A 54,549-nucleotide genomic window follows, 5' to 3' on the forward strand; every position below is an offset into this window, starting at 1 on the left:
ACACGTGGTCGGGCCGCCTGACGGCTAACGGGCCGGGCCCTGAGCCGCGCCGTGCCCGAGGGCACCCGTGATGTCCTGCCGCCCGAGTGGGCGTGGCGGGAGCATCTGCGCTCGCGGCTCTCGGGCGTCTTTTCGGGCTGGGGCTACCGGGGGGTGGAATTGCCCGCGCTGGAGTTCGCCTCGGAGGCGCACCCGCAGACGGGGCGGGCCTTCAAGCTCATCGACTCGGGCGGCGAGGTGCTGGCGCTGCGGAGCGAGTTCACCACGGCGATTGGGCGGCTGGTGCGCGCCCGCTTCCCGGACGGTCCCTTCCCGCTGCGACTCCAGTACGGCGGGCGGCTGTGGCTGCGGACGCTGACGAGTGAGCTGGGGCGGCTGCGCGAGTTCTCGCAGGTCGGGGTGGAACTCGTCGGCGTGGAGACCCCGGCGGCGGACGCGGAGTTGCTGCGGCTGGGAGCGCAGGCGCTGGAGGCGGTCGGTGTGCGCGCGGTGATGGAGGTCGGCTACCCCGGCTTCGTGGACGCCGTGCTGGAGGACGCAGGGCTGCACGGCGAGGCGCGCGACGCCCTCCACGACGCGGTGGACCGCAAGAGCGGCGCGGACGTGGACCTCCTCGCCCGGCGGCACGGGCTGGGGGCGGAGGTGACGCGGACCCTGCACCTGCTGACCGACCTGTATGGCAGCGCCGAGGTGCTGGGGCAGGCGGCAGTTCTGGCACGCGGGGAGCGGGCGCGCTCGGCGGTCGCGCACCTGGAGGCGGTCGCGGCCCTGTGCGGGCCGGGGCTGCTGTTCGACCTGGGGGCCAGCCGCCGTTACGGGTACTACAGCGGCCTCACCTTCCGCGCCTACGCCGAGGGCCTGAACCAGCCCGTGCTGGGCGGCGGGCGCTACAGCCTGTCGGGCGTGCCGGGGGCGGGCTTCGCGGTCGGGCTGGAGCGGCTGACCGAGGTGGCGACGGCGACGCTCCCCCAGGGGCCGGAGGTCGTCCTCGCCCTCGACCCCGCCGGGGCGGAGACGGCCCGCGCCGCCGGATTGGTGGCCGAACTCGCGTGGACGGACGACCGGGCCGACCTCCTCGCCTACTGTGCCCGCCGAGGGATTCGCCGCTGGGCGTCGGGGACGGCCCTGAGCGAGGTGCCCGCGTGACCCCGCTCGCGCACCGTGGCCCCGACCACCTGACCCTCGCGCTGCCCAAGGGCCGCATCTTGGAGGAGGCTGTCTCCCTGCTCTCCCGCGCCGGGCTGCCGCTGACTCTCCCCGAGCGGTCCCGCGCCCTGCGCCACGAGTTCGCCGGCGTGACGGTGCTGGAGCTGCGGAATCAGGACGTGCCCGTGTACGTGGACCTCGGCGTGGCGGACGCGGGCATCGTGGGCAAGGACGTGCTGGTGGAGTCGGGGCGGGCGGTGTACGAACCCGTGGACCTGCGCTTTGCCGCGTGCCGCCTGTCCCTCATCCGGGAGGTCGGCGCGAGCGGCCCCGTTGGGCGGGTCGCCACGAAGTACCCCCGCTCGGCCCGCGCATACCTCGCCTCACGCGGTCTCCCCGCCGAGGTCGTCAAGCTCAGCGGCAACATCGAGCTGGCGGCGCTGACGGGCCTCGCCGACGCCGTGGTGGACCTCGTGCAGACGGGAAGTACCCTGCGCGCGAACAATCTGGAGGAGGTCGAGGTGCTGTTCCACTCCAGCGCCCGCCTCGTCGTGAACCGCGCGGCCCTCAAGCTGCGGCGCGAGCGGCTGCGGCCCCTGATCGAGCGGCTGCGGGAGCTGACGGGTCACGATCAGCCGGAGCGCGTTCCAGCCGAGGGTTGAGGAGGGGCCGAACGAGCTACGCCCCTTCTGCCTCCCCTCCTTGCGCGCGTTCGTCCTCCGTCAAGTGATTCCAGATGAAGTCGAGAGCTTCGAGGAGCAGATCATCCAACTCCTCCTGACTGACCTGCCCGCCTTGAACTTCCTGCCGCTTCTCCATGACGTAACGGTAGAAAAGAACATCCCGGCTTGGTAACTCTTCGGATGGCCGCAAGACTTCTCCAACTTCGCCTTTTTGAATACCTTCTTGCCTTGATGGCCTAGCCGGGAATGTCCGTGTCCGCCAGGTTGCCCGCCGCGTCGAAGGTGGCCTGGATGGCGTGCCCCGCGAAGATTTCCTCGTCGTCGTCGTAATACACGGTCAGGCCGTCGCTCTCTGCCACCACGGCGTCCAATCGCATCAGGCCCAGAAACCGCTCCAGCGTGAGGAGCGTCTCACTCTCCTCGTCGTCGCGGGCGGCCCACCAGTCCTCCGCAAGATCGAGCATCGCGGTCGCCACCTCGCGCCGGGTGTCCGGTTCGCGCTCCAGGAAGGCAAGGAGGCGTTGCCCGGCTTGGGCGATGTCCTCGGCGGTCAGGCGGGTTTCGTCGTCGTCCAGCGTGAGGGTCACGTCCTCGCCGCGCCAATTCACCCGCGCCTCCCAGGTCACGCTCACGAGTTCGCGGTGGGGGCCGCCCACGGGACCGCCGAACGTCCGACGCTCCTCGCGGTGGAAGGTGCCCAGGCCGGGAACGTGTACGTCGTCCATGTTGCCGATCTTAGGTCAGGACCGCTTCCCTCCCCAGCGCCTCCGCCATGCGCTCCAACGCCTCGACCAGCAGCGGGCGGCTCGTGGCGAAGTTGACGCGGACGAAGCCCTGATACCTCTCCTTGTGGCCCTCCGGCGCGAAGAGGGGGCCGTCGTTGATCGCCACCTTCGCCTCCTCCAACAACAACTTCTGCATCTCCCCTGCCCGTGGGTGAGCGCGCAGGTCCAGCCACGCGAGGTAGGTCGCCTCCACCGGAAAGGACCGCGCCCAGGGCAGCCGCGTCTCCACGAACGCCTGCAACACGTCGCGGTTGCCGCGCAGGTAGGCCACCGTCTCCCTCAGCCACGGGCCGCCGCCTTGCAGGGCCGCCTGCCACATCGTCACGCTCAGGGCGGAGGGGTGGCCCATCAGCCCCCCGGCGGCGGCACGCACCCGCTTCACGAGGTCGGGGTCATGGCCCACCATCGCGCCGATGCCGAGGCCCGCCGTGTTGTACGCCTTGCACGGCCCGGTCAGCGTGACGGTCCTCTCCCGCACGCGCGGGTCGGCGGCGAAGGACTCGAAGGGCGCGTCCGTCAGCCGCAGGTCGGCGTGCAGCTCGTCGGACATCACCCACAGGTCGCGGGCCAGCACGAAGTCACGCAATCGGGCGAGTTCTCCTGCGTCCCACACCCGTCCGGTCGGGTTGTGCGGGTGGCAGAGCAGGAGGAGCCTGCACCCCTCGGCGGCGGCCTCCAGCGCGTCCCAGTCGATCTCCCAGCGCGCCCCTCCCTCAGCGAGCGGCGCGGCGGCCACCCGTCGCCCCTGCTCGGTGATGGCGAGGTGGAAGGGGTGGTACACGGGCGTCATGGTGAGGACCGGCTCGCCCGGCGCGGTGAGGGCGCTGACGGTGGCATAGATGCCCGGCACCACGCCCGGCAGGAAGAGGACGCCCTCCTCGGGCACGTCCGTCAACCCCCCCGTGGCGAGGTGGGCGCGCAATTGCCCGTTGAGCGTGCGGTCGCCGAGAAGCTGGTGGTAGCCCAGCCCGCGCGTCAGCCGCTCGCGCAGGGCACCCAGGATGGGGGGCGCGACCGGGTAATCCATGTCGGCGACCCACAGCGGGATGACGCCCTCCTCGAAGAAGGTCCACTTCAGGCTGTCGGGGTGGCGCAGGGTGGCGGGGTCGAGGGAGCCGTAGGGGCCAGCGACGGAGGGATCGGGCAGGAGTTCGGTCGGCGTCGCGTCGCTCATGGGGGGAGGATACGCCCGGACTCCCGGCTGTGGGCCGTACACTGACCCCGATGCTGGCGATCATTGGCGCGATGGATGAGGAAATAGAGTTGCTACTCGCGGAGTTGCGGGAGCGCGAGGACCTGACACGGCCCGGCGTGACCCTGCACCGGGGCGTTTTGGACGGCGTGCCCGTCCTGCTCACGCGCGGCGGCATCGGCAAGGTGAATGCGGCGATGACGACGACGCACCTCATTTCGGCGGGGGCCACGCAGGTCATCTTCACGGGCGTTGCTGGCGGCGTGGCACCGGGGCTGCGGGTAGGCGACATCGTGGTGAGTACCGATCTCGTGCAGCACGACGTGGACGTGACGGCGCTGGGCTACGACCCCGGCACCATGCCGGGCGAACCCGCCGCGTGGCCCGCCGACGAGCGGTTGCGCGCGGTGGCTCTGGCGGCGGCGGGCGAGGTGGACGGCGTGCGCGCGGTGGAGGGCCGGGTGGCGAGCGGCGATCAGTTCATCGCCTCGCGCGAGGGGGCCGGGCGGCTGTGGGGCACGTTCGGGGCCGCCTGCGCCGAGATGGAGGGGGCCGCCGTCGCTCAGGTGTGCGCCAAAGCGGGCGTGCCCTTCGTCGTCATCCGCAGCGTGAGCGACACTGCCGACAAGGACGCCAACACGGACTACCGGACCTTCATGCCCCTCGTCGCCCGGCACGCCAAACAGGTCGTGCGTGGAATGCTCGCCCGGCTGTCGGCGCAGGCATAGGCGGTGGGTAGGACTTCAGCTCTGGGTGTTCTCGTTAGGAGGACACTCCTTGACGGTGGAAGTCCTCTAATTCTGTCGGGGAGCGTCCACGAGAACGCGCCGCCGGTCTGCCCATGACCTCACCCCCCGCCTCCGCCACCCGCGCCCTCCCCGCCCCGGTGCGCCTCGTGCTCGGTCTCGGTATCCTCGTCGGCTTCGCGGCCCTCGGCACAGGTCTCATCACGGTCCTGCGGCTGCCGCTGCCCGGCTCGGTCGTCGGGATGGTGCTGCTGTGGGCGGCCCTGTCGCTGGGGCTGGTACGGCTCCACTGGATCGAGGCGGCGGCGGACGGGCTGCTGGGCGTCCTCGGGCTGCTGTTCGTGCCCGCGACCGTGGGCGTCATCGAGTACCTGTCGGCGGGGGCGGCGTGGGCGCTGTGGCTGCTCGTCATGCTCGCCGGGCTGCTGCTGGGGGCGGGGACGGCGGGCGTGCTGGCGTCGCGGCTGGTGCGGGGGTGAGGGTGAGCAGTCAGCCGTCAGCTTTCAGCCATCAGCTCTCAGCCGTCAGCCTTTGGCCTTTTGCCTTCGATCTTCTGCCCACCCCCGCATGATCTGGGTCGCCCTCACTCTCCTCGCCTTCGCGCTCGGCGTCGTGGCGCAGCTTCGGGTACGGCATCCGCTCGCCAACCCGACGCTGATCGCCACGGTGGTCGTCGCGGGGATGCTCCTCGCGTCGGGCACGCCGTACCGGGTTTACGGCGAGGAGGTGCGGCCCGTCTCCTTCCTGCTCGGTCCGGCGGTGGTGGCGCTCGCGGTGCCGCTGTACCGCCTGCGGGCGCTGCTGGCGCGCGAGTGGCGGGCGCTGGCGCTGGGGAGCGTGGTGGGCACGCTCGTCGGGGTGGGGACGGACGCGGGGCTGGCCCACCTCCTCGGCCTGAGCGTGGAGGCGCAACGTTCACTGACGACTGCCCCGGCCACAAGTCCGGTCGCGCTGCAACTCGCCCCCCTCACGGGCGCACCCCCGGTCCTCGCGGCGACGCTCGCCGTGCTGTCGGGGCTGGTGGGAGCACTGGTGCTGCCGACTGCGCTGACACGGCTGGGCGTGCGGCATCCCCTCGCGCGGGGCGTCGCCATCGGCTGCGTCGCCCACGGGGTCGGCACCGCCCGCGCCCGCGAGGAGGGAGAGACGACCGGGGCCGCGAGCAGCATCGGCATGGGGCTGGCCGCGCTGGTGGTCACGCTGGTGGTGGCGCTGATGGGGTGAGTCGGGAAGGAACCCACCGCATTCCCTGAAGTGAGCGAGAGTCATGCCCGACCGCCGAACAGCAGATACTTGGCGACCTCTCCCGTCAATTCGCCCGACATAGCCCATTCGTAGGGAGTCATGTTCTCGCGCTCATCACGGACAGCGCGCAGGGCAGCCCTCAGCGTCTCGTCATCCGCCCCCGCCGCGAAAACAGCACGGAGCCGGGCGACGACCGCAGGCTCGCGGTAGTCCACGCCGGGTTGTGTGGTTGTCTCGCTCTCCACCCCAGAGTCAGGAGACAGGGAAATCTCTCCGTCCATCAGACAGACGCCCCCTCCACCCGCCCCACCACCGTCTCCGCCCCCGTCACCCGGTCGCTCACGCTGACCTGCGGCGTGGCATTTGCCGGAAGCGTCAGGAGAACAAGACCGCCCTCCTCCAGGAAGGCGAGCTTGTGCCCGGCGCGGGCCTCGTCGCCCTGCCGGAGATAGGAGGTCGCCTTCAGCCCGTGCGCCCCCGCCACGAGCGTGACGCTCACGCCACCGTCGAGGGTCGTCGTGTGACGCTCGTTCTCCGCCACGCCGGACGTGCCGAGGAGGTCGGCGGGATAGCCCAGAAGGGAGGCGACGGTCGCGGCTCCTCCCAGCGGGACGTTCCGGCGGCTCTCCATGTGGGTGACACCGGCACGCCCACCCACCGGGGCATAGACGTAATGCGCGTCCAGCGGCCCGACGAGGAGGCCGATGAGCCAACCTTCAGAGACAGCAGTGCCCGTGAGGTCGCGGATATTCAGCGGCGCGTCGAGCGTTTCCACCCGTACCTCTCCCCCCTCAATGCGGCGCACGAAGCTCACGAGGCCGTCGGCGGGGCTGAGGACCGCTCCGGCGTCGGCGGGCGGGATGCGAATGGGGTCGCGGTAACGGTAAACGCCACGCACGTACACGGCGGCTCCGAGCGCGGCGAGGGGCAGGACGAGGCGGGTTAGGCGCGACATGGGCGGAGTGTAGAGGAGGCGTGGGAGGGGGAAGGGTGGCCTGGGCGGTGGGCTTGATTCCTCACGCCGAACGAGGAGTCGGACCGCCGATGAACCCCTTTCCAACTCAGCGTTCAGAAAGCAGCACCCACCCTGGTCTCTGCTGGCCGCTGGAAGCTGGCGGCTGGCCGCCCCTCAAGGCGAAACGAGAATCTGCACGCTCCGCAGCACGTCCGGCTCGGCAGTAGTGATGGCGGTGTCATCATTACGGGCGGTGCGGGTAAGCTTTTGCAACACATCGTTACCAGCTACCACTCGGCCAAAAACAGTGTACTGACCGTTTAGGAAATCGGAGGCGTTAAGCGTTATGAAGAATTGGCTACCCTGAGAAAACAAACTCTGCGAGCGCGCCATGCCCAGCACACCCGCCGCGTTGAACTTCAGCCCCTCGTCGAGTTCCACGAAAAAGCCGTAGCCGGGGCCACCCGTGCCCCACCGCGTCCGCTGCGCCGCGTCCGCGCTGAGAGGGTCGCCCGTCTGGGCCATGAAGCCGTCGATGACCCGGTGAAAGCGCGTGCCGTCGTAGAAGCGGTTCAGGGCGAGAAAGACGAAGTTGTTCACCGCCTTCGGGGCCTGCCGCGCGGCGAGTTCCACCGTCACGTCCCCCTTGCTCGTGGTCAGGACGGCGCGGTACGTCCTCGCCGGGTCGATCACCCACCCCGGCTCCTTGAAGGTGCGGACGGGCTGCGCGCTCAGATAAGGCACGGATCGAAAGGTCGGCGCGGGGGCCGGGGCCGGGGTCTGGGCCAGCGCACCGGAGGCGACGAGCAGGGCGGACAGGGCGAGGAAGCGCATGGGCCTCAGCCTACCGCGCTCACCCGACCCACTGACCACTGACTACTTCCCACTCCCTCACTCCAGCGCCAGGCTCGTCGTGTACTTCTCCTGCTTGACCACGATGGTACTCGCCGTGTTCCGCACGCCGGGCGTGGCGGCCAGCACGTCCACGAGGAAGGTCTGGTAGGCGTCGAGGTCGGCCACGCACACCTTGAGGAGATAGTCGGTGTCGCCGAGACACAGGTAACACTCCAGCACCTCGGGGCGGGCGCGCATGTGGTCGGCGAAGGTCTCGAAGCCCTGCTTGGTCTGCTTGTCGAGCGTCACCCGCACGAGCACCATCAGGTCCCGCCCGACGAGCTTGGGGTCCAGCAGCGCCACATAGCGGTTGATGATGCCCTCCTCCTCCAGCCGCCGCACCCGGCGCAACGTGGGCGCGGGCGTCAGGCCGATCTCGTCGGCGAGTTCCGTGTTGGCGATGCGCGCGTCCCGCTGGAGGATGGCGAGGATGCGGCGGTCGGTGGCATCGAGTTCGGGCGTGGACATAAATGGGAGGAGTTTAGCCTATCCGCGCAACGGTATTGCCAGTCTCGTGCATAGAGAGGGGCTTAAAGCAATCCAAAACGGCGAGGCTCCTGCTACCATTGCGCCACCAGAACACGAGCGAGTGGGCGGGGCAGTGACCCGTCCGGCACGCGGAGGCACAGCATGAAGATCGGACTTCCGAAGGAAATCAAGGTCAAGGAAAACCGGGTGGCCCTCACGCCGGGCGGGGTGGGCACGCTATCTCGGCGCGGGCACACGGTCGTCGTGGAGCGCGGCGCGGGCGTGGGCAGCGGCATCGCGGACGGCGAGTACGAGGCGGCGGGCGCGGTGATAGGCACGGCGACGGACGCCTGGGCCGCCGAGATGGTGGTGAAGGTCAAGGAGCCTGTCGAGCGCGAGTACGGCTACCTGCGCGACGACCTGCTGCTCTTCACGTACCTGCACCTCGCCGCCGACCGTCCGCTCACCGAGGCGCTGCTGGGGGCGGGCACCACCGCCGTCGCCTACGAGACGGTGCAGCTCGACGACGGCAGCCTGCCGCTGCTGATGCCCATGAGCGAGGTCGCCGGGCGGCTGAGCGTGCAGGCGGGCGCGTACCACCTGCAAAAGCCCATCGGCGGGCGCGGCGTGCTGCTGGGCGGCGTGCCCGGCGTGCAGGCGGGCCATGTGGTCATCATCGGCGGCGGCGTGGTGGGCACGAACGCGGCGAAGATGGCGATGGGCCTCGGCGCGAAGGTGACGGTGCTGGACGTGTCGCACCGCCGCCTGACGTACCTCGACGACGTGTTCTTCGGCAAGCTCACCACCATGATGAGCAGCGAGGCGAACATCCGCGCCCTGCTGCCCGAGGCCGACCTCCTGATCGGCGGCGTCTTGATCCCCGGCGCGAAGGCCCCTCACCTCGTCACGCGCGACATGCTCCCGCTGATGCAGGAGGGCAGCGTGATCGTGGACGTGGCCGTGGACCAGGGCGGCTGCGTGGAGACGATCCGCCCGACCACCCACGACGACCCGACCTACCTCATGGACGGCGTGATCCACTACGGCGTGGCGAACATGCCGGGGGCCGTCCCGCGCACGAGCACCTTCGCGCTCACCAACCAGACCCTCCCCTACGCGCTGCTCCTCGCCGAGCATGGGGTGGAGGCGCTGAACCGCAACCCGGCCCTGCGGCGCGGTCTGAACACGTACCGGGGTCAGGTGACGTACGGCGGCGTGGCGGACGCCTTCGAGCTGCCCGTGGCACAGGCGGAGGCGGTGCTGGCGTAAGACGGAGGATGGATACGGGGGCGGCGGGCCGGGAAGAGGGGTCCGCCGCCCCTACCCTTTGGCCGGGAGGACGTGGGAGTGCTTCATCTCCAAAATGCCGCCAAAGTAGGGCCGGACCTCCGCGAAGAAGTCCCGGAAACCCGGCGACCGCCGGAATCCCTGCTCGTGCCCCTCGATGGAGTCCCACTCGATGCGGACGACCCAGTTCTCCGGCTCCTCCACCCCCTGCGACATCTCGAACTTCAGGCAATGTAGGTCGGCCTCCAGCAGGACGGCGGCGCGGCGGTAGGCGTCGGCGAAGGCCTCGGCCTGCTCGGGCGGAATGCGGTAGCGGATGTATTCGACGACCATACGGCCTCTTGAGAGCGGCTGGAATGGCCCAACTTGATGTCCGGCTTGCACGGGGCAAGTCCTTCTTGGCTACCCGACTCAACAGTACAGGTTCATCCGGTCCAGTCTCCTCGTTTGAACACGGCAAAAGGACGCCTCCCGGACCATTCTCCCCCGCCTTCCGGCGTACCCTACCCTCATGCTCTCCCGTCCCTCCCGCATGATGCCCTCGGCCCGCGACCCGGACGCGCCGCGCGTGAAACGTGATCCCAGGCAGCTCGCGCGGCTGCTCGCCTACGCCCGGCCCTACCGGGGGCTGTTCGTGGTGGGCGTGCTGGCGACGCTGATCTCCAGCGGGCTGAACCTGATCTTCCCGCTGCTGTTCGGACGGCTGATCGACGCCTCCTTCCTGCGGGTGGGCAGCACGGACACCGGGCCGCTCGACCGCACCGTCCTCGCGCTGCTGGGGATTTTCGCGCTGTCGTCCCTCTTTGCGGCGGCGCAGTCGTACCTGCTCTCACGGGTGGGGGCGGGCGTGGTGGCGGACCTGCGACGGGCGCTGTTCGGGCACCTGCTGACCCTCTCGCCGCGCTTCTTCGCCGACCACAAGACGGGCGACCTGACGAGCCGACTCACCGCCGACGTGGGCACGGTGCAGACGGTGACGAGTACGGCGCTCGCGCAACTCGCCGCGCAGACGGTGAGCCTCGTGGGGGCCGTCATCCTGCTCCTGACGACCAGCCCGCGCCTGAGCCTGCTCACGCTGGCGGTGATCCCAGTCGTGATCGGGACCGCCATCCTGATCGGTCGCCGCATCCGCCGGGTCAGCCGCGAGGTGCAGGACGCCGTGGCCGGGGCGAACGCCAGCGCCGAGGAGGCGATTTCCGGGGTGCGGGTCGTGCAGAGCTTCACGGCGGAGGGGATGGAGGGTGAGCGGTACGGGCGCGGCGTCCTCGCCAGCTTCCTCGCGTCGCTGAGGCGGGCCAAACTTCAGGCCCTGATGGGCGGCACGATGAGCTTCCTGACCTTCGGGTCGCTCGCGGTCGTGCTGTGGTACGGCGGGCGGCAGGTGATGGACGGGGCCATGACGCCGGGCAATCTCGTCACCTTCCTGATCTACGCGCTTCAGGTCGGCGGCACGGTCGCCGCGCTGACGGGCATCTTCAACCAGTTCCAGGAGGCGCTCGGCGCGTCGGGCCGCATCTTCGAACTGCTGGACGAACGCAGCGACCTCCCCGCCCCGGCGTCGCCCGCGCCCCTGACTCGCGCGCAGGGCCGCGTGACCTTCGACCGGGTGGAGTTCCGCTATGGGGAGGCACCTGTGCTGAACGACGTGAGCTTCGACGTGCCCGCCGGACAGGTCGTCGCCCTCGTCGGGCCGAGCGGGGCGGGCAAGACGACGCTGGTGAACCTCATCCCGCGCTTCTGGGACGTGACGGGCGGTGAGCTGCGGGTGGACGGGCGCGACGTTCGGGACTACGCGCCGCGCGACCTGCGGGCGCAGGTGGGGCTGGTGCCCCAGGAGACGCTGCTCTTTTCCGGCTCCATCGAGGAGAACATCCGCTATGGCCGCCCGGACGCGACGGGCACAGAGGTCGAGGCCGCCGCCCGCGCCGCGAACGCGCACGACTTCATTACCGCCTTTCCGGGGGGGTACGGCACGCTGGTCGGCGAGCGGGGGGTCAAGCTCTCCGGGGGGCAGCGCCAGCGCGTCGCCATCGCCCGCGCGCTCCTCAAGGACCCGCGCATCCTCATCCTCGACGAGGCGACGAGTGCGCTCGACAACGAGTCCGAGGCGCTGGTGCAGGACGCCCTGGAGCGCCTGATGCGGGGCCGCACGACCTTCGTGATCGCCCACCGCCTCAGCACCATCCGCAACGCCGACCGCATCCTCGTGATGGAGGGCGGGCAGGTGGTGGCCGACGGCACCCACCATGAATTGCTCGCGGCGGGCGGCCTCTACCGCGACCTGTACGAACTCCAGTTCCGGCGCGAGCGGGAGGCGCGGGCGGAGCTGGCGTAGGGGGCGGCCAGCCGCCAGCTTCCAGCGGCCAGCGAATAAGAGGGGGGGTCGCAGGGCTAGCGGTCCAGCACGCCCGCGTAGATGTCGTCCAGGGTGAGCGTCATGTTCAGGCAGGGGATAGGAACGAGACCCTCGCCCACCAGTTCCGTCTCCTGCCAGCCCTCTGCCGTGCGTCCGACGACACGCACGAAGCGTTTCGAGGCGTCCACGATGAGGTAGGTCTGGAGGCTGGGGAGGCTCGTATAGGCCCAGAGTTTGTCGGTCCGGTCGGTGTGTCCCGTGCTGGGACTCAGGACTTCGACCAGGAGGCAGGGCTGGTGGCAGACGGTCGCCTCGTCCGGCATGGTCTCGCAGGTGACGACCACATCGGGGTAGTAGTACACACGCCTGCCGGTGGGGTTGACGGCATTCACTCGCATGTCCGCCGTGTAGACGCTGCATCCTGTCCCCTCCGAGCGGAACAGGAGCGTCGCGCCGATCCTCAACGTCAATTTGCCGTGACCGCTGCTCGCCCCCGCCTGCCCAACGACAGGCCCGTGCAACGGATACACGTAGCCGCCGAAGAACTCCCGCTTGATCGGGCTGTCCGGCTCGGTTCGCAGGTATTCCTCCTCGCTCATCTCCCAGAAGGTCGGCGCGGGGTCGCTCATGCGGGTATGGTACGCCCCATGCGACAGCGGGAGTTTGGGAACACGGGATTGAAAGTCGGTGTGCTGGGACTGGGGGCCGGGCAGGTGGGAGCGGAGGCGCTGCCGGAGGCGGAGGCAGGGCGGCTCCTGAACCGCGCCCTCGACCTCGGCGTCACCCTGATCGACACGGCGCGCGGCTACGGCCTGAGCGAGGAACGCATCGGTCGCCACCTCGCCCACCGCCGCGACGAGTTCGTTCTCAGCACGAAGGGCGGCTACGGCATAGAGGGGGTGGAGGACTGGACCCCACAGAGCATTCGCCCCGGCATCGAGCGTGCCCTGCGGGTGATGCGGACCGACCGACTCGACATCTTCCACCTGCACTCCTGCCCGCTGGACACCCTGCGCCGCGACGACCTCCTCGCCGAACTGGACCGGGCGCGGGAGGCGGGTCTGATCCGCGTCGCCGCCTACAGCGGAGAGAACGAGGCGCTGGCGTGGGCCGTGGAGTCGGGCCGCTTCGGCAGCGTGGAGACGAGCGTGAACGTCGCCGATGGGTGGAGCCTGCGCCACGTCTTGCCAGATGCGGCGGAACGTGGCCTCGGCGTCATCGCCAAGCGCCCCATCGCCAACGCCGCGTGGCAGTTCGGCGAGCGCCCGGTCGGCCAGTACGCGGAGGTCTACTGGGAGCGGCTGCAACGGCTGCGCCTCGCCCCCGGCGAGTTGGACTGGACCGCCTTCGCCCTGCGTTTCTCCGCCTTCGCCCCCGGCGTGAGCAGCGCGATTGTCGGCACGGCGCGGGTGGAGAATCTGGAACGCAACGCGGCCATCGTGGAGCAGGGACCGCTGCCCGCCGAACTGCTGACACAGATTGACGCGGCGTGGGCCGAACATGGGCAGGATTGGGGCGGGGAGGTGTAAGGCTCACTCGGCGTGGGTGGACACAACAACGTATGAGGTTGTTTCTTTTGCCCCTCCCCCTTGAGGGGGGAGGCTGGGAGGGGGTGAGCGGGCATGGCGTCCCTAGAAGGTGAACTTACCAATCCCTGTCATCGTCCAGTAGACAGGCCCTATGGGGAGAATGCGGCAGTCTGGGCGTCGACCTCTGTTCTCCCCAACAAAGAACGCGCCCACCCCTCTTCCCGGAGGCGGGCGCGTCCCTCTCCCCTGCTCAGTCCATCGCGTTCGCCAGCATGGGCTGGGGCTGCCAGGCGTTCGCGCCGATGGAGCGCAGGCGTTCGGCCAGGCGCTCGTAGCCCCGGTTAAGGTACTGCACGCCGTCGATGACGGTCTCGCCCTCGGTGGTGAGCGCGGCGATAAAGAGGGCGGCCCCGGCGCGCAGGTCGGCGGCCTTGACGGGGGCGGCGCGTAGTTGCCCCCCTTGAATCACTTGCGTATAGCCGCCCACGGTGATATTCGCGCCCATGCGCTGCAACTCGGCGACGTGGGTCAGGCGGTCGGGATACACCGGGTCCTGCACCACGCTCGTGCCGGGCACGGTGGCGAGGAGGGCGCTCATCTGCGGCTGCACATCGGTGGGGAAGCCGGGGAAGCTCTGCGTCGTGACGTTCACGGGGCGCAGCTCGCGGCCTCGGGCGTCCACGATCAGGCGGCCCTCGCCCTCCAGAATGTCCACGCCCATCTCGCCGAGCTTGGCGCTCACGGCGCGGACGTGATCGGGGCGCACGTTCGTCAGGGTCAGGCGGCTGCGGGTGGCGGCGGCGGCGATCATGAAGGTGCCCGCCTCGATGCGGTCGGGGATAACCCGGTACTCACCCCCGCGCAGGGCCGGAACGCCGTGGATGGTGAGCGTGTTCGTGCCCGCCCCCTCGATCCGCGCCCCGAGGCTGTTCAGGAAGTGAATCAGGTCCACCACGTCGGTGTCGATGCTGGCGTTCTCCAGCGTCACCACGCCGTCGCCCAGCACCGAGGCCAGGACCGCATTGTGGGTGCCGCCCACCGTCAGCATCTCGAAGACGAAGGTGCCGCCCAGGCTGCCCCGGCGCACGGCGTCGAAGTTGCCGTTGTCCTCGCTGATCTCGGCCCCCAGCGCCCGCAGCGCCTTGACGTGCTGATCGACGGGGCGCGGCCCCCACGCGCAGCCGCCGGGCATGGACACGGTGGCCTGCCCCGTCCGCGCGAGAATGGCCCCCAGGATGATGAAGCTCGCGCGCATCTTGGACACGAGGCGGTAGGGCGCGTCGGTATTCAGAATCTCGGGCGTGTGCAGGATCAGGCTGTTGGGGCCGACCCAGACGTGCCGCGTGCCGATATGGTGCGCGAGGTCGAGGATGGTGTACACGTCGCTCAGGCGGGGCACGCCGTGCAGGGTGACGGGTTCGCTGCTCAGGAGGCTCGCCACGATGATCGGCAGCGCCGCGTTCTTGCTGGGCTGAATGGCGACGTCGCCGGAGAGGGTCCGGCCTCCCTGAATGTGCAGCGGGGTCAGTTGCATGACGTTCCTTTTTCCTTTCGGGCGCGCGCGTGGCGCGGGAGGGGTGGAGATAGACGGCACCGCAGGCGCACCGGGCCGACGAGTGCATGTTACACATGATGCTCACTGAACGTCTAGGCTGAAGCGTACGCTCACAGGAGACGCCGACGATGTACCCCGGATGAGTGCCCGTGGCGACGACACTCACGCGAGTGCGATGCGGCAGATGTTGAGGGCACTCACCTTGCGTGCTACGCTGCCCGGCAGAAGGCACGTCAGCGGGGGGAGAAGGGGATGCCCAAGAAGGAACGCAAACGCTTGCAGGTGGTGATCAGCGAGGAGCAGGACGCGCTGCTCACCCGCACGGCGTATGAACTCTCCAGCCCCGAGCGCCTGATCAGCAAGAGCGAGGTCGTCCGCCTCGCCATCGAGAAGATCGCCCGCGAACTCGGCGACGGCGAGCAGATGAGTGAGTACCGCGCGCTGCTGGAGGAGACGGAGCCGGAGGAGGAGTAGGGGGCGGCCAGCGGTCAGCTTCCAGCCGCCAGCACGACGTGGGGACGCTTCCAACTCTTCCAAGCATTTGACGAGGGAAGAGTTGTCACCCTGAACGCCGCGAAGGGCCTTCTGTTCGGGGAGGAGATGCTTTGCTGTGCTCAGCATGACACTGTTCTTCTGTCAAAGGCTCTGGAGAGGAACGACAGGAACGCGCCGTCCAAATTCACCGGGCGACGCGTCTTCTTTCCCAACCCTGTAGTCGAGAGACGGTCCCCTACCGCCCCGCCCCGTAGGTCGTCAGCGGCAGCACCCGCCGGGCACCGACGAAGCGGGGTGCCCAGTAGCGGTCGGTGAGCAGGCGGTCCACGACGACCTGCCCCCGGTACGAGTTGGCGTTCACGAACTCGTCGTCGCCGAGGTAGATGCCGACGTGACTCACCGTGCCGCGCCCCTCGATGTCGAAGAAGACGAGATCACCGGGCTGGAGGGCCTCCGTAGGCACCACCTCCCCCACCTGGGCCTGATCGGCGCTGCGGCGCGGCAGGGCGACCCCGAGCGGTGTGAAGACCTGAAGCACGAGGCCGCTGCAATCGAGGCCGCCGAGCGTATTGCCGCCGTACACGTAGGGCACCCCCAGCAGCGCGAGCGCGGCCCCACGCCAGTCACCGGGCAGGGGGGCGACGGCTGGGGGAGTTGTCACGGTGGGTTCAGCGGGGATGGGTTCTGGGGGGAACGCGTCCGCCACCGGGAGCGACGGGAGGACGGCGGGCGGCAGAGTGAGAATGGGCGCGGGCACCACTGGACTCGCCACCACCGGGCTTGCCACGACCGGGGCGGGGGCCGGGAGGGCGAACGCCGGACCCGGCAGGGGCACCCGTAACACCTGCCCTGCCTGCAAGACCGCTCCTTCGGGCAGGGTGTTGGCCGCGAGCAGGGCGTCCACGCTCACCCCGAAGCGGCGGGCGAGGGAATACAGCGTCTCCCCCGGCCCCACGGTGTACGGCGGCACCTCGCGCACGCGGAGCACCTGCCCGGCGCGCAGTTCGGGACCGCTCAGGCCGTTGAGGGCGAGCAGCGCCTCCACGCTCAGCCCGTGGGCGCGGGCGAGGCTGAAGGCCGTATCGCCCGGCTGCACAGTCACGGTGAAGGCTGTTTCAGCGGCGGCGGGCGGCGTGACCGTGGGCGGCGTGGTGGTGGGTGTCCCAGTGACGGCGGCCCCCGCCCAGGGCGTAAGGGCGAGCAGGGCCAGCGAGGGAAGAAGACGTGAGGACAGGGACATGCACGGGACTCACAGGGCGCGGAAACCGAAATTACAGGGCCGTCAATGTCCGGCGGGACACTGGGGAAGAGGTGCGGCCCCCGAATGAGAACCCACCCAACGGAATTGAAACATCGGCACCGTAACATGCCCGCGCCGGGGCTGCCAACCCCCTCCGAGGGCGTCGGTGTGGAGTTTTTCTCGTTTGGGGACAGGTTGTTTGGATTCGGGGTCGTCAGTGACCTGTCGCCAGCTGGGGTGAGGAAGAGCTTATTCGCTTCGCCTCAGCGGACTCCCGGTTCGTCGTCCGACATTGTTCCCCTGGGCGGGACGCGGTGCCCTCACGCGCGCCTATCCTGGGCGGGTGCTCGCGCGTGCCTCCGCGTGGCGCTCGCGGACGTTCAGCGCGTTGCGTCACCCCCACTACCGCCGCTACTGGTTCTCGCAACTCCTCTCGCTGGTGGGGTCGTGGATGCAGGCGACCGCCCAGCAGTACCTCGTGCTGGAGCTGTCGGGCGGCAGCAGCGCCGCGCTGGGGTACGTGACGGTGGCCCAGTTCCTGCCCAGCCTGCTGCTCTCGCTGTTCGCGGGGGCCGTCATCGACCGGGTGCCCCGGCGGCGGGTACTCCTCACCACACAGATCACGCTGCTCGCCACGGCGGCGGCCCTCGCGGTGGCGACCCATCTGGGCGTCGTCTCGCTGGGGCTGGTGATGGTCCTCGCCTTCGTGAGCGGCACGGCGACCGCCTTCGACATGCCCGCCCGGCAGAGCATGGTCGTGGACTTCGTGCCGCGCGAAGACGTGCCGAACGCCGTGGCGCTCAACAGCCTGTCCTTCAACGTATCGCGCACGGTGGGTCAGGCCCTCTTCGGGGTGATCGCGGCCCTCGGCGTCTCGTTGCTGGCGGCGGGCAATCCAGAGGCGATCTCACGGCTGGCGCTGCCCTTCTACCTCAACGTGGTGTCCTTTTTCGTCGTGCTGTTCGTCCTCGCCACGCTGCCCTTCCCGCCGCGCGAGACGGGCGAACACGGCAGCGTGGCGGAGGACGTGCGCGAGGGCCTGCGCTACGTGCGCGCCACGCCCTCGGTGCGGAACGTGATGCTGCTCGTCGGGCTGCTCAGCCTCACCGTCATCAACTTCAACGTCATCATCCCGTACTACGCGCGGGTCGTGTTTGGGGCGCGCGAGGCCGCGTTCGGCACCCTCAGCGCCGCCTTCGGGGTGGGGGCGATGGCGGGGGCGCTGTGGCAGGCGAGCAAGCCCAACCCCACCCGCAACCTGCGCGTCGGGGCGCTGCTGCTCCTCGTCAGCACGGCGGGCCTCGCCTTCACGCCGGGGCCGATGCTCGCCACGCCCGTGCTCGCCGCGTGCGGCTTCGGGATGCTCACCCTGCTCGTCAGCGCCAACAGCACCGTGCAACTCACCATCCCCGACCACCTGCGCGGGCGGGTGATGAGCCTCTACTCCTTCGTCCTCGTGGGTATGGGGCCTCCCGGTGCCCTGATCGCCAGCACCCTGATCGGTCGGGAGGGTCCCCTCGGCCCGCGCGTGGGCCTGCTCGCCCTCACGGGCTTGGGAGCCGCCGCGCTGCTCGTGCTGTGGGCGCGGCTGCCCCGGCGCGTCACGCCGCCCGATGAGGTGGGGACGGTGGGGGGTGTGCCGGCGGATTGAGAGGATCATTGTTAAGGGCAACCTGAAAGCGTCCAGGCAAAAAAATAGGGGCGGCTTGCCCCCGAGAGGTCGCTAAGCGACGATATAGGTACTGCTTGCGGTACTACTATGCAACTATAACCCATCAGAAGTCGGGGGAGTCAATACCCTCCATTTGGGTGGCTCCACTCTGCATGGAGGAGAAGGACTGAGCCATTCTTTGCATAATAGCCTTATTTATTATGTTTTCAACCAAGTTGGTTGCATTGATTATCTTTAAAATTCTAGTAAAATTTAATATGCCCCACGATAATGCCAATTTACCGAAAACCTCATCAGCAAAGGACGAGCTAATCAAACCAACCTCATTAAAATCGATGACTATTCTCCTCCCTTCAAATTGTGTCACGGTGTTTTGAATCAAGTTTCTAACCCTTAAACCAGTGGGCCTGTTGCCAAAATTTGACTCCTCCTCACGCAGTCGTATAACCACGTCATCTGATTCATTCATGTCATATTTTAATTGAGCATATCCGAGTGACTCATATCCCCATATGGCTTTGGTTAAATCTATTTCTACGTCGTCGGGCATTGAGAAATGGACGAACGTTCCCATGTATGGTACGCACGCTGGCTCAGATTTAACTCTGCCTTTTAAAGAATGAAGATGGCCTTTATAACTATTGATTATAAGCAATCCATCGCATTGATGCGTTATTTCTAGAGTCCCCGCTAATCCATTCCCCTGTCCTTCGGAATTACTTGTAACCCCCTTCTCTACAGACCTATGAATAGCATCTGCATCGTCCGAAAGTTCAGGAAAGGCTGCGCGCATAGTCGCTGGTATGCCAACTCCGTTGTCACAAACAGTGAACTTGATGCTACCATCTGCTTGCCAAGTTACCTCAAACCAACCATGACTATTGCCCGAGTGTCTGACAACATTATCTGTTATCTCATTTAGAGACCATTCTAAACTCTGCAGTGCACCATTTTTAAACGTTCCTCCTTTTATAGCTATATGCATTGCTTTGTTTATAATATTGTTCAGACTGGAGAAGTCGTTGAATTCCAATACTCCTGTGCTGCGCGTGTTTTGCCTTTGAATCTTCTTGTGAGATTTATCTAAATAATGACTCCAATTGTGATTATTGAATATAGCCCGAAGTTCATGCGCTCTAGGCATTCTGACGACGACGGGCAAACCAGCCTCTCTATACCTGTCAAGCAATGCTATTAATGGTAAAACTCCATCTTGATCAGCGCCATCGAGACGGATCAAATCTATGATAAGCGAACTAGTTTTATTCTTCTCTAGCTCTCTTTTAATGAACGCGCTTAAAATGCAAAAGGCGTTCCAATGAAGCCGTCCACTGACCTTAAAAACTCCCTTGATACCATCTATGTCAAAATCAACATGGAATTTACCTCTCATGTTAATGTTGAATTGGAAGGGTTTCTTGTTCGAGCCGCGTTGAGGACGGGCGTCTTTACTTACAATAGCGTGACTCCTCACCCGCACTTGCTGTACCCGCACGCCTGGCACTTCAGGCAGCCTTCCTCCCGAATCACGGCGCGTTCCTCGCACACCGGGCAGCGTTCGCGGCTCATGCCGTCCACGCTCACACCACCCGGCGCGGCGGGGGCGAGGGCGGGCGCGTCCACGCTGGCCCCGGCAAGGGGCGGCAGGCTTGCTGCGTCCATGTCCTTCTGGAAGGTTTCGAGCGCGACGGCGATCAGGTCGGCCTTCGACCCGACGAGACGCCCGTTGTAGCTGCCGTACAGCCCGCCGTTGATGCCGCGCAGGGTCTTGACGAGGGCCTGGGCAGGAACGCCGTGCTGGAGGGCGATGGAGACGACGCGGCCCAGCGCCTCGGAGTCGGCGTTCGCCTCGTCGCCCGCGCGCCCGCTGATGACCATGACCTCGATGGGCTTGCCGCCGAGGTGATTGACCGTGACGAGGAAGGAACGGCGGTGCCCGCTCGTCGGGTCGGTGAGTTTCACCATGTCGGTGATGCCCTGGAGGCGGGTGGGGCGCTCGTAGATGGGAGGTGTAGGGTGTGGGGTGTGGGGTGTGGGCTTGGGGGTGGGAGCAGGGGCGGCGGGTATGGCGGGAGCTTCGGGCTGGGTCAGCACGTCCTCCGTCTTCTCGCCCATGACCTCGGCGACAGCTTCGGCGGGGGTCTCCTCGGCCCCCTTCTCCTTCTTCTTGCTGGTGGAGAGGACCTGGAACTGGCGCGAGCCGTCGCGGTACACGGTGATGCCCTTGCAGCCCGTCCGGTACGCCTCACCGTAGGCGTCCTGCACGTCCTGAACGGTGGCGGAGTTGGGGAGGTTGATCGTCTTCGAGAGGCTGTTGGCCGCGTGCTGCCCGCCGTCGTCGAAGGCCCGCTGCACCGTGCCCTGCATCCGCACGTGGTCTACGGGCTTGATGTCGTGGGCGCACACGAAGACCTGTTGCAGCGCCTCGGGGATGAAGGCGAGGCCCACGACCGAACCGTGGTTCTCGGAGACGGCCTCCGTCACCTTGTCCCAGTCCCAGCCTCCATCCTTCTCCAATCCGGCGGGGGCGGGATACTGGTTGAGCAGCTCCACGAAGAGGGGAGCGAGGAGTGCCCGGTACTCCGAGCCGATCTTGCGCCAGATGAAGGGGCTGAAGACGGGTTCGATGCCGCTGGAGACGCCCATCAGCATGGAGGTCGTGCCCGTCGGTGCCACGGTCAGGACGGCGACGTTGCGGCGTGGCTCATGCGGCATCTTCCCCACGTTCCGCTCGTAGACGGGATACACCCCCCGCTCCTGACCCAGCCGCTCGCTCTCGGCCACCGCCTCTTCCCTCAATGCGCTCATGATCTCGTAGATCGCCTGCCGTCCCGCCTCCGAGTCGTAGCGCAGGCCGAGCTTGATCAGGGCGTCGGCAAGGCCCATCACCCCCAGCCCGAGGCGGCGCAGGTCCTGACTCGCCACCCGGTTGTCCTCCAGCGCGAAGACGTTCACGTCCAGCACGTCGTCGAGGAAGCGCACGCAGGTCCGCACGTCGGCGCGGAAGGTCGGGAAGTCGAAGGAGCTGCCCCTCACGTAGGCGGCGAGGTTGATGGCACCGAGGTCGCAGGGTTCGCCTACTGTCAACGGAATTTCACCGCACGGATTCGTCGACCGAATCTCATACCGCTTCCCCAGCCCCTTGAGCGCCGAGAACTCGTTCACCCGGTCCACGAAGATCAGCCCCGGCTCGCCCGTCGCCCAGGCGTGCTGCGCGATCTGGTCCCACAGCCACTTCGCGGGGAGGCCGGGCCGCCCATCGGTGGGGTCGAAGCGGCCCTGCGGCGCGGTGCGGTACAGCGGCACGCCGCGCGCCCCGTCCTCGGCCCGCTCGGGGAGGGCGGGGAGGCGACCGTCGTACATGCCCGCCTGCGGCTCCAGGGAGTACTTGCCGGGCACCTCCTGCACGTCCACATGCCACAGCCCGTCGCGCTCCAGCGTCTGCCAGAACCGCTCGGTGACGAGGATGGAGATGTTGAAGGTGGAGATGTCGCCCTCGGCGGCCTCGCGGTCGAGGTCCTTGGCCGTCAGGAAGTCGAGGACATCGGGGTGTTCGATGGAGATGGTCGCCATGCCAGCGCCGCGTCGGGTGTTGTGGCTGACCATCCCGTTCGCCAGGTACGTGTGGTTCTCCTCCACCGAGAGGTCGAGGGTCAGGATACGTTCGCCCGGCGTCACGCTCTGAACGCGGACGTAATACTCGTCGTGGTCGAAGGCGGGGAGAGCGTTGGCAATCTGCGGGTTCTGCGCGAGGGCCGTATAGCCACTGGCGGTCAGGCCACGCTCGCCCCGGATGTACCTCGAGAGCGTCTTGCGCGTCCCCGTGAGGGCCGAGGGGCTGCCCTTGCCCCCGGCGGGGAGGCTGGCGTGAATGTCACCCAGCAGACCGGCGGCGTGCGGCAGGGGCCATGCCGACTCACGGGCCGCGTCCGGTTGGAAGTTCCCCAGCGCCCCGAAGCGGGAGCCGGGCAGCCAGCCCACGCGCTCGACGTACCGCTCCAGGCCCCTGCCGCTCACGACATTCAGGCGGTAGTGCTCACGCTGTGAGTAACGGTTCGGCAGAGCCTCGTACCGGGTCAATTTGGCCGGGATACCCAGTCCACCCAGCAGCACCACCACATCCTCGGCAAGTTGGCGCGAGGCGGTCGAGAGTTGCGGGTAGCCGTGCAGCAGCGTGCCGTCGGCCTCGAACAGGCCCCGCAGGAACGCGCCGAGGACGGGGCGAGGTGCCTGCCGGACGGGGCGCGGCACCTCCAGCGTCAGGGCCTTGCCCTTGAGCAGGCCGTTGCGCGCAAGCCACGCCACCAGCGCCGCCGAGCGGGTCACGAAAACCACGCTTCGGTCGTTCTCCTTCTGCTCCTGGCGCAATTCCAGTCCGAAGAGGTCGCGGAAGAGGCGCGGCGTCTCCTCCATCATGGGCGAGCCGTGCGTGACGGCGAAGCCCACGCGATTGCCGCTCACGAAGCCGTCGCCCCACAGATAGCCGAGCCAGAAGGCGAGGTCTTCGGTCAGCGTCTCGGGGGTGCGGATGCGCTTGGCGTTGAAATGCAGCTCCGGCACCGGTTCGAGCAGCGCGGGTGTGCCGGTATGCTCGTCGAGAACCTGGATGGTCCAGTCGCCGGGCTGGAGTTCGTCGAAGCGCACCCACTCGCGCTCGCCGCCCTCGCGCAGCACCTTGAGCTTGTGGTTAGGGGTGCCCTGGAGGGTCAGGCCATTGTCGAGCGCAACCCGCAGGGTGTCGGCCAGGCCGTTGTTGAACCCCTCCGGGCTGTGCCGCCAGCCCTCGTCGGTGGCGACCTCCAGCGCGTGCCCCTGGTGCCCGAAGCTCCGGGCGTCCACGAGTTCGCGCAGGCGCAGGGTGCCCCGGCTGGTGTGGACGAGGGTATCGGGGTGCAGGCAGCCGCCCTGCCTCACCACCCGCAGCACCGGCGCATACACGAACCGCAGCGTGTTGATCGGCCCGCTCTTCTCCCCTCCCCGGTTGGCCCATTCCAGGAAGTTGTCGAAAATCTCCATCAGGAAGGAGACCGGGCCGGAAGACGTGCCGCCCGACCCCTGGATAGGCGCGCCCTCGGGCCGCATCTCGGAGAGGTCGATGCGCGGCTCGACGCCCACGCCCGCGCTCTCGGCGACCGCGCGGGCCGCGTCGATGATGCCGCCCATGTCGTCGGCGACGGCAAGCACCCCCTCGGGCAGCGCGCGGACGATCTGCACGCCGTTCTGCCGGGCGCTCGCCACGAGGTCGGCGGGGATGGCCTGCCCGTAGACCACCCGCGTCCAGTTGCGGACCGAGACGGGCTGCTTCTCCCCGTCGGGCTGGGTGGGGGGACGCATCATTCCCAGGGTGAAGTCGGTCACGTCGGGGTGAGTCGCGCTCATATAGACCCACCCGCGCACGCCCGCGTCGGGACGGCTGGAGGCGGCGCGGGGCGTGTACACGTCGAGATTGACGCCGTTGCCGCCGCCCACCTTCGTCACGAGGGCGAGCTTGCGGGCGACCTCCATGATGCCGTCGAAGCTCTCGGGATTGTGATCTGTACTCCCCTGCACGAAACAGTTCAAGACGTTCCCGTGCCGCGTTCCCGCCCCCGCCAGCACGCGCCCGCCGGGGCAGAACCGCTTTTCCGCCATCAGGTCGTAGTACTTCCGCGCCCACGCCAGCCGCACTTCCGGTGCCTCCGCCCCCGCCACCCAGTCGGCGATGCGGCGGAACATCCCGCCCAGGTCGCCGTCCCCCACCTGGAGGTACTGCCGCCCCGCGATATGGTGGGCGTTCTCGTCGAAGTTGCTCAGGGTGCGGTCGGGCGTGGTGGTCATGGGGGGACTCCTCGGTGGGGCGGGACGACACAGAACCTCACCTCCCCTGAGAAAGGGGCGGTGCGGGGCGGACGGTGCGGCCCAATCCAGGGGCCGTTCAGAGATGGCTGACTGTACCACCACCCGCCGAGGGGTACAACCTCTTGTACGCGGCGCGGCTTTGGTGTACTAGATGCAGCGAGAGGGAGGCGGAACCGCGCGGTGCGGACACTCCACCTCCCCCAAAGGTTTCAGGTTTTTTCACTCACCCCTGACCCCTCCTCTTTCAGTTCAGCCGGATCAAAAACCGCCCACACGACGGGCATTTCACGGGGGGCATCTTGCCCTGCACGGCGCGCTGCTGCACGTTCACGGGCAGGTTGACGTTGCAGCCGGTGCAGCGCCCGCCCTGAATCTCGGCGATGCCGACACCCTTCTTGGCCCGGCGGATCAGGTCGTACTCCTTGACGGTGCGGGAATCGAGGTTCGCCACCAGCGCGGCGCGCTCGTCGCGCATCCCGGCCCCCTGGTCGCGCAACGCCTGCACGCGGGCCTCGTCCTGGGCCTCCAGGTCGGTGAGGGTGGGGCGCAGGGCACGGTGTTCGGCGCGCAGGTCCGCCGCCTTCGCGCTGAGGTCGCGCTGACGCTCGCGCAGGGGCGAGAGGTCCTCCTCCATCTCCTCGGCCCGCTCGCCGAGCATCTGGATGCGGCTGCCGTACTGGGACTGGGTGCGGGCGTCGAAGGCGTTCTTGTCCTGCTCCTCGCGGGCGCGCTGGGCCTGATCGCGGGTTCCGGCGAGGTCCTGCTCCAGTTGCCGGATGCTTTTCTCCACGCCCTCCAGGGCGATCTCGATGTCCTCCAGCTCGTTGTTCAGCCGCTCCTGCCCGGCGCGGGCGTCCCGCAGGGCGTCAGGGACGTTGCCCTCCTCCGCCCGCAGCCGGTCGAGGTCCAGGTCGAGCTGCTGCACGCGGTACAGGCGCTGAAAGGGTCCGGTGTCACTCATCGGGGACAGTTTACCCCCGGCTGACGGGGGCAGAGGCCGGGGAGGGCAGAAAGCAGAGGTCAGAGGGCGACCGGGCAGAGGTTTTTGAAGCGTGGGAGGGGACGCCGCACCCTCTGGCCTGTTGCTTTCCCCCCTCACCCCTGCTGACCGCTGACCGCTGACGGCTGACCGCTCTACGACGCCCCCTCCCCCGCCCGCCGCGCCGCCGGGTGGCCGCTGCGCCGCGCCGGGCGGTACAGGCCGAGGTAGAGCAGCACCACGCTCCCCGCGTACATCAGCAGGGTCCAGCCGAACAGCACCCGAAAGGCGAGGTCGAAGGGCAGCGCCCCGCGCACCACCCCGGACAGGAGGCTGCTGGCGGCCCAGCCCGCGTCCCAGGCGATGATGTTGACGGCGGAGTACATCGGGCGGTCCTCCTCGGGGAGGGCGGACATGGCGTAGGCCCCGTAGACCGGCCCCGCCGCGTTCATCAGCGCCCCGCGTGTAAATAAGGCCACGCTGACCATCCAGAGCTGCGGCGCGAAGCCCAGCACGGCGAGGAAGGGGAGGCTCGCCGCCTGCACCACGAGGACGGCGGTGAGCTGGCCCAGCCGCCGCACGAGCAGGGGCTGGAGCAGCGCGGTGGCGGCGGTGGCGAGGCTCGTCCAGGCGAAGAGGGTGCCCAGCCCGGCATAGTCCACCCGGAATTTGCCCTCGATGAACACGTTCAGGAAGGGGATGGTCGCCCCCGCCCCCAGCCCGACGAGGACGTTCGGGGCGACGAGCCGGATCATGGTCAGCTTGTCGCGCACGGCGAAGGAGCGGCCCTCGGAACGTGGGTTGCCGCTGGGACGCAGGAAGAGGACGGGGAGCAGCCCCAGGAGTTGAAAGCCCGCCGCCACCAGCAGGGCCGCGCGCAGGGCGTCCAGCCCGTCGGCGGGTGTGCCCGTCGCCGCCGCGTACGCTCCCGGCACCCGCCCGCCGAGCAGGTTGCCCAGGAAGCCCGCACCGGTCATCAGGGCGCTCTGCACGCTGAACAGGGTGACGCGGGTGGACTCGTCGCTGTTGTTCGCCATGAAGGGCGAGGCGCACACCGAAATCAGCGCCGCCCCCGCCCCCTGCACGAGCGCCCCCGCGATGGCCGCCCCCGGCCCGTCCGCCAGCGCGAGGATCAGCGCCCCGACGAGGCTGAGCACACTCCCCACCTTGAGGGTGTGGGCGTTGGAGAGCCGCCGCGCGAGGGCCACGGCGGGCAGGCTCAGGGCCGCCAGCGTCAGCGCCGGGAGGGCATTCACCACCCCCTGCCACTCCGCCCCCAGCCCCAGCGCCCGCAGGTAGAAGTTGAGAAAGAGCGCCGCGAACGCCTGCGACAGCCCGAACGTGAACGCCGAGGCGAGGTAGAGCCAGACCTGGCGGGAGAAACGCCACTTCACGGGTGCCCCCGGTGGGGAAGCAGAGGGCAAATGGCAGAGGGCGGAAGGCAAAGGACACAGCGCCGCCCGCTCCCAGCCTTCTGCCTTCGACCTTCCGCCTTCGCCATCTGCTTCCGGCGCGTCCCCCTCACGCCTCCACCCCCACACGCGGGCAGAAGCCCACCATCTCGCACGCCGGGCACCTCGGTCTGCGGGCCACGCACACGCGGCGACCGTGAAAGATCAGCGCGTGGTGGAGGAAGACCCAGCGCCCCTCGGGGAAGAGGCGGCCCAGGTCGGCCTCCACCCGGTCGGGATTCGTCTGGACACTCAGGCCCAGGCGGCGGGCGAGGCGGCCCACGTGGGTGTCCACGGCGATGGCGGGGTAGCCGTAGGCGTTGCTCAGGACGACGTTGGCCGTCTTGCGGCCCGCGCCGGGCAGGGCGACCACGGCGGCGAAATCGTTCGGCACCTCGCCCCCGTGCCGCTCCACGAGCAGGCGGGCGAGGGCCGCGAGACTCCGCGCCTTGCCCCGGTACAGCCCGATGGCGCGGATCAGCGGCTCGATGTCCTCCGGCGTGGCCGTACTCATGGCGTGGGCGTCCGGGTAGCGGGCGAACAGGGCGGGCGTGGCGGCGTTCACGCTGACATCGGTCGCCTGCGCGCTCAGGACCGTGGCGACGAGCAGTTCGAAGGGGGAGCGGAAGACGAGTTCGGTGCGGGCGTCTGGGTACAGCGTCTCCAGCACGGCCAGCACGAGCGGCGCGCGGTTTTGCGCCCCGTCGGGGAGGGGGGAGGGGGAATCGGGGGGGACAGACACGGGGCGCAGCCTATCCCTCTCCTCACCGGATGGATGCAACCTCGTGTCCACTTTCCCCGTAGTCCGGGATATGCGAACCCTGTCCCTGATTTTCGGCGTTCTCGCCGCGCTTGGGCTGCTGCTGGGGCTACTGCCCTTCTTCGGGTGGCTCAACTGGCTGTTCGTGCTGCCGCCCGCCGTCCTCGGCCTGATCTTCGGGGCGCTCGCCCGCGACCGGGGGGCCGTCACCCTCAGCGCGGTCGTGGCGGTGCTCGGTGCCCTGCGGCTGATGCTGGGGGGCGGAGTGATCTGACCGTTCAGCGTAGGCCTTTTCCCGGCTTGCGCGTCTCCGGGGGCTTTGCTATCCTGCCGAAGCTCGTGGCGGGACCACCCCGCAGCACGTCGCGTCCGGGTCCTTAGCTCAGTTGGTAGAGCGGCGGTCTCCAAAACCGTAGGTCGTGGGTTCAAGTCCTACAGGGCCCGCCAAGACAAAGCCCCGCCCCGCGCGGGGTTTTTTACTTTCTCTGCTGGGTGGGCGGCGGGTGCCCTGTGAGTCGGTGCCCCTCCAAGCCCAATTTCAGAGCGGGGGCTGGAAGACCTCGCCGTCCGGCGGCAGGTGGGCGCGGGAGGAGCGGGCCACGCGTTTGACCTCGTACATGGCGCGGTCGGCCTGTCGCAGCAGGGCGTCGGGCGTCCGGGCCTCGTGCGGGGCGAGGCTCCAGCCCAGGCTCCCGGACAGGCGGACGGTCGCGTCGCCCACCGTGACCGGGGAGGCCAGCAGGTTGCCGAGCGTCCCTCTCACGGACTGGAGGCGACGGGCGGTGGCCCCCGGCACCAGCAGGGCAAACTCGTCGCCGCCCATGCGTGCCACGAGCACGTCCCCCGGCAGCGAGGCCGTGAGGCGGGTCGCCAGCGTGGTGAGCAGCCCGTCCCCGGCGGCGTGCCCGTGCGCGTCGTTGACGAGCTTGAAGCCGTTGAGATCGAGGATGCCCACCGCGAAGGTCCCGGCCCCCCTCCTCCCGCCGCGTCCGTTCTCGCCGCGTCCGGGGGCCGACCCGTCGAGATCGGCGCAGGCCCCCTCCAGCACCCGCATGAAGTGTGCCCGGTTCGCCAGCCCGGTGAGCGTGTCGTGGAAGGCGAGCTGTTCGAGGTGCCGCAGCGCCTGCCGCCGCCCGATCAGGAGCGCGGCGAGGTCGGCGAACTGGGCGAGCAGCGCCGTCTCCGCCGGGTGGGGCGGGGCCGCCCGGCGACCGTAGAGGGTCATCGCGCCGAGCACCGGCCCGCCCGCCTCGTGGATCGGCACGCTGTAGGCGCGGCGGTAGCCCTCCCGCAGCAGGTCCCCCCGCAGCGCGTCCGGGAAGCCGTCCGGCGTGAGGGCGAGGACAGGGTGACCCGCGTAGACGGCCCCTCCGCACGAGAAGGCGCGGGCGTCCCGCGCGGGCAGGCGGGTCTCCACGCCGGACGGGGGCAGCCGCAGCGGGCCGACGAGGAACAGGTCCTCCCCGTCGAGGAGCGAGGCGCAGGCGGCGCTCCCGGACAGGCGCTCGTCGAGCGTGGCGATCAAGGCACCCACGATCTCGGGCAGGGGCGCGTCCCGCGCGGCGAGGTGCATCGCCCGCGTGTGCCCGGTGGCGAGCACGAGGGCCTGACGCTGCGCGGTCACGTCCCGCAGCACGGCCAGCCAGTGCGTGACGGGGCTGTCGAGGCCGGAGGCGTCCAGCCGCAGCGGCGTGACCTGCGCCTCCATCCAGCGGACATCCTCCACCCGCAGCGGCAGGTCCACCCGGAAGGGCTGCCCCCGCTCGGCCAGCTCCAGCGCGTTCGGCACCACGGCGCGCAGGTTCTCGCCCGCCCCCGCGAACAACTCGTCCAGCGTCGCGCCCCGCATGTCTTCCGGCGTGCCGCCCACCAGCCGCGCGAAGGCGAGGTTGGCGAAGGCCACGCGCCACCCGTGCCCCGGCCAGCCCGTCCCCTTCCCGGCCTCCCCCCGTTCGAGGATCAGGGTGGGGTCGCTCCCCTGGAGCAGGGCGAGCACCTCCAGCGGCTCTCCGGCGGAAGACTGCTTCAGCGCGTGGCCCCGCCGTCCCTCCTGCCTGTGTCCGGCCATACACCAGTGTACGTGCCCCGGTCCTCCCCCGCTTTGTTAAATCTCTCTAAATGTCAAGACAGTCACCCTTCCCGGACAGAGGGCAGGTCCGGCGGTGGGCTAGGTGCCGCTCAGCGACGTGCTGGCGAGGAGCCAGCTCTGGAACTCCGGCAGGGCGCGGTCGAAGGGCAGGGCGATGATCTCGGGCACCTCGTAGGGATGCACGGAACGCACGCGCGCCTCCAGCTCGGGGTAGCGTTCGCCCGTCGTCTTGATGATCAGCAGGGATTCGGGGTCCTCGGCAACGTCACCGTCCCAGCGGTAGACGCTGTGCAGCCCGCCCACCACGTTCACGCATCCCGCCAGCCGCTCGGCGACGAGGATTCGCGCCAGCTCGTGCGCGCGTTCGGGGGGAATCGTGACCAGAACGACGAGTGACATGGGAGGCAGGATAGCGTTCCGGGTGGGGGGAGAGGTCGAGGGGTCGAGGAGTCTGGGGTCGAGGAGCTGGGGGCAGCCCTGGCCGAAGCTCCTCGCCGTGGTTCAGTCGTCCGCTTCTGCCCGCCCTCCGGCCTTTGCTGGCGACTGGCGACCCCGGCAACGCTACGGCAACCGCCGCACCGCGCAGTTCTCTCCCGGCGTCTCCGGGGCACCGACGGCGACGATGACCTCCTCCTCCACCCCGACGAAGCCCTGACAGCGGGCGAGCTGTTCGAGGTAAGAAGGGTCCTGCGCGGCGGCGGCGGCCTCGCGCAGCACGCGCACGTCGCGCTCCAGCGCCCGGATGCGCGCCTCGGAGTCGCGCGTCTCGCCCGTCCACGTCACGGTCCGGTAGGCGAGGTTGCCGAGCTGGAAGGTCAGTTGCACGATGCCGAGTCCGGCGAGCAGGCAGGTGATCATCAGGGTGAAGGGCAGCCGCCGCACCTGCCGCCACTGCGCCCGCAGGCCACGGGTGGCATTGGGAGGCGGCGGGTCGGGGGCGGTCATGGGGCAGAGGATAGCGCCGGGAGCCGTCAGCGGTCAGCCGTCAGCAAGGACGTTCTTCGTCTCTCTCCCGCCCCACTACCCCAGATTCGTCTGAGAACATCGCCTCTCCCGGCTGACGGCTGAGAGCTGAAAGCTGACCGCTTCTGTTCTAATACCCCCATGAGCAGCGGCCATGACCCCTCCCTCGCGGCGCTGGACTGGGGCCGGGCGCACCGGGCCGGGATTCAGATGCGGTACGGCGACATCGACGCGATGGGCCACCTCAACAACGCCGTGTACGTGCAGTACCTCGAAACGTCGCGCGTGATCCTGATGCGCGACCTCGGCGTGCGCGAGGAGGACGACCATTCGGTGATCGCCCGCCTCGAACTCGACTACCGCCGCGAGGTGCGCTGGGGCCAGCAGGTCGTCGTGGAGAACCTCGTGGAGCGCGTGGGCCGCACGAGTTGGACGGTCGTCTCGCGGCTGACGGCAGATGGGGAGGCCTGCGCCTACGCCCGGACGGTGCAGGTGCGCGTGGACGCGGGGCACCGCCCGGAACCCCTGCCCGAGCGGGTGCGGCTGGCCCTCGCTCCTCTGCTCGTTCTGGGGGGCGTGGCGCGATGAGCGGCCCGGCCCGCTTCGAGGACCGGGTGATGTACCAGGGCGACCTGTGGGTGCGGCTGGACACCCTGCCCCGCCTGCTCGCGGAGGGCTGGCGGCGCACCTTATCGGATGGGGGCGTGGTGAGTGTCGTGCGGACCCCCTTTCAGTGGGCGATGGGCAGCCCGGTCATCGAGATCGAGACGGGCGGCTATCAGGGCGACGTGGGCCTGTACGTGCCCGAGGTGCAACTCGCCGAGGCGCTGGCCCTGCTGGGGGAGGACCCGTCTTCACCGGAAGTAGAAGAGTAGGCACGGGGGCAGCGGGCACGGGGTAGAGTGCGGGCCGCACATTTGGCCGCCCTATTTCAGACCCCGAGAGGTGAAGAGCGTGAATCAAGTCAGCATCGGCGTGGACGTGGGCGGCACCAAGATCGCCACGGGCGTCCTCCGGGGCGGGGAACTGCTCGACCGGCACGTCCAGCCCACCCCCGAGACGGGCTGGGAGGCCGTCCTCGACGCGGTGGCCGCACAGGTTCGTCAGTTGCAGGCCCAGCACCCGGACGCCACCCTCGTCGGCGTGGGGGTGCCCGGCCCGCTGAACACCGACCGCACGCGGGTGAAGTTCGCCCCCAACATCTACGGCTTTCTCGACGTGCCGCTCGTGGACGGCCTGCGCGACCGCCTCGCGCAGCGGGTGGTGCTGGAGAACGACGCGAAGGCCGCCGCGCTCGCCGAGGCGTACCTGGGCGCGGCGCGCGGCACCGAGAGCAGCGTGTACGTGACGGTGAGCACGGGCATCGGCGCTGGGATCGTGCTGGGGGGGCGTCTCTGGCGCGGGCGGCACGGCATCGCCGGGGAGATCGGCCACATCACCGTCATGCCCGGCGGCCCGGTGAGCGGCGCGGGCCTCGACGGGGCGTTGGAGGCCGTCGCCAGCGGCACCGCCATCGCCCGCGACGCCAGCTACGCCCTCAACCGCGAGGTCTCCACCGCCGAGGCGTTCGCGCTCGCCGCCGGGGGCCACCCCGCCGCCCGCCGCGTCGTGAACCAGGCGATGCGGGCCATCGGCATCGCCCTCGCCGACCTCCAAAAGGTCCTCGACCCCGAGGTCTTCGTGATCGGTGGGGGCGTCGCCAGCGTGGGCGACCCCTTCTTTCAGGGCGTGCAGGCCGCCGCCGACGAGTACGCGGCGGGCTTCGCTCCCGTCACCCTCCGCCGCGCCCAACTGGGGCCGGACGCGGGGGTCATCGGGGCGGCGCTGGCGGCACAGCAGGGATAGGAGGGGGGAGGGGTTAGTCGTTAGGAGGGCCTGCGTCTCAACTTACGTCGCAGGCCCCTCTTTGCCTAACTCCTCACCCCTGACGCCTCTCCCCTAAAGAACGAACTCGCCCCCCCGCATCACCGCCTCGCGCTCGCCCGCTTTCGTCACGCCGTCCACATCCATCTCCCCGGAGCCGATCATCCAGTCCACGTGGGTCAGCGAATCGTTGCCGCCCCTCGCGTTAAACTCCTCGGTCGTCATCTCCACCCCGCCGCGCACGTTGAAGCGGTAGGCGTTGCCGATGGCGATGTGGGAGGCGGCGTTCTCGTCGTACAGCGTGTTGAAGAAGAACAGGCCCGAGCGGCTGATGGGGCTGGAGTGCGGCACGAGGGCGACCTCGCCGAGGCGGTGGCTGCCCTCGTCGGTGTCGATCATCTGCCGCAGGGTTTCCCCGCCCTGCCGCGCGGTCGCCTCCACGACGCGCCCACCCTCGAAGCGAATGCGGATGCCGTCGATCAGGACGCCGTTGTACGACAGCGGCTTGGTGCTCACGACCACGCCGTCCACCCGCTCGCGGTGCGGGGCGGTCCAGACCTCCTCGGTGGGGATGTTCGCCGTGAAGGTGATGCCCTCCGGCGTGTCCGCCGCGCCGCCGCCCCAGATGTGGTCGTCCGCGAGACCCACGGTGAGGTCGGTCTCGCCCCCCCGGAAGTGCAGGGATGCGTACTGCCTGGCCGTCAGCGTCTCGCGGCGGCGCTTCAGGTCGGCGAGGTGCGACTCCCACGCCGCCACTGGGTCGGGCTGATCGGCGCGGGTGGCGGCGAAGATGGCGTCCCACTGCCGGGTGACGGCCTCCTCCACGGGCACGCCGGGGAACATCAGCGTGGCCCACTCGGACACGGGCGCGGAGATCAGGTTCCAGTTCAGGCGGTTGGTCATCACCCGCGAGGTATAGGGCTTGCGGTAGGTGGCGAGCGCGCGCTGGTGGGTCGTCACGCGCGAGGGGTCCACGCCCGCGTAGAGGTTGGGGTTCGTGGCACGGATGGCGATGACGGCCCCGCCCGCTTCCGCCGTCTCGATCTCGGCGTCCACGCGCCAGCGGCTCAGCGTCTCGAAGCTGCCGTCCGGGGCCAGCGAGAAGCGGGCGAGCTGCACGTCGTCGTCGTCCCAGCGCACGTCCGCGAAGCTGGCACCCGCCGCATAGGCCTCGCGCACGATGAGGCGGGCGAGCGGTGCCGTATCCACCGGGGCCTGCACCAGCACCCGCTGGCCCTCCCGCACGCCGAGACCCACCCGCACCGCCAGCCGCGCGTAGTTCCGCAGCTTCTCCTCGAAACTCAGGCCACCTGTCTGGTTGTTCACGGGGCGCAGGATACGCCCTTTGGCGTGGCCCTGTTCATCCACCCTTGACCCCCGGCGCGGTGGCGTCTATAGTCTTGGGGCTGGACGACGAGGCGTAGCGCAGCCTGGTAGCGCACTACCTTGGGGTGGTAGGGGTCGTGAGTTCAAATCTCGCCGCCTCGACCAGCACAGACTCCCTCCCAGAGGGAGTTTTTTGTTTTGCGACGTGGTCTGAGAGGTCGGAGGTGGTGGACGCGCGCTCCGGCCTCCACTCCTGACGCCCCTCCCCAGGCACCGTCCGCGCTGACGCAACGGGATTGAGCGTCAACCAGAGGCTCGGCCTGGAGATTGTCCGCCCGACGGGCTTGCAGTAGGGGACGGCCCGTTCGCCAACCGTGCCCCTTCACCGGCAATCCCTTCATATGGGCGGGGATGTGCCGCCACAGGGGCGAAGGTGGACTCGGCTTTCCCGCACCCGGAGGGGGCTGACCCTCCTACGCACTCTTCTCGGGTGGCGTCTCCCCGAGGGTCCGCGCGAACGCCGGGAAGAGGGCGCGCACCCACGCGCGGGCCGCCTGACCCGCCGCCGCCTCGTGGACGAGCAGGAGGTCGCGGTACCCGCCGAGCAGGGCGCGCAGGCCCTCGTCGTCCCGGAGCAGGGCGGTGGTGACTTCGGTGTCCTGAAGACGGCCCAGCGCGTCGAGCACGTCGGTGAGGGGGGTCGGCACGTCGCCGAGCAGCCCGAGGGTGTAGCGGTGGCGCTTGAGGTTCTTGCGCCAGGCGTGCCACATCTCCGTGTCCGCCGAGGCGAGCGCGGCCTCGCCCTCCGCGAGCAGGTCGTCCGCGTCCTCGGCGGCGAGCTTGCGGGCGCGGACCTTCCAGCCACCCTTGAGGTCGTAGGCGGGGGGCGGCTCCGGCCAGCGGGTGCCCGCGAGCAGGGCCGTCCGCCGCGCCGCCCACTCCTCGCCAAAGCGCGTCAGCAGGGTCTCGGGGGCACCGAGATCCGCGAGGGCCGCGCGCAGGTGCCCGCCCGCCACATCGTGATCGCGAAGCGGCGCGGCGGCGCGGCGCAGGTCCCGCCACGCCCGCCGCACCCGGCCCCGCGCACCCGCCACCCGCAACTCGGCCTGGGCACGCCGGGTGAGTTTGCGCGCGGTATGCACGGCCTCGGGGTCGCCCGCCCTCAGCGCGGGCCACACGTCCTCCAGCCGCTCGGCGGTGGGACTGCGTTTCGTCATGGGTCGGTTCCTCCGGGGGACGGGACGGGGCGGGACTGGGCGCGTGGGTGGTCGGGGCGGATCTTCTCCGAATCGGGAACGCGGAGACCGTCATGGGTGGTGCCCACGGTCTCCCCTCCTGCACCTGCGGCCCCGTGGGGCTGCCCGCAGAGCTTCGCAAGTCCCGGCCTCCCCCGCAAGAGGGACTCCCGGAACGAACCTCTCACGGCGGTGGCCGGGGCGGCCTCTCCACCCGGCAGCGAAGGGACCAGCCACACGGGGCCGGGCGGCGTGACCTCAAGGACGGAACGGGGCGACTGGCGACCCATCCCTCCCGCCCCTACCGTGCGGTGGGCAGCGGTACAGGCCGGGTGGGCAGGGTCTCCCCGAAGGCCGCATACCGCCGCGCGGCGTCGGGATGCCCCGGACCATACAGGATGGTGACGGGCGGCGGCGAGAGGACGTTGACGGTCAGGACGGCGAGGCGGCCCGTCTCGTAGGCCCCCAGGTCGAGGTAGAGGTGCCGCCCGAGCCGCAGCGGCGACTGGACGGGCGTGTGGCCGTGGACGCTGTACGTGACGCCGGGGGGCAGCGGGAACGGGCCGTCGAAGGGCCGCAGCCACAGCGCCGCCGACTCGGGGTTGGGGTACTGGGGGTGCGCGACGGGCGGGCAGGCGTGCGCGACGAGGACGCTCGGGCCGGGCGGTGGGCGGTCCACGATCTCGCCCTCCGGGGTGACGTACACCACCCGGCGCAGTTCGTCCAGGAACTCCGCGAGGTTGGCCGGGAAGCGTTCCAGCGTCAGGCCGCCCAGCTCGCGGCGCACGCTCTCGCCGCCGTTGCCCATCCACCAGCGGTAGCCCTCCAGCGCGCGGCGGTAGTCGGCGGGATCGCCCGTCTCCGTGAAGCGCCGGAACCACTTCAGCCCCTCCCACGCCATGCGCTCGTGGTTGCCCATCAGCAGCGTCGCGCGCCCCTGCGCGTGCAGGTCGAGCAAAATCTCCACGCAATCGAGGCTGCCGCGTCCCCGGTCGATGGCGTCCCCGAGGCTCAGGAAATGCGTGTCCGGCCCGAGGGTCTCGCCCATATGCGCGACCGCCGCCGCGAGCAGGTCCGCGCGCCCGTGCAGGTCCGGGATGACCACGACGGGTCTGGTCACGCGCGTTCCCCGTCCCCCTCCGCCCCGGCTGACTCACCGGGCGCGTCGCTGAAGTCGAGCAGCGTCTGCTTGCTGCGCTCGCGCAGGAGCCGCGCCCCGTCCGGGTCGGGGGTGAACCGGACGCCGCCGTCCGTCACGGCCACCCGGTAGGCCGCCCCGTCGCGCGCCCCCGGCAGCCACTCCGCCGGAAGCTGGTACGTGCGGCCCCGCGTGTCCTCCACGTCCGCCAGACCCGCGTCCTCGTCGAGCACGTCCACCACCAGCACCTCTCCCGCCCACGTCATAGCGGTCAGTCTACCCGTCACCGCCGCCGCCCACCTCCCCCATTTGCCCCCTCCCCCTTTGGGGGGACGCCGGATGGGGCGGTCTCTGCTGAAGTGGGGGCATGTGTTCCCCCGCCCTGCCCTACCCTGGTGCCCATGCGTGGTTCTGACCCCACCCCCGTCACCCGCCGCCGGGTGCTGCGGGGCCTGGGGCGCGGCCTGCTGGGGGGCGGAGCGGCGCTGGGTGCCCTCGGCGGGATGGGGGCGGCGCAGGCATACCGCTTCGGCGTGGAGCGGGTGCGGGCCACCCTGCCCGGCCTGCGTTCTCCCCTGCGCGCCGTCTTCCTGACCGACCTGCACTACGGGCTGTACGTGGGGGCGAGCAGCGTCCGGGCCTGGGTGGACGCCGCGAACGCCGAGCGGCCCGACCTCGTGCTGCTGGGGGGGGACTTTCTGGACCTTCCCTCCGGCGAGTGGCCCGCCGCCCTCTTTCCCGAACTCGCCCGACTCCGCGCCCCGCTGGGCGTGTTCGGCGTGTGGGGCAACCACGACTACGACTCGTTCGGTCGCCGCGACTCGCGCCGGGGGGGCCGCGCCAGGGGCACCTGGGCCGAGCGCCGGGCCGACCTGACGGCCAGCTTCACCCGCGCGGGCGTCACCCTGCTCGTGAACGAGGGGCGGGCGGTGCGAGGCGACCTGTGGGTGGGCGGCGTGGACGACCTGTGGCAGGGGGAGGTGGACGCCCAGGCGGCCCTCGCCGGGGCGGACGGGCGGGCCACCCTCCTCCTGAGCCATAACCCCGACGTGCTGCCCCAGTTGCCCGTCCCCGCCGGGCTGACCCTGTGTGGGCACACCCACGGCGGCCAGATTCGCCTCCCGCTCCTCGGTGCCCCGGTGGTGCCCAGCCGCTACGGGCAGCGGTACGCGATGGGCTGGGTGCGCGGCGCTTTTGACACGCCCGCCTACGTCAGCCGGGGCCTGGGCACGAGCGGCGTGCCGTTTCGGAATCTGTGCGAGCCGGAGGTCACGGTGCTGACCCTGGAGGGATGAGGGGAGGGGAGAGTCGCCAGCTTCCAGTCGCCAGTCGCCAGGAGAGCTGCTTTAGCTTTGGCTTACACTGACCTTTCCGGTGACTGGTCCCTGGCGACTGGCGACTTCCCTTGCAACTTTTCACCCCAGGGCACCGTATCCTGTCTCGTATGCAAATCACTGCCACTCGGACGGAATCACTGGTCCGCACCTTCATGGCGCGGACGTACTCGTGGATGGCGGCGGGCCTCGCCCTGACCGCCGGGGTCGCCTACCTGACCGCGCAGAACGAGGGGCTGGCCCAGCAGGTCGTGGCGCTGCGTTTCCCGCTCATCATCGCCCAGCTCGTGCTCGTGTTCGTGCTGAGCGGCCTCGCCTCGCGGCTGCCCAGCGCCGTCGCCGGACTGCTGTTCGTCGCCTACGCCGCCCTCACGGGCCTGACCTTCTCCTCGCTGCTGCTGGTGTACAGCCAGAGCGCCGTCATCTCCGCCTTCCTCACCACCGCCGGGACCTTCGGCGCGATGAGCGTACTGGGCTACGTCATCAAGCGGGACCTGAGCGCGATGGGCCGCTTCTTCCTCTTCGCGCTGATCGGCCTGCTGGTCGCCATGATCGTCAACCTGTTCCTGGCGAGCAGCCTCCTGACCCTCGGCATCAGCGTCGTCGGCGTGCTGCTCTTCGCGGGCCTGACCGCCTACGACACCCAGATGCTCCGCAACCTGGCGCTGAGCGGCGTCAGCGGCGAGATGGCCGAGCGCGCGGCGATCAACGGGGCGCTGGCCCTGTACCTCAACTTCATCAACATGTTCCTGTTTATCCTGCGGCTGTTTGGCATCGGCGGCGGGCTGGGGAGCAGCGACGACTAGGGAGCTTTCAGCTCTCAGCCGTCAGCGATCAGCAAAGAGAAGAGGCCCCGGCGAGTGCTGGGGCCTTCTCTTTTTATCTTTCTGCTGACCGCTGAAAGCTGACGGCTGACGGCTTCAGTTCAGCCTCAGCCAGTAATAGTCGTACTTGCCCAGAATCATCGGGTACGTCCCCTCGCCCACGGGCGGGAAGTGGCTCGCCCCGGCGAGGGTGACGGGCGTGCGGCCCGTGTGGGCGGAGAGGTCGAGCTGCGCGGCCTGCGCGTTCCCGGCGAAGTTGCTCACGATCAGGAGGGTCTCGTTCTCGAACTGGCGCGTGAAGGCCAGCACGGCGGGGTTGCCCGTCTCGACGAAGGTCAGGTCGCCGTGCGCGAAGGCGGGGTGACGGCGGCGCAGTTCGAGCTGGCGGGCGTGCCACTTCAGCAGGCTGCTGGGGTCGCGCTCCTGGGAGTTCACGTTCACCCGCTGGAAGCCGTACACGGGGTCCTGGATGGGCGGGAAGAAGCACAGCTCGGGGGCGGCGGTGGAGAAGCCGCCGTTGACGCCCGCGTTCCACTGCATCGGGGTGCGGACGCCGTTGCGGTCGGCGAGGGAGAGGTCGTCGCCCATGCCGATCTCGTCGCCGTAGTACAGGATGGGGCTGCCGGGCAGGGCGAGCAGGACCGTGGTCAGCAGTTCTACCCGGCGGCGGTCGTTGTCGAGCAGCGGCGAGAGGCGGCGGCGGATGCCCACGTTGATCTTCATGCGGGTGTCGGGTGCGTAGGCGGCGTACATGAAGGCCCGCTCGTCGTCCGTCACCATCTCCAGCGTCAGCTCGTCGTGGTTCCGCAGGAAGGTCGCCCACTGCCCGAAGGAGGGGATGGCCGGGAGGCGGCCCATGATCTCGCGGATGCTCGTCGTGTCCTCGCGCCTCAGGCTCATGTACAGCCGGGGCATGACCGGGAAGTTGAAGCACATGTGGAACTCAGGGGTCTGCTCGCTCCCGAAGTACTCCACCACGTCCTCGGGCCACTGGTTCGCCTCGGCGAGGAGCAGGCGGCCCGGATACTCGGCGTCCACCATCTGCCGCATCCGCTGGAGGATGGCGTGCGTCTCCGGCAGATTCTCGCAGTTCGTCCCCTCGCGCTCGATCAGGTACGGCACCGCGTCCACCCGGAAGCCGTCCACGCCGAGGTCGAGCCAGAAGCGGGCGGCGCTCAGCAACTCCTCCACCACGCGCGGATTGTCGTAGTTCAGGTCGGGCTGCGACGAGAAGAAGCGGTGCCAGAAGTACTTGCCGCATTGGTCGTCGCGCGTCCAGTTGCTCGTCTCGGTGTCGGTGAAGATGATCCGCGCCCCCGCGTACTCGGTGCCCGTCTCGCTCCACACGTAGTAGTCGTGGTACTCGTTCGGCGTGCCGTCGGGCAGCACCGGGCCGCGCCGCGCCGCCTGGAACCACGGGTGATCGCTGGAGGTGTGGTTCGTCACGAGGTCGGCGATGACCCGCAGGCCCCGCGCGTGCGCCTCGCGCAGGAAGACCTTGAAGTCGTCCAGCGTCCCGAGGTCGGGGTGGATGCCCTGGTAGTCGGCCACGTCGTACCCGTCGTCGCGCAGCGGGCTGGGAAAGAAGGGCAGCAGCCACAGGCAGTCCACGCCGAGGTTCTTGAGGTAATCGAGCCTCCCCGTCAGGCCCGGAAAATCGCCCTTGCCGTCGCCGTTGCCGTCGGCGAAGGTGCGGACGGACAGCTCGTAGAAGACGGCGCTCTTGTACCACTCTGAGGTCGCGGCGGGTGCGGCGGCTTGCGTCATGGGCCGCAGTCTAGGGCGTGACGTGGAAGCGGTGCCAGATGGAGGGGTGAGAGATGAAGCAAGGCTGGAAGGACGGGAGGGGCGATTGCGCCGGGGGCGACCCCTCCGCCCCTGCGGGGCACCTCCCCTTAAAGGGAGGCACAACACCAGGCTCCCCTCAAGGGGAGCTGTCAGCGAAGCTGACTGAGGGGTCGCACACAGCGCCGCTCAGCGACGCCCGCCTTCCAACTCTGCGGCTGCCGGGCACCGCCTCCCCCGTCTGCGCTCAAATATGATAAAGGTATATCATTATGACTCAGCGCCCCTTTCCCCGGTCCTCCATTTCTCCCCTGCTCGTCACTCTCGTATTGGGAATGGGCACGGCCTCAGCGGCACCCCTCAACGTCAGCGCGACGACGAGCATCGTGGCCGATTTCGTGCGGGCGGTGGGGGGCGAGCGGGTGCGGGTGAACGTGATCGTGCCCGTGGGGGGCGACGCGCACACCTTCCAGCCGAGTACCGCCGCAATTCGGAATCTGGCCGGAAGCCGCGTCCTCTTCGCCAACGGGGCGGGGCTGGAGTCGTGGCTGCCGAGGTTGAAGGCCGCCGCGCCGAGCGTTCCCGTCCGCGAGCTGACGGCGGGCCTGAAGCTGCGCGAGCTGGAGGAAGAGGAGGGGCACGCGCACGAGGGCGAGGAGGCGCACGAGGAACACGGCCCTCTCGATCCCCATGCGTGGTGGGACCCGACGCTGGCCGCCGGGTACGCGCGCAACGTGGCGGGCGTCCTGACCAAACTTGACCCCGCCGGGAAGAAGACGTATCAGGCCAACCTCAACACCTTTACCCGTCAGATCAACACGTTGGACGCCTACGCGAAGGGGCAGTTCGCCACCGTGCCCGCCGCGCGCCGCAAGATCGTCACCAACCACGACAGCCTGCACTACCTCGCCCGGCGCTACGGGCTGACGGTCGTGGGCACCGTCATCCCCGGCATCGGCACCGAGCGGGAGCCGAGTGCGCGGGAATTGGCGGCACTGGTGGGGGCGGTGAGGAAGAGCGGGGCGAGGGTCATCTTCACCGAGAACACGCTGAACGCGCGCCTCGCGCAAACGCTGGCCCGCGAGACGGGCGCGAGGATCGCCCCGCCCCTCTACACCGACGCCCTGGGGCCGGGGGGAAGCGCGGGCGAGACGTTTCTGGGGGCGTTCCGGGCGAACGTGGACACGATGGTGCGGTCGTTGCGCTGAGTGGGTCGAGGGGTCAAGGAGTCGAGAGGTCGAGAAAAGCCGCCCGTCCCTGGACCTCTCGACCCCAGACCCCTCGACCCTTTTGATACCACCCTCGCAACATCACCCCCGCCCGCGCTATCCTCGTCCGATGCTGGCGGTGGAGAACCTGACGGTGCGGTACGGAGCGCACACGGCGTTGGAGGACGCGACGGTGCGTTTTGCGCCGGGCACCTTCAGCGCGGTGATCGGGCCGAATGGGGCGGGCAAGAGCACGCTGCTCAAGACGGTGGTGGGCCTGACCGCGCCGAGCGCCGGGCGGGTGGTGTTTACGGGGGATGGGGCGGCGGGGGGCGACGTGGCCTACGTGCCCCAGCAGCAGACGCTGGACTGGGCCTTTCCCGTCACCGTCTGGGACGTGGCGATGATGGGCCGCACCGGGCGCGTGGGTTGGCTGCGCTGGCCGGGCCGGGCGGACCGCGCGCGGGTGGCCGACGCCCTGCGGCAGACGGGCGTGGAGAGCCTGCGCGGGCGGCACATCGGGGCACTCAGCGGCGGGCAGCGCCAGCGGGTCCTCCTCGCGCGGATGCTGGTGCGGGACGCGGGAATCCTGCTGCTGGACGAGCCGCTGACCGGGGTGGACGCCGCCACCCAGGAGCAACTGATGGCCCTGCTGCGCTCTCAGGCGGACGCGGGCCGCGCCGTCGTGATGGTCACGCACGATCTGGAGCAGGCCCGCCGCTGGTGCGATCACCTCGTCCTCGTCAACCGCCGCGTCGTGGCCGACGGCACGCCGGACGAGGTGTACACGCCGCGTAACATCGAGGCGACGTTCAGCGTGAGTCATCTGGGGCACACGCACGCGGAGGCGTAATGGGGGCAGAACAACGTCGAGAAGTCGAGAGGTCGAGAGGTCAAGACAGCCCCTCTCGACTCCCCGACTCCTCGACCCCTCGACCCCCCGCTGGGAGCCGCCCCTGATGGACTGGCTCACCGACCCCCTCGGGTTCGACTTCTTCCTGCGGGCGCTCCTGGCGGTCGTTCTCGTCAGCGTGCTGTGTGCGCTCGTGGGCGCGTGGGTGGTGCTGCGGGGATTGAGCTACATCGGGGACGCGATGAGCCACGCCGTATTGCCGGGCATCGTGGGGGCGTTTCTGGCGGGGGGGAATCTGATCGTCGGGGCGCTCGTCGCCGCCGTGCTCACGGCGCTCGGCATCGGCGCGGTGAGTCAGCGGGGCGGGGTCAAGCAGGACAGCGCCATCGGCATCGTGTTCGTGGGGATGTTCGCGCTCGGCGTGGTCATGCTCTCGCGGGCACCGACCTTCACGACCGACCTGAGCAACTTCCTGATCGGCAATCCGCTCGGCGTCACCCCCGCCGACCTGTGGGGGGCGCTGGCGGTCACGCTGCTCGTGGGGGGCGTGCTTGCCGCCGTGCAGAAGGAACTGCTGCTCGCCTCCTTCGACCCCACCGAGGCGCGGGCCATCGGCCTCCCCGTGCGGACGCTGGAGAGCCTGCTGCTCATCCTCATCGGGCTGGTCGTCGTGCTGACGGTGCAGCTCGTGGGCACGACCCTGAGCGTGAGCCTCCTGATCACGTCGAGCGCCGCCGCCCGCCTGCTCGCCCGCAGTCTGCGGAAGATGATCGCCCTCGCGGCCCTGCTCGGCGCGGTGGGGGGTGTGGCGGGGTTGTACCTGAGCTACTACCTCGACACGGCCCCCGGAGCCACCATCGTCCTCGTCAATACGGCGCTCTTCGTGCTGGCGCTGATCTTCCGACGGCGGGAATAGGCGGCTGCGCCATCTGGCCTAGTCGCCGCAGGACGCGTTAGCCTAGCGTCAACGGTCCGGGTTGCCCGGCGTTCGGCTTTCCCCCATTCAGATGGAGTTTTCCCCTTGCGTCCCCTTCCCCTGTAACTCGGCTTGAGCCTCGGTCCCGCATGGTGGGACCGCTCGCCCACAGGGGACTGTGTTCGCAGGGGGACGTGTGCTGTTGCAATCGAATGGGGTCGCGCGAGTCTTCGGCGACCGGACGGTCTTTTCGGATGTGGACCTGGAAGTGGGCGCGGGTGAACGCCTCGCCCTCGTCGGGGAGAACGGCGGCGGGAAGACCACGCTGCTGCGCGTGATGGCGGGAGTGGATGCGCCCGACGAGGGCACGGTGACGCGGGCGGGCCGGGTGGCGCTCCTCGCCCAACACGCGGAGGTGGGAGACGGAACGATTCTCGATGCTGTGACGCCGGAGGAGGTGCGCCGCGCACGGCTGGCTTTCGACCTCGCCTCGGAGGGCCTGGGCGACGGCACCGACGCGGCCCTCCAGTCCTTCGCGGAGGCGGAGGAGGCATACCGGGTGGTGGGCGGGTACGAGTTCGAGGCACGGGCGGAGGAGGTGCTGGGCGGGTTGGACCTCGTTCCAGAGGCGTGTGCGGCGCGGCTCTCCGGGGGACAGATGCGCCGCGTCATGCTCGCCCGGCTGCTCCTCTCCCCCGCCGACCTGTATCTACTGGACGAGCCGACGAACCACCTCGACGCGGAGGGGACCGCGTGGCTGGAGGGCTGGATTCGGGCGTCCGGGGCCGCCTTCGTCCTCGCCAGCCACGACCGGGCCTTTCTGGACGCGGTGGCGACTCGCACGGCGGAACTGGAGCGCGGACACCTGGCCGTCTATCCCGGCGGCTACTCGGCGGCGATGGCGGTCAAGGCGACATTGCGGGAGGCTCAGGCGCGCGATCACGCCGCGTACAGACGAAAGCGGGCCGCGCTGGAGGAAGAACGCCTGCGCCGCGCGAGCAAGGCCCGCAGCGCCTCGCAGTACAACCCGAGCCGCGCCAGCGACGGCGACAAGATGCTCGCCAAGGGAAAGGCGCAGAACGCCCAGAACGTGAACGCCTCCCGCGCCCGCGCGCTGGAACGGGCGGTGGAGCGGCTGGACGCCCACGGAGTCGAAAAACCCTTTGAGGACCGCCGGGTAGTGCGTCTCGACCTGCCCGCCTCTTCCTCCGGCCCCTCCGAGGTGCTGACCGTGCGCGGCCTGACGGTGACACGCGGGGACCGGGAGGTTCTGTCGGATGTGCGGCTGGACGTGCGCCGGGGCGACCGCATCGCCCTCACTGGGCCGAACGGCGGCGGGAAAAGCACGCTGCTCGCCGCCCTCCTCGGCAGGGTGCCCCACGCGGGCGAGGTGCGGCGCGGCCCCGGCCTGACCGTCTACGCGGCGGGCCAGCACGGGGAGGAACTGGCGGGACTGACAACCGTAGGGGACGCCCTGCTGGACGCCAACCCGGCCCTCACGCCGCACCAGCTCCACGAGGTCGCCTCTCAGGTGGGGCTGCCCGGCCCGGCCTTTCCCGTGGCGGGGCTGTCGGGCGGGCAACGCACCCGCCTGAGCCTCGCGCGGCTGGGCGTGACGCGGGCACAACTCCTCGTGCTGGACGAGCCGACCAACCATCTCGACGTGCGGGCCATTGAGGCGCTCGAAGCTCTCCTGCTCGCCTTCCCCGGCACGGTGCTCCTCGCCAGCCACGACCGCGCGCTCGTGGGCCGGGTGGCGACGCGGGTGTGGGAGGTGCAAGGCGGCGGGGTGACGGAGAGGTGAGATCGTGTGGGAAGGGCACGATCAAACAACAGTTCTCACTCCTGCGCTGAGGGTGGGTCGTTCTCCTCCCCCACCGCCTCCAGCCGGAACACGAAGACGCGCCGGGTGCCGTCGTGCTCCTGAGTGGCGTCCGTCAGCAGGAACAGGCCACGGCCCACCCACTCGCCGGGCCGCCGCTTCTCGTACACGCGCACCCGCTCGGGCGGGGCCTCTCCACTCCGCGCGGCGAGGGCGGCCCGGAAGAACAGGCCATTTTGCGTGAGCCGTCCGCCCGGCGTGTGGAGCGGCTGGTCCAACGTCTTGGGGTCCTGCCCGCCCCGCAGCGAGGGGGGCGCGTCGTGGCCCTCGTAGCGCAGCACCGCGCCGTCCTCGCTCAGCTCGTCGCGGTAGGGGGCGTCGGGCCAGGTGGACATCAGCAGGACGCTGTGCCCGCCCCGCACCCGGAAGTTCATGCCGCGCCGCAGGCGCACACCCTCACGGGTGCACATCTCCGCGTGGGTCAGGACCCCCGTGCCACTCACGCCCCGGAGTGTAGACGACGAGAAACCGCCCCCCGAAGGAGGCGGCTGACTCTCGACCACTCAGTAGAACTTGGTGATGCGCTCGACGCTGTGGCGGTGGTGCGGGAAGCCCTCCTCCGCGCGCTTGCCGAGGGGCAGCAGGCCCGCGAACTGGACGTGCTCGGGCAGGCCGAGAACCTCGCGCACCTTCGCCGGGTCGAAGCCGAGCATGGGCACCGTGTCGTAGCCGAGGCCGCGCGCCGCCACCATCAGGAAGCCGAAGGCGATGTTCGCCTGGCTCAGGCCCCACTGCCCGCGCTGGGCCACGTCCTGCCCGCCGAACACGCGGTCGAAGGTCTGGCGCTGGCCGGTGCGCCCCGCGTCGCCCATACCGGGATGGGCGGTGTCCTCGACGTTCTGGAGGGTGTCCTCCATGTCGCTGTACACCACGATCACGGCGGGGGCGTTCGTGATCTGCTTCTGGCCGTAGGCGGCCTCCTGAAGCCTGACCTTCACCTCGGGATTCTGCACGACGGCGAATCTCCACGTCTGGGCATTCCACGCGCTCGGGGCGAGGCTGGCGAGGCGCAGAATCTCGCGCAGGTCGCTTTGGTCCAGCGGTTCCTGCACGAACTTGCGGATGCTGCGACGGCTCTCGATGGCCTCGGTGGCGCTCAGGGGTCGGGTCTGGGTAACGGTCATGACCACAAGATAGGCCCAAGTGCTTTGAAAAGTCAAGCGATGTGACTTGTGGCTCACTTTGCCGGGTGGGAAGGTGTAAAGTGGGGGCATGAGCACCGCACACACTGGATTTTGCCCGGTCTACCGGGCCATCGGCGTGTTGCAGGAAAAGTGGGTGCTGCATATCGTCCGGGCGCTGCTGGACGGCGAGAAGGGGTTCAACGAACTCGCCCGCGCCGTCGGCGGCTGCAACAGCGCCACCCTCACGCAACGCCTGGAACATCTGGAAAGCCTCGCCGTCATCGCCAAGCGCACCGAGGACTCCCACGGCAAGCTCGCCCGCAGCGTCTACACCCTGACGCCCGCCGGGAAGGAGTTGCAGAGCGTCATCGACGCCATCGACACCTGGGGCCGGGCACACCTGGGACAGGAAGGGGCCGAGGCGGACTGCGCCCCCGCGCGCTCGGCGTGAGGGAGCCGTCAGCGGTCAGCCGTCAGCCGTCAGCGCAATAAGCCCCAGCCCCAGCTTTCCCGCCCTCGCTGACTGCTGAAAGCTGACGGCTGACCGCTTCTCTTAAAACAGCGCCCCGGCGTGCGACGCGATCAGAAGTGCCGCGTCCGCCGAGGCGAGGTTCGTGGTGTCGATGCGGATGGCGTCCCGTGGGGGTGGGAGGTTGCCCATCTCGCGGAGCAGAGTGCGGAGGCCCTCCGGGTCGCGGAGCTTGAGCCGCTCGGCCCGCTCGGGGAGGGTCATGCGGCGGGCGAGTTCTTCCGTGTCGCACGTCAGCCAGACGGGGACGAAGGTGGCCCCACGCCGGGCGGCGAGGTCGCGCAGCCGCTCGACCGACGGCCACTCGCCCTCGTCGGCGATCAGCCAGTTGGTGAAGATGTGGCTCACCTGTGGCGGGGCCGCCAACGCCGCCTCCCGCACGAGCGCCCGCACCTTGCCCACGAGGTCCCAGACCTCGGCGGGAATGGGCCGCACGCCGTCCAGCCCGAAGGCCGTGAAGATCGGATCGTTGGAGATGTGGTTGTCCAGCAACGCCGCCCCCGTCAGGCGCGAGAGGTGCTTGCCGATGGTCCTCTTGCCGCTGCCCGGCGGCCCGACGACGTAGTAGACGGTGGGAGCCATGCGGTGCAGGCTACCCGGAAAGCTCGGCAACGTGGATGCGCTGGATGGCCCGGCGGCGGCCCGAAGAACGAAGAAGCCCCCGCCGTAGCAGGGGCCTTGAAGGAGTCGTGCCGTCTCTTACGAGTTGACCGGCTGCTCCAGCGTCGCCTCGTGGGTGATCTCCACATTGCCCTTCATGACCTGACTGATGGGGCACACCTGGGCGGCCTGGGCGACCATGCCCTCGAAGCCCGCCTGGTCCATGCCGCTCACCTTGCCGCTCACCTTCAGGCGGATTGTGCTGACCTTGAAGCCCGCGCCCTCGCGGACCATCTCGCAGGTCGCGTCGGTCCGCAAGTCCTCGGGCGCGTGGCCCGCCTGCGTCAGCAGCGCCGAGAGCTGCATGGTGAAGCAGCCCGCGTGCGAGGCGGCGAGCAGTTCCTCAGGGTTGGTGCCGACACCGTTCTCGAAGCGGGTCTTGAACGAGTATTGGACGTTCTGCAACACGCCCGACCCGGTGCTCACGGTCCCTTGCCCCTTCATTACGTCGCCCGACCACTGCGCGTTCGCCTTCCGTGCGATGTCTGCCATAAGGAATAGTTTGCGCCCAATTTAATCTCCGGGTATTCAGGGTCCCTTCACTGTGGGCCTACACTGGAGCTTATGCACAACTCGACGTGGGAACCCACCGTCTGGGAGTCGGGCGCACCCGTCCGGGGGTACGTATGGCCCGCGCCGGACGCCCGCGCCGCCGTCCTCCTGACGCACGGCTTCGGGGAGTACGCGGGGCGCTATGTGGAGAAATACCACCGCCTCATCCCCGCGCTGGTGGGCGCGGGCCTGAGCGTCTACGCCTACGACCTGCGCGGGCACGGCAGTTCGGAGGGACGGCGGGCGGTCGTGGACGCCTTCACGCTGGTGGAGGACCACCTCCTCGCCCGCGAGATGCTGCGCGGCCAGCCCCTCCCCCTCTTCACCTTCGGGCACTCGCTGGGGGGATTGATCACGGCGGCCAGCGTGGCCCGTGACCCGAGGGGGCTGAGCGGCGTGATCCTGAGCAGCCCCGCCCTCCTGATCGGCGAGGATCAGCCCGCGTGGCTGAGGGCGCTGGCCCCCGTGGTCGCGCGGCTGGCTCCCCATGCTCCCGTCACCGCGCTGGGGAGCGAGGGCCTGTCGCGCCTCGCCGACGAGGTGACGGCCTATGGGTCGGACGCGGGCGTGTACCAGGGCAAGGTCCCCGCCCTCACCGCCGCGTCCATGCTGCGCCTGAGCGCGTCCCTGTGGCCCCGGTATGCCCGCTGGACGCTGCCCACCCTCGCCGTCCACGGCACCGCCGACCGCATCACGGACGTGAACGGCACCCGCCGCTTCATGGAAAGCGTTCCCACCGCCGACAAGACCCTGCGCCTCGTGGAGGGCGGCTACCACGAGTTGTTGAACGACGAACCGCGCGAGGAGGTGCTGGGGTGGATCGTGGGGTGGTTGAAGGAGAGGAGCGGCCAGTCGCCAGTCGCCAGTCGCCAGGGTTCAGGCAGATAGGCGACCCGACCACTCCTGTTCTTGCTGGTCGCTGGAAGCTGGCGACTGGCGACTTCCTACACCCCCATGCTGATGAACTTCGTCTCCAGGTACTCCTCCAACCCCCAGTGACCGCCCTCGCGGCCCACGCCGCTGTTCTTCATGCCGCCGAAGGGGACGTGGGGCGCTCCCGCACTCGGCACGCCGTCGTTGATGCCGACGATGCCGTATTCGAGCGCCTCGGCCACCCGCCACGCGCGGGACAGGTCGCGGGTGTAGGCGTAGGCGGCGAGGCCGTACTCGGAGTCGTTGGCGAGCCGCAGGCCCTCCTCCTCGGTGTCGAAGACGACGACGGGGGCGACCGGGCCGAAGGTCTCCTCGCGCAGAATCAGGCTGTCGGGGTCCACATCCGTCAGGACGGTGGGCTGGAAGTAGAGGCCGCCTTGCACACTGCCGCCCACCGTCGCCCGCGCACCCCGGCTCAGCGCGTCCTCGACGTGGGCCTTCACCTTGTCCAGTCCCGCCTGCTCCACAACCGGCCCAACACCCGTGTCGTCAGAAAGGGGATCGCCGAGCCGCAACTTCGCCGTCTTCTCCGTCAGGATGCGGGTAAACTCGTCGGCCACCTCGCGCTGCACGTACACGCGGTTGGTGCTGATGCAGGTCTGCCCAGCGTTGCGGAACTTGGAGCCGACGACCTCGCGGGCGGCCCTCTCCAGGTCGGCGTCCGCGAAGATCAGGAAGGGGGCGTGCCCGCCGAGTTCCAGCGACACGCGCTTGAGGGTCCGCGCCGCCTGCTGGTAGAGCAGCCGACCGACCGCCGTGCTGCCCGTGAAGGTCAGCTTCCGCACCCGCTCGTCCTCCATGAAGGGCGCGGTGAGTGCGGCGGCGTCGCTCGTGGGGAGGACTTGCAGGGTGTTGGCCGGGCCGCCCGCCTCCAGCCACAGCTCGGCGAGGTACAGGGCCGTCATCGGGCTTTGCTCGGCGGGCTTGAGGATCATGACGCACCCGGCGGCGAGGGCGGGCGCGGCCTTGCGCGTGATCATCCCCGCCGGGAAGTTCCACGGCGTCACCGCGTACACGATGCCGACGGGTTCCTGCGCCGTCAGCCCGCGCTTGTTGCCCATCCGCAGGGAGACGCGCTCGCCGCTGATGCGCCCGGCCTCCTCCGCGCACCACTCGATAAAGCTCGCCGCGTAGTGGACCTCGCCGCGCGTCTCACTGATCGGCTTGCCCATCTCCAGCGTCATGAGGCGGGCCAGGTCCTCCTTGCGCTCGAACATCAGGTCGTGCCACTTGCGGAGGATTTTGCCCCGCTGGTACGGGTTGACCCTTCGCCACTCCTTCAGGGCGAGTTCGGCGGCGTCGATGGCGCGGCGGGCGTCGCCTTCCGTGCAGTCGGCCACCGCGCCGATGCTCTCCAGCGTGCTGGGGTAGAAGACCTCGAAGGTGCGGGGGGTAGAGCGCCACTCGCCGCCGAAGTAGGCGCGGGTGCGGGTCACGGGGTCGTTGAGCAGGGTGGTCATGGGAGACTCGCTTTCTGCGGTCGGGAACGCCGCACGGGAGAGAGGAAGACGGCCCGCCGCCCGACACATACTTGCGGCTTGGGTCTCTTCCGGGACGTGCCCCCAGTGTGAAACCCTCGACCGGGAGGATGGTGAGGGCGTCCGGGGAAGGTGGATTGTCGGGGGAGGTGGCGGTCACGCCTCACGCAGACGTGGGGCTGGTGCTTTCCACTCCTCCCCCCTTGTAGGGGAGGCCGGGAGGGGGGAACACAAACGCCATCCCAGCGCACTCTGCCGCCTATTGGGGCTGTTGTTGAGCACACGCTGAGGCTCAAGCTTGTTTTTGGGGAGTGAGGGGTGCTTTCTTGGGAGGCCAGGCCCGTTCACCCCCACCCGGCCTCCCCCCTCAAGGGGGAGGAGCGAAAAGACGTGCCAGTGGACCGTCCTTTCCCTAATCCGCCCCAATAGCCTCCGGCCTCACTTCGTCGGCCCGCTCAACCTCCGGCACCCCGTTCCGAATGTCCGGGTGGATGCCGAAGTCCTCGGCGATCAGCCGCGCCGTCATCTTCGCGCTCATCATCACGCTGGGGGTGCCGCCGCCGGGTTGGGCACCCGCGCCGACGAGGTAGAGGTTCCGCACGTCCTCCGAGCGGTTGTGGGGCCGGAAGAAGGCGCTCTGGGCGAGGATGGGTTCGGGACCGAAGGCGTTGCCGAGGTAGGCGTCCAGCGTGCCCTCGAAGTAGTCGGGCGTGATGTACTCCATGTGCGTGAGGCGGGCGCGCAGGTCCGGGATATAGCCGCGCTCCTCCAGGAAGGCGAGGACGCGCTCCACGAGCTTCGGCCCCTCCTCCTCCCAGTTCAGGCCGCTGCCCTTGTGGGGCACGGGCACGAGCGTATAGGCGGCGTGGTGGCCGGGAGGAGCGAGCGCCGGGTCGGTCAGCGTGGGGACGTGGAGGTACTGGCTGAAATCCACGCCCAGGACCTTGTTTCCGAAGATTTCACGCAGCAATTCCTCGTAGCGCGGCCCGAGGATGATGTTGTGGTGGCGCAGGTCGAGCGGCTGCTCATCGTCGCGGAAGCCGAAGTAGATCACGAGGAGGCTCATGCTCTGCTTGGCCGCCCGCACACGCAGGTCAGTGTTCACGAGGCGGGCCTGTGGGGGCACCATCTTCAGGTACGTGTTCGCCCAGTCGCCATTGCTCACCACGAGGTCGGCTTGCAGTTCCTCACCGCTCGCCAGCCGGACGCCACGCGCCACACGCTTGCCGACAGGACGCTTCACAGGTCGGCCCCGGTCATCCGCGACGAGAATCTCGTCCACCTCCGCCCCGTACCTGATCTGCCCGCTGAGTTCCTCGAACTTCTGCACGAAGGCGCGCACGAGCGCCCCCGTCCCGCCCATGACGTAGTGGATACCCCACGTCTTCTCGACGAAGTGGATCATCGCGTAGATGGCGGGCACGCTCAGGGGATTGCCGCCGACGAGCAGCGTCTCGAAGGAGAAGACCTGCCGCAGCTTGGGCGACTCGAAATACTTGCTGGTGAACGAGAAGAGCGTCCGCACCGCGTCCAGCCGCAGGAGGTCGGGCACCACCCGCAGCATCGTCGCCACGTCCCCGAAGTGCGTGTAGCCGAGTTCGAGGAAGCCCCGCCGGAAGATCGCCTCCGCATCCGCGTGGAAGCGTTCGTAGCCCGCGAGGTCGCCCGGCGCGAGGGCCTGAATCTGCCGCCGGGTGGAGTCGGGATCGCCGTCGTAGTCGAAGTACGTGCCGTCGTCGAAGTAGATGCGGTAGAAGGGCAGGATGGGCACGAGCCGCACGTAGTCGCGGGTGCGCGGGCCGCCGCTCTCCCCCTCCCGCACGCGCTCACTCGTCAGGACGTGTTCGGGGTAGTCGGGTTCGGCGAGCATGCCCCGGTCCCGCTCCAGCGCGAACAGTTCCTCAATGAAGTGCGGCACCGTGATCACGGTCGGCCCCATGTCGAAGACGTAGCCGTCCGGTGTCCGTTTCTGGTAGGCCCGCCCGCCCGGCGCGTCCAGTTTCTCCAGAATGGTCGTGTCGAAGCCGAGGCTCTGAAGGCGGATGCCGAGGCTCAGCCCGCCGAAGCCCGAGCCGATGATAAGGGCGGTTTTGCGTGTGGTATGGGGCATGGAAGAGGCAGGGTTCCTTTGTTGGAGAGGGGACGGACCATGAGCGGTAGGCCAGCCGGACGGGCGTTCTTGCGGCGGCGCGTCGGGGTCAACGCTCAGGACTCATAACTCACGGCTCCGCGCAACTCCCACCACGCCTGCGGCAGCATCAGGAGCTTGCGCGTCCCGCTGACGTGCGCCCGGCGGCGGAAGTTGTCGTAGTCACCGCGTGCGAGGTCGTCAAGGATGCCCTCGTAGGCGCGGGCGGCGGCCTGCACGGCGTAACGGGCACTGCCGTGCAGGCAGGGAATCCCCTCGCGGCCCTCGGCGTACCACGCGCGGGCGAGGCCGGAGAGGTGCGTCATCAGGGCGCGGTAGCCGGGCGTGACGATGCCGCGTTCCAGTGTGGCGCGGGTGACGCCGTACTCCTCCAGCAGCGAGACGGGGAGGTACACCCGCCCGCGTTCCAGGTCCTCGCCCACGTCACGCAGGATGTTGGTGAGCTGCATCGCCTGACCCAGCATCAGGGCGTGGTGGAGGGTGCGCTCGCCGCCGCTGTAGCCGCTGATGGGCGCGATCATGAAGCCGACGACGCCCGCGACCCGGCGGCAGTACAACGTGAGGTCGTCCATATCGCGGTACTCGTGCCCGGCAAGGTCCATCCGCAGCCCCTCGTGCAGTTCCGCGAAGGCGGAGAGGGGAATGGGATGGCGCGCGGCGGCCCAGGCGAGCGCCGTGTCGATGGGGTGCGTGGCCGGTTCGCCCGCGAAGGCCCCCTGCACGCGCTCCCACCACAGGCCGAGGCCGCGCTCTGCCGCCGCGCCCGTCCACTCGTCCACCACATCGTCGCCGTCGCGGCAGGCGGCGTACACGGCCCACACCGCCTCGCGCTGGCGGGCCGGGAAGAGGCGCGACCCCAGGTAGAAGGTCTTGCTGTGTTCCCGCGTCACCTCCCGGCAGTGCGCCACCGCCTCCGCCAAGTGGGGCGTGAGGGGAGGAGCAGGGACGGCAGGGGCGGAGGTCACGGTCAGAGATTCCTTTGAGGCGAGTGTAAGCGGGAGGGCAGGGTGCGAACGTCACGCTTTCTTACAGAGACCTTACAAGAGCCGTCCCGAGAAGTGCCCTACCAACCCCGGAGAACTGACACCCGAAACTGCGACGGCAGAGACAATTCCCCGCCCTTCGAACCCAGTGTGGCGGCCCGTGGATACATCCCTCGACCCCTAGCCTCCCTTCACATACCGCTCGAACACCACCACGCCCACCCGCAGCCCATCCATGCGAATGCAGCCGGGCAACTGCCGACCCACCCACGCCGGATCGGGAAAGCTCAGGCCGCCGAGCGCAGGCCGGGACAGGAAGCGCTGGAGGGGACCACCCGTCCGGCCCACGTACATCAGCCACAGTTGCCCGCCGGGCCGGGTCAGGCGCGCAAGTTCGGCGAGGAGGCGGGCGGGGTCGCGCGTCTCGTTGAGGGTGGCCCCGACCGTCACCCCGTCGAAGGCCGCATCCGGCAGCCCGCCCGCCTCCAGGTTGGTGAGGAGCCAGTCTATCTGCCCGGAAGGCTCGCGCCTGACCCCTTCTGCGAGCATGGCGGCGCTGAGGTCGGCGGCGAGGACCCGGCACCCGGCCCGCGCCAGCACCCCCGCGTAGAAACCCGCGCTCGTGCCCGCGTCCAGCCAATATTCACCGGATTGTGGACGACACAGGGCGGTGAAGAGGGCCGCCTCCCGCCCCAGGGGGAAGGGTTCGCCGCTCAGGAGGGTGAGCGACCACGCCCGCCACGCCATATAGCCGCGTGCGGTGAGGGGGAGGAGATTGCTGCGCTGGGCGAGGGTGAGAGGGGTGTCTGTGGACGCCGGGGCCGGGTTCAGGGTTTCTTGGCTCTGGCGCGGTTGCATGGTGGGGTTCATTATGCTGGGCGCAGTCGGCCCGACCCCCGCGTGGGGCAGGGCTGGTGGGTGGAGGAAACATGCAAGAAGAACGCAAGAGCATGGGGGGCGCACTCGTCGACGTGTTCGACGCGGGCGTGACCCTCGTGAAAACCGAGGTCCGCGCGCTGCTGCGGCAGGTGGGCGACGTTGCCAAAGCCAAGGGCATCGGCGTGGTGCTGCTGCTCGCGTCGGTCGGGCCGCTACTGCTGGGGCTGGTGTTCCTGATCCTCGCCGTGTTCTACGGCCTGATCCGCCTCGGCCTCGGCGCGTGGGCCGCCGCCCTCCTCATCGCCCTCGTGGGCTTCGCCATGACCGCAGGGCTGATCTTGCTGGGATTGAAACGCCTGAGCACCGAGGTCCCGAAGGAGGACACCCGCCCCAGCACCCGCAGGAGCGGACCCATGACCGAGGACGAGGAGTTGGAGGCCCGCTATCAGGCCGAGCAGGCGGCGAAGGCGAAGGGGAACGCGTCCTCGGGGACTCCGACTGCGGGAACTTCGACAGTGGGAACACAGGGGCAGCGCCAGGACGAGCGCAAGACGGTCAACCTGAGCACCG

At 69.4% G+C, this 54,549-nt stretch carries 55 protein-coding genes and 2 tRNA genes (1 of these 57 only partly in view); 25 read left to right on the plus strand and 32 right to left on the minus strand.

All coding sequences use genetic code 11. The features are described from left to right. Positions 1–39: 39 nt before the first annotated feature. Positions 40–1,146, plus strand: coding sequence for an ATP phosphoribosyltransferase regulatory subunit (locus V3W47_RS11060; protein ID WP_331825387.1), 1,107 nt, complete (start codon positions 40–42; stop codon positions 1,144–1,146). Beyond that, on the plus strand, positions 1,143–1,808 hold the full coding sequence (gene hisG / locus V3W47_RS11065) for an ATP phosphoribosyltransferase (protein WP_331825268.1): 666 nt from the start codon (positions 1,143–1,145) through the stop codon (positions 1,806–1,808). The genes V3W47_RS11060 and hisG overlap by 4 nt, the downstream gene beginning before the upstream one ends. Before the next feature lie 16 nt (positions 1,809–1,824). Here hisG and V3W47_RS11070 read toward each other — a convergent pair whose 3' ends face one another. The 3 genes from V3W47_RS11070 to V3W47_RS11080 form a co-directional block, all read right to left on the minus strand. Then, a complete protein-coding gene (locus V3W47_RS11070) occupies positions 1,825–1,965 on the minus strand; it encodes a hypothetical protein (protein WP_331825269.1) in 141 nt (46 codons plus the stop codon). A 100-nt stretch (positions 1,966–2,065) separates the two neighbouring features. Continuing rightward, the gene (locus V3W47_RS11075; RefSeq protein ID WP_331825270.1) at positions 2,066–2,554 is read right to left on the minus strand and encodes a DUF2262 domain-containing protein; all 489 of its coding nucleotides are present in this window, start codon (positions 2,552–2,554) and stop codon (positions 2,066–2,068) included. A 10-nt stretch (positions 2,555–2,564) separates the two neighbouring features. Next, the gene (locus V3W47_RS11080; protein WP_331825271.1) at positions 2,565–3,788 is read right to left on the minus strand and encodes a MalY/PatB family protein; all 1,224 of its coding nucleotides are present in this window, start codon (positions 3,786–3,788) and stop codon (positions 2,565–2,567) included. Between the two features lie 50 nt (positions 3,789–3,838). On the opposite strand from V3W47_RS11080, the gene V3W47_RS11085 reads away from it, so the two are divergent. The 3 genes from V3W47_RS11085 (at position 3,839) to V3W47_RS11095 (ending at position 5,776) form a co-directional block, all read left to right on the plus strand. Further along, complete coding sequence (locus V3W47_RS11085) at positions 3,839–4,534, plus strand: 5'-methylthioadenosine/adenosylhomocysteine nucleosidase (RefSeq protein WP_331825272.1); 696 nt, start codon at positions 3,839–3,841, stop codon at positions 4,532–4,534. Between the two features lie 113 nt (positions 4,535–4,647). Next, the gene (locus tag V3W47_RS11090; protein ID WP_331825273.1) at positions 4,648–5,031 is read left to right on the plus strand and encodes a CidA/LrgA family protein; all 384 of its coding nucleotides are present in this window, start codon (positions 4,648–4,650) and stop codon (positions 5,029–5,031) included. 88 nt (positions 5,032–5,119) lie between these two features. Further along, positions 5,120–5,776: an LrgB family protein gene (locus tag V3W47_RS11095; RefSeq protein ID WP_331825274.1), complete on the plus strand. Its 657-nt coding sequence runs from the start codon at positions 5,120–5,122 to the stop codon at positions 5,774–5,776. Positions 5,777–5,817: 41 nt separating this feature from the next. On the opposite strand, the gene V3W47_RS11100 is transcribed toward V3W47_RS11095, so the two are convergent. From V3W47_RS11100 to V3W47_RS11115, 4 genes are all read right to left on the minus strand, one after another. Then, complete coding sequence (locus tag V3W47_RS11100; RefSeq protein ID WP_331825275.1) at positions 5,818–6,042, minus strand: hypothetical protein; 225 nt, start codon at positions 6,040–6,042, stop codon at positions 5,818–5,820. Positions 6,043–6,077: 35 nt separating this feature from the next. After that, entirely contained in the window at positions 6,078–6,752 is a 675-nt protein-coding gene (locus V3W47_RS11105; RefSeq protein WP_331825276.1) for a phosphatidylserine decarboxylase, read from the minus strand. Positions 6,753–6,926: 174 nt separating this feature from the next. Further along, positions 6,927–7,586: a peptidylprolyl isomerase gene (locus V3W47_RS11110; protein WP_331825277.1), complete on the minus strand. Its 660-nt coding sequence runs from the start codon at positions 7,584–7,586 to the stop codon at positions 6,927–6,929. A 57-nt stretch (positions 7,587–7,643) separates the two neighbouring features. Beyond that, entirely contained in the window at positions 7,644–8,114 is a 471-nt protein-coding gene (locus tag V3W47_RS11115) for an Lrp/AsnC family transcriptional regulator (RefSeq protein WP_331825278.1), read from the minus strand. A 162-nt stretch (positions 8,115–8,276) separates the two neighbouring features. On the opposite strand from V3W47_RS11115, the gene ald reads away from it, so the two are divergent. Beyond that, complete coding sequence (ald, locus tag V3W47_RS11120) at positions 8,277–9,383, plus strand: alanine dehydrogenase (protein ID WP_331825279.1); 1,107 nt, start codon at positions 8,277–8,279, stop codon at positions 9,381–9,383. A gap of 51 nt (positions 9,384–9,434) precedes the next feature. Here the strand turns inward: ald and V3W47_RS11125 are convergent, their stop codons facing one another. After that, complete coding sequence (locus V3W47_RS11125) at positions 9,435–9,734, minus strand: antibiotic biosynthesis monooxygenase family protein (protein ID WP_331825280.1); 300 nt, start codon at positions 9,732–9,734, stop codon at positions 9,435–9,437. A 178-nt stretch (positions 9,735–9,912) separates the two neighbouring features. Here V3W47_RS11125 and V3W47_RS11130 point away from each other — a divergent pair, with 178 nt between their 5' ends. Then, positions 9,913–11,736: an ABC transporter ATP-binding protein gene (locus V3W47_RS11130; RefSeq protein ID WP_331825281.1), complete on the plus strand. Its 1,824-nt coding sequence runs from the start codon at positions 9,913–9,915 to the stop codon at positions 11,734–11,736. Between the two features lie 56 nt (positions 11,737–11,792). Here V3W47_RS11130 and V3W47_RS11135 read toward each other — a convergent pair whose 3' ends face one another. Next, positions 11,793–12,386 (minus strand): Uma2 family endonuclease, encoded by a 594-nt coding sequence (locus tag V3W47_RS11135; protein ID WP_331825282.1) that lies wholly within the window; start codon positions 12,384–12,386, stop codon positions 11,793–11,795. Positions 12,387–12,404: 18 nt separating this feature from the next. Between V3W47_RS11135 and V3W47_RS11140 the strand changes: the two genes are divergently transcribed. Continuing rightward, positions 12,405–13,286: an aldo/keto reductase gene (locus V3W47_RS11140; protein ID WP_331825283.1), complete on the plus strand. Its 882-nt coding sequence runs from the start codon at positions 12,405–12,407 to the stop codon at positions 13,284–13,286. 250 nt (positions 13,287–13,536) lie between these two features. On the opposite strand, the gene murA is transcribed toward V3W47_RS11140, so the two are convergent. Next, positions 13,537–14,820 (minus strand): UDP-N-acetylglucosamine 1-carboxyvinyltransferase, encoded by a 1,284-nt coding sequence (murA, locus tag V3W47_RS11145; protein ID WP_331825284.1) that lies wholly within the window; start codon positions 14,818–14,820, stop codon positions 13,537–13,539. A gap of 273 nt (positions 14,821–15,093) precedes the next feature. Here murA and V3W47_RS11150 point away from each other — a divergent pair, with 273 nt between their 5' ends. Continuing rightward, positions 15,094–15,315, plus strand: a complete 222-nt coding sequence (locus V3W47_RS11150) for a transcriptional regulator (RefSeq protein WP_331825285.1) — start codon at positions 15,094–15,096, stop codon at positions 15,313–15,315. 256 nt (positions 15,316–15,571) lie between these two features. Here the strand turns inward: V3W47_RS11150 and V3W47_RS11155 are convergent, their stop codons facing one another. Then, entirely contained in the window at positions 15,572–16,576 is a 1,005-nt protein-coding gene (locus V3W47_RS11155; protein ID WP_331825286.1) for a C40 family peptidase, read from the minus strand. A 343-nt stretch (positions 16,577–16,919) separates the two neighbouring features. Between V3W47_RS11155 and V3W47_RS11160 the strand changes: the two genes are divergently transcribed. Then, positions 16,920–18,227 carry an MFS transporter gene (locus V3W47_RS11160; RefSeq protein WP_331825287.1) on the plus strand — a complete coding sequence of 436 codons (1,308 nt, stop codon included), beginning with the start codon at positions 16,920–16,922 and terminating at the stop codon, positions 18,225–18,227. 124 nt (positions 18,228–18,351) lie between these two features. Here the strand turns inward: V3W47_RS11160 and V3W47_RS11165 are convergent, their stop codons facing one another. The 5 genes from V3W47_RS11165 to nth form a co-directional block, all read right to left on the minus strand. After that, positions 18,352–19,641, minus strand: a complete 1,290-nt coding sequence (locus V3W47_RS11165; RefSeq protein ID WP_331825288.1) for an STAS-like domain-containing protein — start codon at positions 19,639–19,641, stop codon at positions 18,352–18,354. 77 nt (positions 19,642–19,718) lie between these two features. Beyond that, positions 19,719–24,065, minus strand: a complete 4,347-nt coding sequence (locus V3W47_RS11170) for an adenosylcobalamin-dependent ribonucleoside-diphosphate reductase (RefSeq protein WP_331825289.1) — start codon at positions 24,063–24,065, stop codon at positions 19,719–19,721. 265 nt (positions 24,066–24,330) lie between these two features. Next, the gene (locus V3W47_RS11175; RefSeq protein WP_331825290.1) at positions 24,331–25,047 is read right to left on the minus strand and encodes a zinc ribbon domain-containing protein; all 717 of its coding nucleotides are present in this window, start codon (positions 25,045–25,047) and stop codon (positions 24,331–24,333) included. 173 nt (positions 25,048–25,220) lie between these two features. Next, the gene (locus V3W47_RS11180) at positions 25,221–26,459 is read right to left on the minus strand and encodes an MFS transporter (protein WP_331825291.1); all 1,239 of its coding nucleotides are present in this window, start codon (positions 26,457–26,459) and stop codon (positions 25,221–25,223) included. A gap of 127 nt (positions 26,460–26,586) precedes the next feature. Beyond that, a complete protein-coding gene (nth, locus tag V3W47_RS11185) occupies positions 26,587–27,258 on the minus strand; it encodes an endonuclease III (RefSeq protein WP_331825292.1) in 672 nt (223 codons plus the stop codon). A gap of 70 nt (positions 27,259–27,328) precedes the next feature. Between nth and V3W47_RS11190 the strand changes: the two genes are divergently transcribed. Next, positions 27,329–27,550: a hypothetical protein gene (locus tag V3W47_RS11190; RefSeq protein ID WP_331825293.1), complete on the plus strand. Its 222-nt coding sequence runs from the start codon at positions 27,329–27,331 to the stop codon at positions 27,548–27,550. A 97-nt stretch (positions 27,551–27,647) separates the two neighbouring features. After that, positions 27,648–27,723 (plus strand) — tRNA-Trp (locus V3W47_RS11195). A gap of 91 nt (positions 27,724–27,814) precedes the next feature. On the opposite strand, the gene V3W47_RS11200 is transcribed toward V3W47_RS11195, so the two are convergent. The 3 genes from V3W47_RS11200 to V3W47_RS11210 form a co-directional block, all read right to left on the minus strand. Next, positions 27,815–29,344, minus strand: a complete 1,530-nt coding sequence (locus tag V3W47_RS11200; RefSeq protein WP_331825294.1) for a diguanylate cyclase domain-containing protein — start codon at positions 29,342–29,344, stop codon at positions 27,815–27,817. Positions 29,345–29,443: 99 nt separating this feature from the next. After that, positions 29,444–29,764, minus strand: coding sequence for a divalent-cation tolerance protein CutA (cutA, locus tag V3W47_RS11205; RefSeq protein WP_331825295.1), 321 nt, complete (start codon positions 29,762–29,764; stop codon positions 29,444–29,446). A gap of 162 nt (positions 29,765–29,926) precedes the next feature. Then, complete coding sequence (locus V3W47_RS11210) at positions 29,927–30,310, minus strand: cell division protein FtsB (protein WP_331825296.1); 384 nt, start codon at positions 30,308–30,310, stop codon at positions 29,927–29,929. Between the two features lie 159 nt (positions 30,311–30,469). Here V3W47_RS11210 and V3W47_RS11215 point away from each other — a divergent pair, with 159 nt between their 5' ends. From V3W47_RS11215 to V3W47_RS11225, 3 genes are all read left to right on the plus strand, one after another. After that, entirely contained in the window at positions 30,470–30,916 is a 447-nt protein-coding gene (locus tag V3W47_RS11215; RefSeq protein ID WP_331825297.1) for an acyl-CoA thioesterase, read from the plus strand. Then, entirely contained in the window at positions 30,913–31,203 is a 291-nt protein-coding gene (locus tag V3W47_RS11220; protein ID WP_331825298.1) for a hypothetical protein, read from the plus strand. Before V3W47_RS11215 ends, V3W47_RS11220 begins: the two co-directional genes overlap by 4 nt. Before the next feature lie 70 nt (positions 31,204–31,273). Then, positions 31,274–32,173 carry an ROK family protein gene (locus V3W47_RS11225; RefSeq protein WP_442877221.1) on the plus strand — a complete coding sequence of 300 codons (900 nt, stop codon included), beginning with the start codon at positions 31,274–31,276 and terminating at the stop codon, positions 32,171–32,173. A gap of 93 nt (positions 32,174–32,266) precedes the next feature. Here the strand turns inward: V3W47_RS11225 and V3W47_RS11230 are convergent, their stop codons facing one another. Beyond that, complete coding sequence (locus tag V3W47_RS11230) at positions 32,267–33,529, minus strand: aminopeptidase (protein WP_331825388.1); 1,263 nt, start codon at positions 33,527–33,529, stop codon at positions 32,267–32,269. A 76-nt stretch (positions 33,530–33,605) separates the two neighbouring features. On the opposite strand from V3W47_RS11230, the gene V3W47_RS11235 reads away from it, so the two are divergent. Further along, positions 33,606–33,682 (plus strand) — tRNA-Pro (locus V3W47_RS11235). Positions 33,683–33,990: 308 nt separating this feature from the next. On the opposite strand, the gene V3W47_RS11240 is transcribed toward V3W47_RS11235, so the two are convergent. From V3W47_RS11240 to V3W47_RS11250, 3 genes are all read right to left on the minus strand, one after another. Next, on the minus strand, positions 33,991–34,734 hold the full coding sequence (locus V3W47_RS11240; RefSeq protein WP_331825300.1) for a CHAD domain-containing protein: 744 nt from the start codon (positions 34,732–34,734) through the stop codon (positions 33,991–33,993). Positions 34,735–35,053: 319 nt separating this feature from the next. Beyond that, entirely contained in the window at positions 35,054–35,872 is an 819-nt protein-coding gene (locus V3W47_RS11245) for a metallophosphoesterase (RefSeq protein ID WP_331825301.1), read from the minus strand. Further along, positions 35,869–36,156: a hypothetical protein gene (locus V3W47_RS11250; protein ID WP_331825302.1), complete on the minus strand. Its 288-nt coding sequence runs from the start codon at positions 36,154–36,156 to the stop codon at positions 35,869–35,871. The genes V3W47_RS11245 and V3W47_RS11250 overlap by 4 nt, the downstream gene beginning before the upstream one ends. Positions 36,157–36,291: 135 nt before the next feature. Between V3W47_RS11250 and V3W47_RS11255 the strand changes: the two genes are divergently transcribed. Further along, entirely contained in the window at positions 36,292–37,185 is an 894-nt protein-coding gene (locus V3W47_RS11255) for a metallophosphoesterase (RefSeq protein WP_331825303.1), read from the plus strand. Between the two features lie 149 nt (positions 37,186–37,334). Continuing rightward, complete coding sequence (locus tag V3W47_RS11260) at positions 37,335–38,030, plus strand: Bax inhibitor-1/YccA family protein (protein WP_331825304.1); 696 nt, start codon at positions 37,335–37,337, stop codon at positions 38,028–38,030. A gap of 114 nt (positions 38,031–38,144) precedes the next feature. Here the strand turns inward: V3W47_RS11260 and treS are convergent, their stop codons facing one another. Then, positions 38,145–39,815 (minus strand): maltose alpha-D-glucosyltransferase, encoded by a 1,671-nt coding sequence (gene treS, locus V3W47_RS11265; protein ID WP_331825305.1) that lies wholly within the window; start codon positions 39,813–39,815, stop codon positions 38,145–38,147. A gap of 353 nt (positions 39,816–40,168) precedes the next feature. Here treS and mntC point away from each other — a divergent pair, with 353 nt between their 5' ends. The 4 genes from mntC to V3W47_RS11285 all read left to right on the plus strand — a co-directional run bounded on the left by mntC (position 40,169) and on the right by V3W47_RS11285 (position 44,614). Next, a complete protein-coding gene (gene mntC, locus V3W47_RS11270; RefSeq protein WP_331825306.1) occupies positions 40,169–41,041 on the plus strand; it encodes a manganese ABC transporter substrate-binding protein MntC in 873 nt (290 codons plus the stop codon). 130 nt (positions 41,042–41,171) lie between these two features. Next, complete coding sequence (gene mntA / locus V3W47_RS11275; RefSeq protein ID WP_331825307.1) at positions 41,172–41,894, plus strand: manganese ABC transporter ATP-binding protein MntA; 723 nt, start codon at positions 41,172–41,174, stop codon at positions 41,892–41,894. A gap of 106 nt (positions 41,895–42,000) precedes the next feature. Further along, positions 42,001–42,810: a manganese ABC transporter permease MntB gene (gene mntB, locus V3W47_RS11280; protein ID WP_331825308.1), complete on the plus strand. Its 810-nt coding sequence runs from the start codon at positions 42,001–42,003 to the stop codon at positions 42,808–42,810. A 196-nt stretch (positions 42,811–43,006) separates the two neighbouring features. Continuing rightward, a complete protein-coding gene (locus V3W47_RS11285; protein WP_331825309.1) occupies positions 43,007–44,614 on the plus strand; it encodes an ABC-F family ATP-binding cassette domain-containing protein in 1,608 nt (535 codons plus the stop codon). Positions 44,615–44,649: 35 nt separating this feature from the next. Here the strand turns inward: V3W47_RS11285 and V3W47_RS11290 are convergent, their stop codons facing one another. Next, entirely contained in the window at positions 44,650–45,135 is a 486-nt protein-coding gene (locus V3W47_RS11290; protein ID WP_331825310.1) for a hypothetical protein, read from the minus strand. Positions 45,136–45,195: 60 nt separating this feature from the next. Next, positions 45,196–45,816: a nitroreductase family protein gene (locus V3W47_RS11295; RefSeq protein WP_331825311.1), complete on the minus strand. Its 621-nt coding sequence runs from the start codon at positions 45,814–45,816 to the stop codon at positions 45,196–45,198. Positions 45,817–45,904: 88 nt separating this feature from the next. On the opposite strand from V3W47_RS11295, the gene V3W47_RS11300 reads away from it, so the two are divergent. Then, positions 45,905–46,267 carry a winged helix-turn-helix transcriptional regulator gene (locus tag V3W47_RS11300; RefSeq protein WP_331825312.1) on the plus strand — a complete coding sequence of 121 codons (363 nt, stop codon included), beginning with the start codon at positions 45,905–45,907 and terminating at the stop codon, positions 46,265–46,267. 102 nt (positions 46,268–46,369) lie between these two features. On the opposite strand, the gene V3W47_RS11305 is transcribed toward V3W47_RS11300, so the two are convergent. Both V3W47_RS11305 and V3W47_RS11310 read right to left on the minus strand, forming a co-directional pair. Then, positions 46,370–46,927 carry an ATP-binding protein gene (locus tag V3W47_RS11305; RefSeq protein WP_331825313.1) on the minus strand — a complete coding sequence of 186 codons (558 nt, stop codon included), beginning with the start codon at positions 46,925–46,927 and terminating at the stop codon, positions 46,370–46,372. A gap of 117 nt (positions 46,928–47,044) precedes the next feature. After that, positions 47,045–47,497 carry an OsmC family protein gene (locus V3W47_RS11310; RefSeq protein WP_331825314.1) on the minus strand — a complete coding sequence of 151 codons (453 nt, stop codon included), beginning with the start codon at positions 47,495–47,497 and terminating at the stop codon, positions 47,045–47,047. Positions 47,498–47,569: 72 nt separating this feature from the next. Here V3W47_RS11310 and V3W47_RS11315 point away from each other — a divergent pair, with 72 nt between their 5' ends. Beyond that, complete coding sequence (locus V3W47_RS11315; protein ID WP_331825315.1) at positions 47,570–48,445, plus strand: alpha/beta hydrolase; 876 nt, start codon at positions 47,570–47,572, stop codon at positions 48,443–48,445. Between the two features lie 56 nt (positions 48,446–48,501). Here the strand turns inward: V3W47_RS11315 and V3W47_RS11320 are convergent, their stop codons facing one another. The 4 genes from V3W47_RS11320 to V3W47_RS11335 form a co-directional block, all read right to left on the minus strand. Next, on the minus strand, positions 48,502–49,950 hold the full coding sequence (locus tag V3W47_RS11320; protein ID WP_331825316.1) for an NAD-dependent succinate-semialdehyde dehydrogenase: 1,449 nt from the start codon (positions 49,948–49,950) through the stop codon (positions 48,502–48,504). 430 nt (positions 49,951–50,380) lie between these two features. Beyond that, complete coding sequence (crtI, locus tag V3W47_RS11325; RefSeq protein ID WP_331825317.1) at positions 50,381–52,078, minus strand: phytoene desaturase family protein; 1,698 nt, start codon at positions 52,076–52,078, stop codon at positions 50,381–50,383. Positions 52,079–52,173: 95 nt separating this feature from the next. Then, positions 52,174–53,082, minus strand: coding sequence for a phytoene/squalene synthase family protein (locus V3W47_RS11330; protein ID WP_442877222.1), 909 nt, complete (start codon positions 53,080–53,082; stop codon positions 52,174–52,176). Positions 53,083–53,280: 198 nt separating this feature from the next. Continuing rightward, a complete protein-coding gene (locus tag V3W47_RS11335) occupies positions 53,281–53,958 on the minus strand; it encodes a class I SAM-dependent methyltransferase (protein ID WP_331825318.1) in 678 nt (225 codons plus the stop codon). A 71-nt stretch (positions 53,959–54,029) separates the two neighbouring features. On the opposite strand from V3W47_RS11335, the gene V3W47_RS11340 reads away from it, so the two are divergent. Beyond that, positions 54,030–54,549, plus strand: the 5' end (the start) of a protein-coding gene (locus V3W47_RS11340) for a phage holin family protein (RefSeq protein ID WP_331825319.1). The gene runs 635 nt beyond the window's last position; the window shows 520 of its 1,155 coding nt (coding positions 1–520); the start codon lies at positions 54,030–54,032; its stop codon lies beyond the right edge, outside the window.

This window comes from Deinococcus sp. YIM 134068 (genome assembly GCF_036543075.1).
Taxonomy (GTDB): Bacteria; Deinococcota; Deinococci; order Deinococcales; family Deinococcaceae; genus Deinococcus; species Deinococcus lichenicola.

Coding starts and splice junctions, on each gene's coding strand:
- V3W47_RS11070 (WP_331825269.1), bottom strand. CDS start 1,965: ATGGAGAAGCGGCAGGAAGTTCAAGGCGGGCAGGTCAGTCAGGAGGAG.
- V3W47_RS11075 (WP_331825270.1), bottom strand. CDS start 2,554: ATGGACGACGTACACGTTCCCGGCCTGGGCACCTTCCACCGCGAGGAG.
- V3W47_RS11080 (WP_331825271.1), bottom strand. CDS start 3,788: ATGAGCGACGCGACGCCGACCGAACTCCTGCCCGATCCCTCCGTCGCT.
- V3W47_RS11085 (WP_331825272.1), top strand. CDS start 3,839: ATGCTGGCGATCATTGGCGCGATGGATGAGGAAATAGAGTTGCTACTC.
- V3W47_RS11090 (WP_331825273.1), top strand. CDS start 4,648: ATGACCTCACCCCCCGCCTCCGCCACCCGCGCCCTCCCCGCCCCGGTG.
- V3W47_RS11095 (WP_331825274.1), top strand. CDS start 5,120: ATGATCTGGGTCGCCCTCACTCTCCTCGCCTTCGCGCTCGGCGTCGTG.
- V3W47_RS11105 (WP_331825276.1), bottom strand. CDS start 6,752: ATGTCGCGCCTAACCCGCCTCGTCCTGCCCCTCGCCGCGCTCGGAGCC.
- V3W47_RS11110 (WP_331825277.1), bottom strand. CDS start 7,586: ATGCGCTTCCTCGCCCTGTCCGCCCTGCTCGTCGCCTCCGGTGCGCTG.
- V3W47_RS11115 (WP_331825278.1), bottom strand. CDS start 8,114: ATGTCCACGCCCGAACTCGATGCCACCGACCGCCGCATCCTCGCCATC.
- ald (WP_331825279.1), top strand. CDS start 8,277: ATGAAGATCGGACTTCCGAAGGAAATCAAGGTCAAGGAAAACCGGGTG.
- V3W47_RS11125 (WP_331825280.1), bottom strand. CDS start 9,734: ATGGTCGTCGAATACATCCGCTACCGCATTCCGCCCGAGCAGGCCGAG.
- V3W47_RS11130 (WP_331825281.1), top strand. CDS start 9,913: ATGCTCTCCCGTCCCTCCCGCATGATGCCCTCGGCCCGCGACCCGGAC.
- V3W47_RS11135 (WP_331825282.1), bottom strand. CDS start 12,386: ATGAGCGACCCCGCGCCGACCTTCTGGGAGATGAGCGAGGAGGAATAC.
- V3W47_RS11140 (WP_331825283.1), top strand. CDS start 12,405: ATGCGACAGCGGGAGTTTGGGAACACGGGATTGAAAGTCGGTGTGCTG.
- murA (WP_331825284.1), bottom strand. CDS start 14,820: ATGCAACTGACCCCGCTGCACATTCAGGGAGGCCGGACCCTCTCCGGC.
- V3W47_RS11150 (WP_331825285.1), top strand. CDS start 15,094: ATGCCCAAGAAGGAACGCAAACGCTTGCAGGTGGTGATCAGCGAGGAG.
- V3W47_RS11155 (WP_331825286.1), bottom strand. CDS start 16,576: ATGTCCCTGTCCTCACGTCTTCTTCCCTCGCTGGCCCTGCTCGCCCTT.
- V3W47_RS11165 (WP_331825288.1), bottom strand. CDS start 19,641: ATGAGAGGTAAATTCCATGTTGATTTTGACATAGATGGTATCAAGGGA.
- V3W47_RS11170 (WP_331825289.1), bottom strand. CDS start 24,065: ATGACCACCACGCCCGACCGCACCCTGAGCAACTTCGACGAGAACGCC.
- V3W47_RS11175 (WP_331825290.1), bottom strand. CDS start 25,047: ATGAGTGACACCGGACCCTTTCAGCGCCTGTACCGCGTGCAGCAGCTC.
- V3W47_RS11190 (WP_331825293.1), top strand. CDS start 27,329: ATGCGAACCCTGTCCCTGATTTTCGGCGTTCTCGCCGCGCTTGGGCTG.
- V3W47_RS11200 (WP_331825294.1), bottom strand. CDS start 29,344: ATGGCCGGACACAGGCAGGAGGGACGGCGGGGCCACGCGCTGAAGCAG.
- cutA (WP_331825295.1), bottom strand. CDS start 29,764: ATGTCACTCGTCGTTCTGGTCACGATTCCCCCCGAACGCGCGCACGAG.
- V3W47_RS11210 (WP_331825296.1), bottom strand. CDS start 30,310: ATGACCGCCCCCGACCCGCCGCCTCCCAATGCCACCCGTGGCCTGCGG.
- V3W47_RS11215 (WP_331825297.1), top strand. CDS start 30,470: ATGAGCAGCGGCCATGACCCCTCCCTCGCGGCGCTGGACTGGGGCCGG.
- V3W47_RS11220 (WP_331825298.1), top strand. CDS start 30,913: ATGAGCGGCCCGGCCCGCTTCGAGGACCGGGTGATGTACCAGGGCGAC.
- V3W47_RS11240 (WP_331825300.1), bottom strand. CDS start 34,734: ATGACGAAACGCAGTCCCACCGCCGAGCGGCTGGAGGACGTGTGGCCC.
- V3W47_RS11250 (WP_331825302.1), bottom strand. CDS start 36,156: ATGACGTGGGCGGGAGAGGTGCTGGTGGTGGACGTGCTCGACGAGGAC.
- V3W47_RS11255 (WP_331825303.1), top strand. CDS start 36,292: ATGCGTGGTTCTGACCCCACCCCCGTCACCCGCCGCCGGGTGCTGCGG.
- V3W47_RS11260 (WP_331825304.1), top strand. CDS start 37,335: ATGCAAATCACTGCCACTCGGACGGAATCACTGGTCCGCACCTTCATG.
- treS (WP_331825305.1), bottom strand. CDS start 39,815: ATGACGCAAGCCGCCGCACCCGCCGCGACCTCAGAGTGGTACAAGAGC.
- mntC (WP_331825306.1), top strand. CDS start 40,169: ATGGGCACGGCCTCAGCGGCACCCCTCAACGTCAGCGCGACGACGAGC.
- mntA (WP_331825307.1), top strand. CDS start 41,172: ATGCTGGCGGTGGAGAACCTGACGGTGCGGTACGGAGCGCACACGGCG.
- mntB (WP_331825308.1), top strand. CDS start 42,001: ATGGACTGGCTCACCGACCCCCTCGGGTTCGACTTCTTCCTGCGGGCG.
- V3W47_RS11295 (WP_331825311.1), bottom strand. CDS start 45,816: ATGACCGTTACCCAGACCCGACCCCTGAGCGCCACCGAGGCCATCGAG.
- V3W47_RS11300 (WP_331825312.1), top strand. CDS start 45,905: ATGAGCACCGCACACACTGGATTTTGCCCGGTCTACCGGGCCATCGGC.
- V3W47_RS11305 (WP_331825313.1), bottom strand. CDS start 46,927: ATGGCTCCCACCGTCTACTACGTCGTCGGGCCGCCGGGCAGCGGCAAG.
- V3W47_RS11310 (WP_331825314.1), bottom strand. CDS start 47,497: ATGGCAGACATCGCACGGAAGGCGAACGCGCAGTGGTCGGGCGACGTA.
- V3W47_RS11315 (WP_331825315.1), top strand. CDS start 47,570: ATGCACAACTCGACGTGGGAACCCACCGTCTGGGAGTCGGGCGCACCC.
- V3W47_RS11320 (WP_331825316.1), bottom strand. CDS start 49,950: ATGACCACCCTGCTCAACGACCCCGTGACCCGCACCCGCGCCTACTTC.
- crtI (WP_331825317.1), bottom strand. CDS start 52,078: ATGCCCCATACCACACGCAAAACCGCCCTTATCATCGGCTCGGGCTTC.
- V3W47_RS11335 (WP_331825318.1), bottom strand. CDS start 53,958: ATGCAACCGCGCCAGAGCCAAGAAACCCTGAACCCGGCCCCGGCGTCC.